Here is a 57,671-nt window from a genome sequence, read left to right on the forward strand (position 1 = left end):
TCCCAAACGCATGCTCAATCCCGTGCATCTGCAGAACCTTAACAAACGCCTCTTCCGTCGTCATCTTCATGTGGGTGATTCCTTATCTTTTCAGGACGCTGAAGCCCCTGTGAGTTACAGTATTTCGTCTTTGAGGTAGTAGCCGACATACGCCATGCGTTGTCCCAGACGGCGAAACGGCGTCAGGATGCCGTGGCTCGGCAACGGGGACGTGAAGATCGGCAGCTCAAATGCCTTGTCCTTCTTGCCTGCAACCAGCTGCGCCATGCGTCGTCCGGCCTGGGCCGAGTACATCACGCCATTGCCGCCGTAACCCATGGCGTAGAACACGCTCTGCTCAGGATCCGGCCGGAAAATGCGCGGCATCATATCGTGGCTGACATCAACCCAGCCCCACCAGGAATAGTCGAGGTTGATATCCTTTAGCGCCGGGAACTTGCGGGCAAGTCCCTTCTTCAGCATGTCCAGATGTTTGCCGTTCTCGGCATCACGCCCTGTCACCGCGCTGCGGCTGCCGATCTGCATCCGATTGTCCGGCAAAAGGCGGTAATAGTGGCGCAGCGTTCGGGTGTCCGTCAGGGGGGATTTGGTCTGGATACCGCATTCATCCAGCTCGGCCTGTGTCAGAGGTCGTGTCACCATCGAGTTTGACAGGATTGGCATCAGGCGGTGCCTGGTGCGGTTGTTGAGACCCGGCGGAGTATAGCCCGCCGTTGCCAAGGCAACGGATTTCGCGCGCACAATACCACCCGGTGTACGCAAGTGATGTACTCCGCCTTTGGTCTGCCATCCCATGACCGGGCTGCCGGTGTGGATTTTCACGCCCAGCCTGCGCGCCATGTCGACATAACCGAAGGCCAGCTTGCCGGCGTGGATGCAGGTTCCGTCTGGTTCCCACATCGCGCCTGCGGCCTCCATGTCCCGCACATGTTTTTCATGCAGCTCATCTCGGGACAGGATACGCGAACCATAGCCGAACACATCGTTCAGCAACTTGCTCTCTTTCTTGAGCGACGACATGACTTTTTCACGATGCGCGATGTAGTAATGGCCGCCCGGCTGCGGATCACAATCGATTTCATCCGACGAGATCAGATCGTTGAACAACTCGAAAGCTTCAGTGACTTCGGCATGCATGCCTTTGGCCACATCTGTGCCCCAGCGCTGAATCCATTGCGACCGTTTCAGCCGCCCGGATGAGATCTGGGCCTGCCCGCCATTGCGGGTCGAGCATCCCCAGGCCACGGTATTTGCTTCAAGAACAACCGCTTGGATACCGTGTTCCTTGGCAAGGTGAATGGCAGTGGACAGGCCAGTATATCCCGACCCGATCACCACGACATCCGCATCCAGATCACTGGAGATCGGTCCGTCATCAGCCGGAGGTGTTCCGGCCGTTCCTATCCAATAAGTTGGCGCATGGTCGCGATTGTGACCCGGACCCGCATCCATGATGGGGTCATACTTTGGATCATAGCTGGCTTTGGGCCAGTGACGCGGGATGCTGTGGTCCACCATTCTTGTTTTTCTCCGAGGCTGCGCGCAAGGCGGCGGATCAGGCTTTGAACATTGGGCGTGTCTTGCGAAGCGCCTGTTTTACGACGATCTTCCCGTCACGCACGGTAAACAGGTCTGCGCCTTCAGCTTCGACCCGCATACCGTCGGCATCGGTTCCCGAAAAGGTCCACTCGGACACGGCGCGATCGCCGTGGACAAAATGACTGTGGTGATCCCAGTGTGCGTCCTTCATGCCTGCCCAGACGCCTGAGAAGGCAGCGGCGATAGCTTCAGAACCTTCGACTTTGTTGCCGTATTTCTCGTCACCAGCCACGGTGTAGAACACGCAGTCATCGGCGAAATGGGTCATCACACCTTCGATGTCGTGACGGTTGAACGCGTCGAACGTGTCTGCCAGGTCCTGCGCAGTGAGGGTATTGCTCATGGTCTTGTCTTTCGTGGTTTTTCAGTTGGATGTTTCGTCGTCCCGGTATGGAACGACGAGCGTGGGGATATCTGCACGGCGAAGCACACGCTTGGCGACTGTGCCAAGGAACGTATGCGAGAATCCGTGATCGTGGGCGCCCAAAACGATCAGGTCGCAATTGAGCTGATGTGCGCGTCGCAGAATCACTTCGGCGGGGTGTCCGTCGATGATTTCGATCGTTTCGATCTGATCCTGGATACCGCGATCAGCTTCGGGTAATGCAGCCCAGAATGCCTTTTGCCGCTCGGTCAGCACCGCCTTGACGTGGTCATGACGCGCTTTCAGAGCTTCATTGCGCGAGCCTGTATCTTGCATGAACATGCGAAGAGTTATCAGCGCGTCGTCGCTGAGGGGCTCGGAGACGTGCAGAACATGTAATTTTGCCCCTGTTGACGCGGCCAGGCTGGCCGCGTGCTTTAGGGCATAGGTGGAATTTCGCGACAGATCTGTCGCGAAAAGGATCTGCGTAATTGTTTGTTTCATGGTTTCAGTTCCCTTTTCCGTTCATTCGCGCCTAGTAACCGAACACGCGCGGCAGCCAGAGCGATATCTCGGGGAAGAACGCAATGATGAAGATCGCAATCGTGTTGATGAAGGCGAACGGCAGGGCGCGTAACGAAATCTCTTCAATCGAGATCTTCGATATCCCCGACGCGATGAACAGGTTTTCACCCAGCGGTGGTGTCTGGAACCCGATGCCCAGCGTACAGACCATAACCACACCAAAGTGGATCGGATCTATGCCCACGCTATAAGCTACGGGCAGCATCACCGGAACCAGGATCAGGATGGTTGCAAGTGTCTCCATGAACATGCCGACGAACAGCAGGAACAGGATCACAAGTGTCCAGATCACATAGATGTTGTCAGTAAAAGACAACATACCTTGCGCGATCACAGCCGGCACCTGGTTTTCAACCAATAGACGCCCGAATACTGTTGCCGTGAACATGATCAGAAGAACCCGACCGGTCAGCCAAGTGGTGGTTTCCAACGCACCGAACAGACTGCTCCACGACAGCTCGCGATAGATGAACGCGCCCACGATCAGCGTGTAGAAGATCGCAACAATGGCCGCTTCTGTCGGCGTGAAGTAGCCTGAATAGATGCCACCAAGGATCACCACCGGTGCCATCAGCGCCCAGAAGCCGCGATACATCTCGCACCACATAAGGCGTGCAGACCAGCCATCCGTACTGCCGGTGTAGTTGTTCTTTTTCGCTAGAATGTAGTTCATCAGCAGCAGGCTGCCTGCGATCAGGAAGGCGGGCATAAATCCAGCGATAAAGAGCTTCGGAATCGAAACGGTCTGGAACTGGCCGAATTCTTCTACAGCTTCAGGTGGGGGCGGCATGCCCAATGCAGCGATGCCAAAAATGATCAGCGGGATCGACGGTGGGATAACGATGCCCAGACCACCTGACGAGGCAGTTATGGCCGATGCAAAACCCTTCGAATAACCGCGATCGATCATGGCCGGGATCATCAGCATGCCAACGGCGGCAGTCGTTGCCGGGCCAGAACCAGAGATAGCACCGAAGAACAGGCAAGCCATGACGGTTGCAGCCGACATGCCGCCTGTGAACGGACCCGCGAAGCTTTCGGCGACATTGATAAGCCGTCGCGACAGCCCCGAGGCCTCCATCAAAGCACCAGCCAGAATGAAAGCGGGTAACGCCATCAGCGGGAAGGACCCAACCGAGGTAAAGGCGATCTGTACGAATTTGATCGGGTTTTCACCCAAGTAAAGAAAGGTGATCAAGGTTGAGACGCCAAGCGCCACGGTGATCGGAGCACCGATGAACAGCAGAAAGAGAAATCCGCCGAACAGCAGTGGGATAATTTCAGCGCCCATTACTTTTCTCCCTCAGAGCTGGAAGTGGTGTGGCTATGGCTTTCGGCCTCGGCTTTGACAGCATCTAGATCAATCGAATCCGGATCGACTATCTCTTCATCCAGCACGAGTTTTCGGTAATTCACCTGAATCACGCGGATGGTCATAAGGGTGAATGCGATAGGCAAGACGATATAGACCCAGCTCAGGTGGAACCCGAGGGTCTGCGACGACTGAAATCGATTCATCTTGTTGAAGATGAAATCAATCGCCAGATAGACGAAAACGACATTGAAGAAGATCCAGAAGAGATCCGCGAATGCCTCGATGTATTTGATCGCGCGGGGCGACAGGAACTTGAACTGAAACGTCACCCGGTTATGGGCGCCCATCTTTGCCGCGTAGCTGGCGCCAAAGAAGACAAACCAGACGAACATGTAGATCGACAGTTCTTCGACCCAGGAAAACGAGAACGCAAATAGCGTTCTCACGATAACCTGAAGAAACAACAGACAAACGAATATCGCCAACAACGTGCGACAGATATAGCTTTCGATGTTGTCTACAAATCCCCAAAATTTCGACATCTGACCCTCCCTTTTTGTAGGGGGCACCGTCAGGCACCCCCCATTTCATTGACCTTTTGGTCCTTGCTTATTGCGAAACCGGCTCGCGGCCGATTTCAGCCAGCACAGCGTTGAGCTTTTCGACGCCACCGATGCTTTCATAAAACTTCGGCCACACGGCGGTGGTTGCCAGTTCGATGAATTCGGCCTCGTCGTTCTCAGGGTCGACGATTTCCATGCCTTTTTCGATCAGGATCTCTTTGATCTCAGCTTCCTTCTCGCGCAAGAAGTCGGCAGACGCCTGTGTCGCGGCTTTACCGGCTTCAAGAATGATCGCCTGATCTTCGGCGGACAGTTCCTGGAATACCTGCTCGGAAATGATGAGCGGTTCGATGGAGAAGATGTATCGGATGTTTGTCACATACTTCTGAACTTCGTAGAACTTCATCGCGTTGATGGTGGTGTAAGGGTTGTCCTGACCGTCAACAACTTTGGTCTGCAGTCCGGCGAAAGTTTCCGACCATGCCATCGGCGTCGGGCTGATACCCCAAGACTTATACGTGTCGATCATGATCTCGTTCTTGGGAACGCGGATCACGAGGCCTTCCAGATCGGCAACCGACTTGACCGGCTTTTTTGAGTTGGTGAGAACGCGGAAACCTGTGTAAGTCCAAGCGATGATGCGAACACCGGCGTCGTTGATTGTGTTCTCAGTCAGTTCCTGACCGATTGGGCCCTGGGTCAGCTTTTCGGCGTCCTCAAGGCTGAGGATCACGTAAGGCAGGGTAAACACGCCAACAGTCGGCGAGAACGGGGTAATGTTGTTGATCGCCAGCAGCGACATATCGAGCGTGCCAATGGCCGCGTCGTTGACGGTATCCTGCTCGGATCCGAGCTGACCGTTCAGGAAAAGAGTTGCCGTATGATTGCCACCCGATAGCTCTTCAAGGGCAGCTTTGAAGCCCAGTCCCGTTGCTTCTTGGCTGGAACCCCCGCTGTCGCCAACTGCGATTTTGAAGTTCTTCGCGTCAGCCGCGCCTGCGACCATCAGTGCGGCAACGGATACGGCTGCACTGATGGTGCCTAGCTTCTTGATAAATGACATGGATTTCCTCCCATTTGTCGTGTTTCGAGGTGCGCGCTGACCCGGGGAGAGATAGGCCAGTCCGATTCTACCTCGGCGACACGAAGCTAACTTGCCAACATGGTTTCGTCGTTGTTAATATTTGCGCGAAAGGTTTTACAAATATCAAACATACGATATGAAACAGAACAAACTTGATACCCGGATCGGGGACACCGACATCCGTCTTCTGCGCGTTTTTAAAACCGTCGCGGAAAGTGGTGGAATTACTGCCGCCGAGATCGAGCTGAACATCGGAAAATCGACGATCTCGAAACACTTGTCTGACCTAGAACTGAGGCTTGGCCTGAAGCTGTGCAACCGGGGACCGTCAGGATTTTCACTGACGGAAGACGGCGAGAAGGTGCTGACGGCGGCAGAAGACCTGCTTATTTCCGTGGCGCAGTTCAGAACCGAAGTCAACGAAGTCAAACAGCAATTGGCCGGCAGTATCCGCGTGGCTCTGTTCGATCAATGTACGACCAACCCTGAGGCCCAACTTGCCCGCACCATTCACAAGTTCAATGAGGCCGCACCGGCGGTTCACATTGAACTGTCGCTGGAACCTCCCAACGTGATCGAAACAATGGTCATCAGCGGGCATCTGGATGTCGGCATCATCGCGTTGCACAGACCATCGGCAAGCCTGGACTACACACCGCTCTACGGGGAAAACATGTTCTTGTACTGTGGGCAGGAACACCCCCTGTTTGATCGCCCAGATCCGGAGTTGCATTTGAGTGATCTTCGCAAGTTCAACTACGCCGGCTTGAACGTAAACTCTCCGAACCTCATCGTTGGTCAACAACTGGGGTTTCGACGTGCCGCCAAGGTGCAAAACGAGCAGGCACTGGTTATCCTGATACTTTCAGGCCGCTACCTTGGGTTTCTTCCGGACCATCTGGCGCAGGAATTTGTCGAACAGGGGATTATGAAGCAGGTTTTACCGCGGGAAATCAAATACAGAACCCGTTTCGCGGCCGTAGCCAGGAAACAACCTGCGCCAACACGCGTGGCCAAGTTGTTTCTGGAAACATTGGAAAAGGTGCATTCTCAGGTGCAGTAAGAACGTGCTCAGGGCGTCTTGTTTTCCAAGCCCAAACCCGCCCGCCTAGAAGCAGCGCACGACGCGAGGCCGGTCGGATCAATCGCAGGCTGCGGTAACGATCATTTCGACCTTCAGAACATCACGGGCCAGTTTCGCCTCTCCACAGGCACGGGCCGGGGCGTGGCCCTCCGGCACCCAGGCATCCCAGACCGCGTTCATTTCGGCAAAATCGGCCATGTCCGACAACCAAATCACACATTGCAGGATGCGCCTCTTGTCGCTGCCGGCCTTGGCCAGAAGGTCCTCGACCTTGGCAAGGATGTCACGGGTTTGATCCGCAACCGTTGCGGCATCCGAAACCTGTCCGCACAGATAGGCGGTTCCGTTGTGTTTGACGATGCGGCTCATGCGCTGGCCGGTTTCGATGCGAGTGATGGTCACGACTGCTGTCTCCTGTCACGAAAGGTATCTTCCGACTGGGCGATAGAGTGAAACGATGCCAACTGCCACCCCGGACATTCAACCATCGAATAATCGCCAACCTGCCGTGCGGGATCATTCAACGCGACAGCCCACTTATGTTGGGTGATCAAATATTTCGTTCGGTTTGGAGGTTCGACAAGTGACCTAACCTCTTTGTCGCTCTTCTTCCCAAGGTGGTGTAGTGCGTAGTGAGCCAGTCGGTCAGCGACCTGCAGACAGGTCGTTTTCACCGCTGTTCTTTCTGTCCTGTCTTGCGGTCATCCGCCAACGATCTGGGTGAAACATCCCGGTGTTGGGTGACAAGGAGTTTGACGGAGAAATCCCAGTCTGTTTTCAATCGGCACAGAGTTCCACCGCTCGCCTTAAACTCGGAGCGCCATATGCCACTCGACACTGCCACCACAGTACTTTTTGCATTGCCGCTGCGGGACAGCGAGGTTGGTCAACTGATGTCATTGGTTTTGAAAAAGGACGGGTGGTCATGATCCGCGATGTGTTGCTGCAACCGTATCAGCTGAAACATCTGACGCTGAAGAACAGGATCATGACGACCAGTCATGAACCTGCCTACCCCGAAGACGGCATGCCCAAGGAGCGTTATCGCGCCTATCATGAGATACGTGCGAAAGCTGGTGTTGCCATGACCATGACAGCTGGGTCTGCCACCGTCAGCCGCGACAGCCCGCCGGTATTCAACAACATCCTTGCCTACAAGGACGAGGTCGTACGCTGGATGGCTGAATTGACGGATGCCTGCCATACTCATGGTTGCGCAGTGATGATCCAATTGACCCATCTGGGGCGACGCACGGGTTGGAACAAGGGCGATTGGCTGCCCTCCGTCTCTTCGTCGCATTATCGTGAACCGGCCCACCGGGCTTTTGCGAAGAAGATGGAAGACCATGATATTGAGCGGATCGTGAGCGATTATGCCGATGCAGCCGAACGTATGAAGGCCGCAGGTCTCGACGGAATCGAATTGCAAGCCTATGGCCACCTGATCGATCAGTTCTGGTCACCGCTCACCAATACGATGGACGCGCCCTATGGCGGCAGTCTCGACAATCGGTTGCGGTTCAGCTTCATGGTTCTGGATGCGATCCGCGACCGTGTCGGGACGGATTTCATCGTTGGCGTCCGCTACACAGCAGATGAGGTTGAAAAAGGCGGCATCACCGAAGAAGACGGACTGGAAATCACCCGAAGGCTGCGCGACAGCGGTCAGGTCGATTTCCTGAACGTCATTCGCGGCCGTATTCATACAGACCCTGCCATGACGGATGTGATCCCGGTGCAGGGCATGAAAAGCGCACCACATCTGGATTTTGCCGGGCGCGTACGAGCCGAAATCGGGATGCCTACCTTCCATGCGTCACGCATTCCCGATGTGGCAACCGCACGACATGCAGTGGCGTCCGGGTTGCTGGATATGGTCGGCATGACCCGCGCGCACATGGCCGACCCGATGATCGTGTCCAAAATTCAGGCCGGTCGGGAAGATGACATCCGCCCCTGCGTCGGCGCAACCTACTGCCTGGACCGGATTTATCAGGCCGGTGAAGCCCTTTGCATTCATAACCCTGCTACCGGGCGCGAATTGTCGATGCCGCACGTGATCACCACGGCCAAGTCCCGCCGCCGGGCGGTCATCGTCGGCGCAGGGCCCGGAGGGCTTGAAGCGGCACGGGTTGCGGCAGAACGCGGTCATGACGTTACCGTTCTGGAAGCGGCCTCTGAACCCGGCGGTCAGGTTCGTCTGGCCGCGCAGTCCCGACGCCGGGCCGAGATGATCGGGATCATCGACTGGCGCATGGCGCAATGCGCTGCACGCGATGTCAGGTTCCAATTCAACACGTTTGCAGACGCGGGTGACCTAAAAGCACTTTCGCCCGATATTGTGGTTATCGCGACCGGAGGGTTGCCCGAGACGACGATATTGGAAACCGGCAACGATCTGGCGGTTTCGGCGTGGGACATCCTGTCCGGAGACGTGCACCCGGGCGAAAACGTGCTGATCTACGATGATGCGGGCGACCACCCGGCCCTTATGGCGGCCGAAATCATCGCCGAGTCCGGTTCGCGGGTTGAGATCATGACCCGCGACCGCAGCTTTGCGCCTGAGATCATGGGCATGAATCTGGTGCCATATATGCGTGCGCTGCAAAAAACGGGAGCGCTGTTCACCGTAACCCGGACGCTGAAATCGTTGGTACGCTCAGGCAATCAACTGGAAGCCGCCATTGGAACGGATTACTCGGATCTTGTTGAAAAGCGCATGTATGATCAGGTGATCGTCAATCAGGGCACCTTGCCTCTGGACGATCTCTATTTCGAACTCAAGCCGCTTTCGCGAAATTTTGGCGCTGTGGATCACGACGCTCTTGTCGCGAATTCGGGTGACGTGTTTCCGCTGGTGAACCCGAAGGCTGACTTTGATCTGTATCGGATCGGAGACGCCGTTTCCTCGCGCAACATACACGCAGCAGTCTATGATGCGCTGCGGCTTGGCCTTCGGTGGTGACGCCGTCAGAGAATGCGCTTTGAACACGTACCACCGATTACCTGTACGGCATGAAACCACTTTTGCGCCCGAACGAAAAGGACCGGACATGAGCAATATTGAGGTCATCGAGACTGTTTGGATACCGCTACCTGACGGCACGAAACTCGCGGCGCGCCTGTGGCTGCCGGAAAACACGAAGATCGTCCCTGTGCCCTGCATCCTGGAATACATCCCCTATCGTCGTCGGGACAGAACACGGATGCGGGATGAAAGCATGCACCCGCATTTTGCGGACGCCGGCTATGCATCAATCCGCGTTGACATCCGGGGTTACGGTGACAGTGACGGCGTCTCCGAAGACGAGTATTCGCATCAGGAAATTCAGGACGGTCACGACGTCATCCAGTGGATTGCCGATCAGGACTGGTGCGATGGAAATGTCGGAATGTTCGGCAAAAGCTGGGGGGCATATAACGCGTTTCAGGTGGCGGCGACACGTCCTCCGGCGTTGAAGGCGATAGCCCCGGTTATGGGCACAGACGACCGGTGGCGCGAGGACATTCACTTTTACGGCGGATGTCTGGCCAACGACAATTTCTGGTGGGGCTCGATCATGCAGCTGTACAACGCCATGCCACCAGACCCAGAGATTGTCGGCGCGGACCGCTGGCTTGACATGTGGCGCGAGCGGTTGGAAGGCGCTGAGTTCTGGCCGGCCATGTGGCTGGAGCACCAGACCCATGACGAGATGTGGCGGCGCGGTTCGATCTGCGAGAATTATGCCGACGTGGATGTGCCGGTCTACTTTTTCGGCGGTTGGATGGATCTGTACCGGGATACGCCATTCCGCATCGCCGAACACCTAAGCGGACCGGTCAAGATCCTGATGGGGCCATGGGCGCATCTTTACCCGCATGAAGGGGTGCCCGGCCCCAAGGCTGATTTCGTCGGAGAGGTCATCCGGTTCTGGGATCACTGGCTGAAGGGAAAAGACACAGGGTTGATGGACGAACCGCCCTTGCGGTTTTTCCTTCAAGACAGCACAGCGCCGACCGGAACGCATCTGGAACGCACGGGGCGCTGGGTCGAAGAGCCGAGCTGGCCGTCACCGAATATCACCAATACGTCCCTTTGGCTGAATGAGCTGACGCTTGAGGCAGACCCCGTTTCCGGAGCAGAGCTTGCGATTTGCTCGCCGCAAAGCTTTGGGGCAGCCGCAGGTGATATGTGCTCTTTCGCCATACCCGGCGACATGGCGGCAGACTGCCGGATCGACGCCGCAGGCGCATTGCAGTTCAAAGCGGCACCACTTGAAGACGCACTTGGTATTTTGGGGCAACCGTCCGTCGATCTGAAGGTTTCAGCAGATCAGGCTCAGGGCTTTGTCGTTGCATTGCTGGTGGACGAAGCCCCGAACGGTGCGCAGACACTGATTGCACGGGGATTCTGCAACCTCAACCACCGGCTCAGCGATACAGAACCCACACCGATCACACCCGGAGAGGAGATGGCAGTAACCGTCCCGATGTATGGAACAGGATATCGGGTTCTGTCAGGTCATCGCATCGTTTTGCAGATTGCTTCGGCTTATTGGCCTGTTCTTTGGCCCACCCCCGAACCTGTAACGCTTTCGATAAGGCCGGGTCGCTCGTACCTGTCTCTTCCCATCCGCAACCAGGGCATTGAAACAACAGAACCACGCCCGCTGCCCGAACCGATAGCGTCTGGTGCCCGGCCCAGAAAGACCAAAGTGAGATCGGGCTCGATGGAGCGCTCGGTCCACACGGACCTGACGAATGGCGAGGTAACTCACAGGTTTTTCCTTGACGGAGGTGTCTTCGGGCCGGTGGGTGATTTCCGTCTCGACGATATAGGGACGGTGCTCAGCGACGTGTCAGATCGGAGATATACAATCCGTCCGGGCGACCCGCTTTCGGGTGTTGCCACGATGGAGCAGACCGCCTGTTTCGACCGTGAAGGCTGGTCAGCCAGGATCTGGACCTATTCCGAACAACGAGCAACGGCCACCGAGTTTCATTTGATCTCGCGCTTGAAGGCATGGTCGGGGGAGGAGCTGATCTTTAAAGAAGAGAATTCGCATGTCATTCCGCGCAACGGAATGTAGTTGAAAACACTGTAGAACAATTGCGTTGAAACCCTTTGACGGGACTTGCCTTTGCAGTCCTGTCAATCCAACCGAATGGTTCAAGCCTGTGCGGGAATGTCTGGACGGGTCTGTCGTTGCACCATGTGCCGGTCAGAAACCCAAAGCGCTGCCGGATTTGATGGTATCCATTGAAACGAAGGTTTTGAACTTTCGAATATTTCCGTTTTCAAAGAACATCCGGCGGGTGAAATCTTCGTAAACCGCCATGCTTTCGACGACCACGACAACCATGAAATCCACCTCTCCGGTCACATAATAGCATTGCTGGACTTCCGGAGCATTCAGCAAGGTTTTCTTGACGGCATCAATCTCGTCAGGGGTTTCGCTGACCAGTTCAAGTTCGACAAAGATGGTAAGCTGAAGACCAACGGCTGCCGGATCAACAATGGCGACATTGGCGCGGATCACGCCCTCGGCCTCCATCCGGCGGATACGGCGCTGCACAGAGGGTGCAGACAGGTTTACGGCCTCGCCAATCTTGTGCTGCGTGGTTTTGTTGTCTTTCTGCAGGATCCGCAGGATCGCGCGGTCGAACTCGTCTAATTGTGTCATGTGAAAGAAACTTGCATGATATGCATCAAACTAGAGCCCTTTTTTCAGGTCAGTTGCAATAAAATTGTTCCGACCACGTTCACAATGCATCGAAGGGAAAGAGTCGCCGTGACCGCATTGACAGAAAGCCTGCCTGCGTTGCGCCATGAGTTTCATCGCAACCCCGAGCTTGGATTTCAGGAAAACTGGACCAAAGCACGGATCGCCGGGCATCTGCGAAGCTTGGGCATCGAGGTATACGAAGGTGTCGGCGTTGTGGGTGTCTTGAAGTCAGGCAACGGCAACCATGCCATCGGGTTGCGCGCGGATTTCGACGCGCTGCCGATCACCGAGGTCAATACGTTTGCCCACAAGTCGCAGAACGAAGGTGTCATGCATGCCTGTGGACATGATGGCCACACGGTGATGCTGCTTGGGGCCGCCGAATTGCTGGCCAAAGATCCGGAGTTTGACGGCACGGTTGTCTTCCTGTTTCAGCCCAATGAAGAGCATGGGCTTGGGGCAAGGGCGATGATCGATGAGGGCGTTTTGCGGACCTTCCCGATTCAAGAGGTTTACGGCGCACACAATCTGCCCGGTGAGCCTGTTGGCCGGGTTTCAACCCGTGCCGGAGTGATCTGTTGCAGTGAAAGCCTGTTCGAGATCACGATTACCGGTCAGGGCGGTCATGCCTCGATGCCCCATGTCGGGCGCGAAACGATCACGCCTGCGGCGGAACTGGTATTGGCCCTGCAAACCATAGTTTCACGCAAGCTTGCACCTTCATCCGGCGCGGTTGTGTCAGTAACCGAGTTCATCACCGACGGGCAGCGAAATGTGCTTCCGGGGTACACGGTTCTGAAAGGTGACGCTCGGGCCATGTCACCGGAAGACCGTACGTTGATAGAGCGCAATATGCGCCAGATCGCAGCCGGTGTGGCCGAAAGCCATGGCGTCGAAGTGACTGTGGATTTCCGCACCGAGTTCATCGAGGCAAACAACGATGCCGATGCCGCATCGCACGTCATTTCAGCGGCAGCAGCCACGGGCCTTGAAGTAGACGGAGACCGCTCTGCCATGTCTTTTTCGGAAGATTTCGCTGAGTTTGCTGCCGTTGTGCCCGGGTGTTTCCTGCTTATTGGCAACGGGACCGAAGGATCTAATGGTCGTCCGCTGCACTCGGCTGATTACGATTTCAACGACGAACTGCTCCCGCTGGGCGCAAAATTCTGGGCAGAGCTGGTGCAGCAGCGCCTGCCGCTGAACCCCTGACAGGACACATGACCATGACAGAAATCATCGCTCATCAGGCAGGCCGGCCGGGTTTTGGCGCCGCTGCCGAAACCGTATTGACAAAACAGGATTTCGATCGCGCGGCAAAGGAAATCACCCAATGGGAGGGGTATGCGCCCACGCCTCTGCATTCTTTGCCCGCGTTGGCAGCCGAGATTGGCGTCGCGGAGGTCCACTACAAGGATGAAGGTCCCCGGTTTGGGCTTGGCAGTTTCAAGGCATTGGGGGGTGCATTTGCCGCGTTGCGTGTTCTGCAACGTGAAATATCACGCCGGACGGGCCAGGATGTGTCTTTGGAAAATATCCGCACTGGCCGCTGCGCTGATGAAGTTGCCGGGATCACGCTTGTTTCGGCGACCGATGGCAACCACGGTCGATCCCTCGCGTGGGGGTGCAAACGGTTCGGCGCGCCTTGCCGGATCTACATTCACGCCGAAGTCAGTGAAGGCCGCGCGCAGGCCATGCGTGACCTGGGGGCTGACGTCATGCGCATCGATGGTGACTATGACGCCTCGGTCGATCAATGTCGACGGGAAGCCGACGAGAATGGCTGGTTCGTGGTTTCGGACACATCCTGGCCAGGTTACACCGACCCGCCGCGCGACGTGATGTCGGGCTACGGCGTCATGGTCAAAGAAGTCGTGAATGCAATGGACGCGGCGCCGACGCATGTCTTTCTGCAAGGAGGAGTCGGAGGGCTTGCCGCGGCAGTTGCGGCAGCATTGCGTCAGGCCTGGGGTGATGCCTCTACGCGCGTCGTGGTTGTGGAACCGCATCTGGCCGCGTGTTTGTTCGAAAGCGCAAGGCAGGGGCAAGCCGCGTCTGTAGAAATCGATGAAGAGACCATTATGGCGGGTTTGTCCTGCGGTGTACCGTCTCCGATGGCATGGGAGATTTTGCGCAGTGAAGCCTCGGACTTTCTGACAATCGGCGATGAGCTGATACCGCCAACCGTCCGCCGCCTGGCGCGTCCGCAAGGCGCAGATCCGGTGATCGAAGCCGGAGAGAGCGGCGTTGCCGGATTGGCTGCATTGATTGAAGCGGCAAACAACCAAAAGCTTTTCCAGAAGCTTGGTTTGACGGCGCAGTCTCGTGTTTTGACGATCGGATCCGAAGGTGTGACGGATCCCGATATCTATGCCCTGATCATGCAAGGCGACGTGTAGCTCAGCCGCGTTTCTTGCGGTCGCAGATGCCAATCAGCTTAGTCCAAAACCCAGTTGCAATGGGTCCCAAGACGGTTGAATCCGACATATTGGCCTGCAACGGAGAAGTTCCATCAAACGACATTTCGATGTCGTAGGAGTTGTATACAGGCCTGCCCCGCATGAGTAGCCGTTGGCTATGATACGCGCGTTAAATGAAAACTGGGCGCTGTTCCTTGGGATGTTCATGCTAATGGTTGCCAACGGTCTGTTGGCGACGTTGCTGACGATCCGGGGGGCCAGCCTGGGCTTTAGTGACTTCACGATTTCCGTCATGCAGGCAAGCTATCCCTTGGGCGCGCTTGCGGGGACGGCGCTTGCCCCAAGGCTGGTCGAAAATGTCGGGCATATTCGGGCATTTTCGGCCCTCGCCTCGCTGGTTTCAATTGCGGCCATTGTGCATCTGCTGACCAGCGACGCGATCAGCTGGAGCGTGATGCGCTTGCTGGGAGGGTTTTGCTATCCAGGGCTTTACGTCATCACCGAAAGCTGGCTGAACGCAAAAAGCGAAAACAGCATGCGTGCTCAGGTTCTGTCGCTGTATTTCATTATTCAGCTTGCCGGCCCAGCCCTCGGAACGGCCATGGTCGGTTTCCCCGACCCCACCGGAAACCTTCTGTTCGGCCTTGTTTCCATCCTGATTTCGCTGTCGATCGTGCCGCTTCTTCTGTCGGGCAACAGGGCGCCGGAATATGCCGCACCGGAACGCATGTCGGTTCCCGTGCTTTACAAGGTTTCGCCCATCGCAGTCATCGGCATCGTTCTGGTCAGCATCGGTGTCGCGGCGTCCTACATCTCGTTGCCGCTTTATGCGTTGCAAAACGGCTTTACGACGGCGCAGGCGTCAGGGGCGCTGGTGGCGGCGTTGATCGCCGGTGCGGTGGTACAATACCCGATCGGCTGGCTGTCTGATCACACGGACAGACGCTATGTGGTCATTGGGCTGGGCGTTATAACGACCCTGTCCAGTCTTTGGATGACCATCGATACATCACCGTCTCATATCGTCTATGGTTTTGTACTGATCGCAATCGGGCTGTACCCTGCGTATTCGATCCTGACGGCGCATGCCAATGATCAACTCAAGCTGTCTCAGATCGTTCCGGCCAGTGGCACGATGGTGCTGCTACTGAATGTCGGCCTGCTGGTGGGAACCATGCTGGGACCGAACTCTATCTCTTTGTTCGGCGGGCGCGGTCTTCAGTTTCTTCTGGCGGCTATCGGTATTGCGGTCGCCCTTTTCGCATTGATCCGGCGTGTTCAGGTGGCCGCGCCCACCGACACCGGCGATGTGCAGGTCGTGGGGATTATCGGCACCGGGCAACCCGGGGTTTTGCAGGCCGAAACCTGGGTTCAGGAAGAAGAAACTAGGGCAGACCCGGACTCATCCCACGGGTTCAAAGCATAGGCTGTTTCATTCGCGTCAAGCGCGACGGAAGTCGTGCCAATGTGGCGGTCAAACGGAGATCGAAGCCGCCTTTGAAGCACCGGACCATTCTGCACCACAGGACCCCGTCAGAAATCCGTCGCTCAACCGAATATCAGGATCAGCACCACGCAGGGCGCGCTCCAGTTCGCCCTGGGGAAGATCGCCGTCGATACGCTTTCGATACAGTTCGCACAGTTGATGGAAGCCGCCAGATTGCGGTGACAGGCGCAATGCCGAGATGCCAACCTGTTTCAGCAGGTCGATCTGATGGTCCGTACAGGCATAGCTGTCTGACAGGGTCTGCACCCCGTTCATTGCCATGAACGGCTTGCCGTCACCCGTAAGAACGTCCAACCCATCCGGATCGTCTTCGCAGGCAAACTGGCAATTGTCCTTGCTGCGCCCATGCAATCGCGCGTGGTAACAGCGCCCGGAAATGGCCAGCGGCAACCTGCCATGCCCCCATATTTCGATCGCGACACCCAAGTCCGAGGCAGCTTGCGCAAGCGTTTTGACCGAAGCGACGGGCAGTTCCGGCGGAAGACAAACCCGGCGCGCACCCCGAGCGGCCAACCATTTCAAAGTGCCTTCGTTGTAGACATTCACCAACGGGCCAACGGTGAACGTGCAGGTGCCGGGCAAATGTGCCAACGCGGTCAGATCGTTGATCTCGACCATGACGCCCATTTCTGTAAGCTCAGCCGTGAGTTTGCGCTCGCGTTTCAGAGTCACCAGGGCCAGGCTTGTCAGCGCAACCTCTTTGCCCGCTTCGACCAATCGGGAAATCGCCTCGGGGATACGATCCTGATAAAATGGCAATCGCTTGGAACAGACCAGTTCTCCGAGCACGACGCGGTCGACGGGCGATCGGGCCAGATCATCGTAAAACGCAGCCCAGGTTTCGGCGGGCCAGAAGAACTGGTTCGGGCCTACTGTCAGTTCCATCGGATTATCTCCACGTCTTCTTGTACGCGCCGGTCGTCATGGCCTGCCCTTCGGACAATCGCGCAAGCATTCCTTCCGGCATCGGCTGGCCTGACTCCAGCGCATCGACCGCGACGCGAAAATTCCGAACGACCTGTGCGACATAGGATTTGGACCGTTGGCGCCCTTCGATCTTCAAGGCTGTCACACCTGCCTTTTGCAATTGCGGGATCAACCGTTCTGCGTTCAGGCTGACGGGATCCTCGAACAGGTGCCCGGTTTTTTCACCGGCGGAAAAACACCCTTTGCACAATGTCGGGTAAGGAGCGGGCTCATCCCGTTCGACGCGGTGGATCAGGTAACCGCCAAGGCGCGCGTTCAACGCGCCCTGTTCTTCTTGATACTGCACATGGCTGGCAGGAGAGCAGACACCATTCATATTGGGAGACAACCCGGTGGCATAAGAGGACAGCGAGCATCGCCCCTCGGCCATGACACAAAGACCGCCGAACACGAAGACTTCGGTTTCGACGTCGGTTTCAGAGTTGATCGCGGCAATTTCCGGCACGGACAAAACGCGTGGCAAGACCACCCGTTTCACACCGAAGGTTTCGGCATAGAAATTGATCACGTCAGCATTGGCCGCCGCGGCCTGCACGGACAGGTGCCTGCGTAATCCGGGGTGGTGTCGCGCGGCGTAGTCCAGCAAACCCAGATCGGCGAGAATTACAGCATCCGCATCACAGGCTTCGGCATCCGCCACTGCCCGTTTCCAGATCTCTTCGCTGCCCGCCTGCGGGAAGGTATTGATTGCAACCAACACCTTCGATCCGTGATCGTGGGCATAGGCAATTCCTGCCCGCATTTCAGCGCGATCGAAGTTGAGACCCGGAAAGTTGCGCGCATTGGTTTCATCATTGAAACCACAGTAAACAGTGTGAGCCCCGGCCTTGACAGCTGCACGCAGGGCGGTGGGCGTTCCCGCCGGGCAAACGATCTCCATTACCATAAAACAGCGTCCTCGGGTCGGGTCAGGTAAAGACCGGTCCGACGCTCTGCAAATGCGATGATCTGCTTCAGTGGGCGTGCAAGCGGGCCGGAAAGGGTTGCGGCCTCGTGCGCAAGATCCAGCTCTGCGTCGTCGATTGCGTTGCGCAACGCCAGTGCCGCGGCTGTGTCGCCCTCGATCACCAGATCGCGTGAAAAGAACAGGGCATCACCGTCAAACGCGCCGTGCACCAGCCCCAGCAGCGCGGCCAGTGGGCCGGAAATTCGCGCAGCCCCAACCACGCGCCCCCGACTCAACCTTATCCTTGGCGTGCCACCATTCGGTTCGAGGAGAAGGACAACCGGCAGATCCGTTGGATCGAGCACAAACGCGACCCGGCTGAAATCACCGAGCCGGTTGAGCAGGTCCGGGTGTTTCCCGGTTATCTTTCGGGAAAACGCCGTCAGTGACAGCGACAAAGGTGCAAGCGGAACAAACCGCAGGGTCGCTGCCAGAGCGGCAGGGCATCGCGGTATCTGGTTTTGGGGATCGGACAAACAGACCTCCTGCTGTCTCAACAAAGTGAACCGGTGCGGCCTTCCTAAAGCCGCCCCGGCGCCCGGGACTTGACGGTTGTCAATTCGACCTGCCTCTTTCGCTGCTAGAGGGTGAGTACCACCGCCGGAGCAAACCCATTCGAACTCTGCCGCCATATCCCAGCCTTCGGCATTTTCTGAAATGGTGTCAGGAAACAGGACAGTTCAGGCGCATCCCTGACCCGGTTTCCGTGTGCCATCAAATGACCGCCGTCCACCGCGCCGTGTTAGAGGCCAATGGGCCGGTGTTGCAGTTTGACACACCGACAGGTGTACCCTCGGGGCAGTGCGACATACCGATTGTGGTCAACCTGTTCGGAACTTCGGAACGCGTCGCCGCCGGACTGGGCGTTTCTTCCGAAGGGCTTGACGATTTGGGCGCATTTCTGGCCGCGCTTCGGGCCCCGACGCCCCCGGACGGGTTGCGGGATGCGTTGTCCCGGTGGCCGATGCTGAAGGCCGCATTGTCCACGCGACCGAAGCAGGTCAAAACCGCCGTTGTTCAGCAGGTTTGCCACCGCGGGGCCGATGTTGATCTCTCTTCGCTGCCGATCCAGACGCACTGGCCCCAGGACGTGGGGCCTCTGATCACCTGGCCTGTTGTCATCACCCGGCCCCGTGGCAGCGACCCCGACGCGGCACAGACCTACAATGCCGGCGTCTATCGCGTTCAGGTGCTGGACCGGAACCGTCTGATCATGCGCTGGTTGCCACATCGCGGCGGGGCCGCTCATCATCGCAGTTGGGCGCAGCACGGCGAAAAGACGCCGGTCGCAATTGTTCTGGGCGCAAACCCCGCGACCTTGTTGTCAGCGGCTCTGCCCCTGCCCGAAATGATGTCTGAACTGACATTTGCCGGGGCCCTGAACCAGAACCGGCCACGGTTGGTTCCAGCCAAATCCGTCCCACTGCTGGTTCCAGCAGATGCCGAGATCGTTCTTGAAGGCTGGGTTTCGCCAAGCGAGACAGCGCCCGAAGGGCCGTTCGGAGATCATACCGGGTATTACAATCCCGCCGAGCCTTTTCCGGTGATGCATGTCACGGCCGTGACCCATCGCGAAGCACCTTTGTACCTGTCAACCTATACCGGACGCCCGCCGGACGAGCCTGCCATCATTGGCGAAGTGTTCAATCGCCTTGCCTTGCCGACCATTCGCGCTCAAATTCCCGAAATCCACGACCTCTGGCTGCCGCCTGCCGCCTGTTCCTATCGCATCGCCATCGTCGCCATCGACAAGCGATATCCGGGCCAGGCCCGACGTGTGATGATGGCGCTTTGGGGAATGCTGCCGCAATTCAGCTATACAAAGATGATCGTTGCGGTCGACGCTGATATCGACGCCCGAAACTGGGACGATATCGCTTGGGCGCTTGCCACGCGCATGGATCCAAGCCGTGATGTGATGACCCTAGACAGGACGCCTATGGATTATCTGGATTTCGCCTCACCCGAACCCGGCTTGGCCGGAAAGATAGGAATCGACGCCACGACAAAAACAGGCAGTGAAACACGGCGGGAATGGGGGACGGTCATGCGTACCGACAAGGTTGATCACGCATTTGCGGAAGACCTGATAAACAGATTGATGCCGGAGCTGAGAACATGACGAAAACCCGTGTAGTCTTAGGCGTATCAGGCGCTTCCGGTGCGGTTTTGAGCCTTGCGGTGGCACGACACTTGAAATCGGCGGATATCGAAATCGATCTGGTCGTCAGTCCAGCTGCCCGTCTGACGCTTGCGCAGGAATGCGGCCCGGATGCTCTGAAGGAATTGCGGCAGTCGGCAACCCGTCATCACGCGTCCGCGAATGTTGGGGCCAGTATAGCGTCCGGTTCGGTGCCGGTATCCGGGATGATCGTCGCGCCCTGTTCCATGCGATCACTGGGTGCGATCGCGCATGGCCTGGACGACAACCTGTTGACACGCGCGGCCGGAGTTCAGCTCAAAGAACGGCGCCCACTGGTTCTGCTGACACGAGAAGCGCCGCTGACACTGGCGCATTTGCGCAATATGACAGCCGCCGCAGAAATGGGAGCCATCATCCTGCCCCCTGTGCCTGCTTTCTATTTGAAACCAGCCAACATAACCGAAATCGCAGATCAGATCGCAGCGCGCGCAGTTGATTGTCTGAAGGTTTGTGACCCGGCGGTGAAACAGTGGCATCCCAAAAATGAGGTGGACCTTGTCGAACCGTCCGAAAGCGAATTTCATATTCCATAGCCACAGATCGCGGATGAGATCTGCGGCCACGGGATGACCTTGATCGGGCGTGGCCGGTTGCTTCAGCCGCGCAGCCTGCCACCCTGAGGATCGAACGGCGCCCCTGTCAGCACCCGTGCTTTATGTGGTTTGCCAATCACCTGGATCACCACTTCATCTCCGGGCTGTGCCACCTCGGGGTTGCGGAAACCCAATACCAGAGATTTCCCGACTGAATAGCCGTACGCCCCCGATGTGACGCGGCCGACAGGCGCACCATCAGGTGTAAAGATCGGCTCACTGCCAGTGGCGTCAGCATCCTCGGTGACGTACAATTCGAAGACGGACAGGACCTCGCGGGGTGCATTGTCCTTTATGGACAGATAGGCGTCTTTGTGCAGGAAGTCCTTGTCCAGCTTGATCAGGCCCGTCAGCCCGACCTCTTGCGGCCAGTATTCCTGAGAATACTCCCGTCCCCAGGACCCATAACCCTTTTCGATGCGAAGCGACCCAAGCGCTCGTCCACCCACGGGGCCGCCGTCGCAGTCTTTGGCGGCTTCGAGCAACGCAGAGTAAAGCGCGACCTGATCGGACTCGGCGCAGTGCAGTTCCCAACCCAGATCGCCGGTAAAGCTGACCCGGATGGCCACGCAATCAACACCTGCAACGGTGATCTTCCGGGACCGCATGAAGCGGAACCCTTCGTTGGAAAGGTCTGCATTGGTCAGGCGCGCCAGCGCCTCGCGTGATTTCGGGCCGGCGATGTTGAACCCCGCAACGCGGTCTGTTGCGACTTCAAGGGTCGTACCCTCGGGCATCTCAACCATTTGAAAGAAACGCTGATGATAGCGTTCAGACATACCGGAGCCAATCATCATGTATTCGTCTTCGGCAAGCTTGGTGATGGTAAAGTCACCCGCCACGCCACCGCGAACCGAGATCAGCGGCGTCAGGCAACTGCGGCCCACATCGGTGGGCACGCGATTGGCCACCAGACGATCCAGCCAGTCATAAGCGCCCGGTCCCTTGATCACGTAGTTGGCAAAGTTCGAGATATCGATGACACCCAAGCTGTCGCGCAGCATCTGCACCTCGCGCCCGACCGGATCAAACCAGTTCTGACGGGTAAAGCCGGCGGTCTCTTCTGTGCCGGGTTCATCGGCAAACCACAGTGGGTGTTCCCAACCACAGTTGAGACCAAAGACACAGCCCATCTGTTTCTGCATCTCGTAGGCGGGGCGCACACGGGCCGGGCGGCCTGCGCTGCGTTCTTCATTCGGGAAGTGGATTTTGAAGCGATGGGTGTAGGCGTCTTCGACCCGGGCCTTGGTGAACTTCTTGTCGGCCCAATCGCCAAAGCGGGCGAGATCCCAGGCGAACATGTCATATTGCGGCTCACCCTCGATCATCCATTGCGCCGCCAGCAGTCCCAGCCCGCCGGATTGCGAGAAGCCAGGGATCAGACCGCCACAGAGGAAATAGTTCTTCAGCTCGGGCACCGGTCCCCACAGCATGTTGGCATCGGGCGACCAGATCATCGGGCCGTTTATCACCCGTTTCACCCCGGCTGTGGCAGCGACCGGTACACGTTCGGTGGCGCGGATCACGTTTTCCATGATCCGGTCCAGATCGTCGGGGAACAGTTCATGAGCGAAGTCGAGCGGCGTGCCGTCTTCGGCCCAGAACTTCATATCTTTTTCATAGGCACCGATCAGCAAGCCGTTGCCCTCTTGTCGGAAATAATATTCGCCGTCCCGGTCGGCGATAGACGGCAGACGGCGGCCCAGGCTGGCCACTTCGTCGATGCTCTCGGTCACGAAATACTGATGTTCCGTCGGTTGCAGTGGCAGGGTCAAGCCTGCCAGCGCTCCGACCTCGCGCCCCCAGAGACCCGCCGCGTTGACCACCCATTGGGTATGAATGTCACCCTTGGTCGTACGAACGATCCAACTGCCATCGGGTTGCTGTTCCGTGGCGATCACCGGGCAGAACCGCTCGATGGTGGCCCCCATCGCACGGGCCCCGGCGGCATAGGCATGTGGAACACCCGACGGGTCCACATTGCCGCCATCGGGTTCGTACATGATGCAGCGGATGTCATCAAACTGCGCCAGCGGGTGCAGCTCTTTGGCCTCTTCCCGGCTGACCTCGTGGAAATTCAGCCCATAGAACCGGGCCTTCGCCTCTTGCAGGCGCAACTGCTGCTCGCGCTCTTCGGTCTGGGCCAGATAGAGCGATCCGGGCTGGAACACCCCACAGCTTTGGCCGGTTTCCTTCTCCAACTCCTTATACAGGTTCATCGTATAGTGCTGGATACGGGTGATATTGTTGTTGTCATGCAGACCGTGAATATTCGCCGCCGCATGCCAGGTTGAGCCGCTCGTCAACTCGTCGCGTTCCAGCAGAATCGAGTCCGTCCAGCCAAGCTTGGCGAGGTGATACAGGATCGACGTACCGGCAAGGCCGCCGCCGATGACAACAGCTTTTGCATGGGTTTTCATGAGATATGTCCTTGGATATGGCGCGGCTCAGGCGGCGATTTCTTTCATGACAGCAAGGAATTTAGCGACTTCGCCAATCGAGTTGTAGTGGCACATCGAGACTCGCACACAGGCGTCATAGCCAAGCGGCGTCAGGATATTGCCGGAATAGTGATCCGCCTTGCGCAAATGCGTGCGAATACCTTGTTCGTTCAGCCTTTTGACGACCTCGGACGAGGCCACGCCTTCGACACGCAGCGATACCAGACCTTCTCGCGCGGGATTGTCGGCCCCGCCCAGAATGGCGACTTTCTCCATCTCGGCCAGGCCGCTCAGATTGCCGGTGCCGTGGATCATCGCGTCGGTCAGCGCCTTTTCTTGCGCATGGATCGCATCACCCGCCGCCAGAAACTTGCCGCGCCGATCTTCGGCATCGCTGACCTGACTGCCCAGCCATTCGAAATAGGACACGACGTCTGACATAGTGGCATAAGCTCCGGTGTCGCGCGTGCCCATTTCCCAGTTGTCCGCTGGGCCATCCAGCAAGGCGTTGTGGTCCAGCGCGGTCAGCCGTTCCGAAATCCAGGCGACACCGTAACCATGGCGCGAAAATACCTTGTAGGGTGAGATCACATAACCATCGACGTCATAGGCGGTCAAATCGATCCGGCCATGCGCTGCGTGCTGGATGCCATCGACGATGATGAAACAGTCCGGAGCCACGGTTCGGATGGCCTGAGAAACGGCAGCGACATCAACGCCCATTCCTGTCACCGGAGAGGTATGCAGGATCGTCGCCACTTTGGTATCCGGTGTCACAGCCGCGGCATAGGCTTCGGCCGAGACGGTGCCGGTGGCGTCAACATGGTGCAGCAAAACGTGGGTTTGCCCGGAAATGCGCGCCCAACGATCACAGGCCGAACGCGTGGCCGGGTGTTCCAATGTGGATCCCAGCACAACGCCCGGACCTGTTCCCAGACATGCGTTCATGATCAGCCGGAACAGCAGCTCTGTACCGCTTTCACCCACAAAGAACTGCCCGCCGGGTGCGTTCATGAAATCCCGCAAATCCGCCTTGGCCGCGTTGATCGTGGCAACCAGCGCATGAGATCCCGGATTGTCGCGCCCTTGGTTGTCCGGGATGGCGGCATAGCGCACCGAACTATCCAACACTGAATTCAATGTCAGTGCGCCTCCGGCATTCTCGAAAAAGATCCGCTCACCCTGTTCGGGGCAATGATCGATCTGGGCAAAGCGGCTGCGGATTTGTTTCAGCAGGCTCTCTGATATTTGGCTCATGGTCAGTGGTTCTTGTTTCGTTGGGTATGCAAAGCAGTGCTTTGCCGAACCTAGGACGGTTCCTGTCGCAAGGCATGCAAAAAAAACTGTGGCAAAGCGGTTGAATATTCTGTGCAAGTCGCGCGGGCACCAAACCAAAGCTTGTCACGACAGATACCACCCGTCGCCGGTGCCGAGACTCCGGGCCTGCGGCGGCGGATGGCATATCTCCTTGATTTCCGAACCGTCTGTGGCTGGTCGGCTACTCGGGCAAGTACTTTTCCGACCAGCTTACGGCGGCCGATCCAGCAGAGATCATCGCATCCATATCCTCATCTGCATAACCGACGCTTCGCAGAATGCCGCGAGTATCCGCGCCGTATTTCGGCATCGGTCCCGGAATGACGATCCGGGCGCTTTCGGGTCGCACGGCATTTGGGGCAACCAGATCGCACCACCGGCCCATGGGATGCATGTCATGCCGAATGACACTGAACGTTCCCCGCGTCAGGTCGATATTCCCGGCATTTTCCGGCTGCAACACGGCGTCGCGCGTGTCATGCAGCGATCCCAGAGGCATGACGGTGCTGGCGGAACCAGAAAACGCCTTTTGCCAGTATTCAACAGGTTGCCTGGCAAAACGATCCGCAAGAGCGGCCTGCAATTCCTTTTCCGGCACATCGGCCATGGTGGCAAGGTCTGAGACACGGCGCAGGGCTTCGCGCTGTTCGTCGGGTGCGGCAAAGAACATCCACCCGTCAGCCGCGCGATAGCAATGGTAGAATGGTCCCCAGCCCATTGCCTCGCGCCCGGAAGGTTCGTCAAAAGGCGCGCGGCCTTCGAAATCATACATCAACTGCGCCTGAATGAGGTTCCCGGCCGCCGCCAACGCAGCCCGCGCAATCCCGCCTTTGCCGGTTTTCTGCAATCTCAGCAAGGCCGCGCCAAGCGCAACACATGCGCAATAACCGGTCAGCACGTCAATCGTACCGAAATGCGCGTGTTCTTCGGGTGTCGCCATGCCACCGCCAAAACGCACCATGACCCCTGTCGCCGCCTGCGCCAGGTCGTCATACCCCAGATGGTCCGACTTGGGTCCGCGCGCAGGACCGCCAAAGGCATCGAGTTGCACAAGTATGAGGCGGGGGTTGATCGCCGCCAGCTCTTCCTCGCTCAACCCCAAGGCATCGCGCTGCTCATCCGTGCCGTTCATCGTGATGACATCCGAGGATTCGATGAGTCGCCGCAACGCCTGCTTCCCGTCATCCGCGCTCAAGTTCAGCAAAACACTTTGTTTTCCACGATGTGCGTGCAGACCGAAAACCACGGTATTCCACGGATCGACCGAAGGCTCCACCGGCTGAACGGAAGTCACCTTTGCGCCAAATCGCGCCAACGTGGACCCAATCGTCGGACCGGCGATCACGTTGGTCAGGTCCAGCACCTTTAACCCCTCCAGCCAGCCTTGGTCGCTTGCGGCTGGCGGTCCGCTGCGCGGCGGTTCAGCAAGTATCGTTGAAACGGGTGCGTCATCGAGATCCGGGCCCGGTTTTTTTACCAGCGCAGCGCCATCATCCACAAGCCAAGCAACATTTCCCATCTGCTTCATGTTCCCATGACGCGGGTCCTCTACCTCCAACACCAAACCTGAGGCCAAAGCATGTGGATCGGCCAGCCATTCCTTGCTGAATCGTTGCGCCGTTCCGGGCACCTTGGCAGACCCGAAAAGCGCTTCCCACTCATGAGAGGGCCTTGTCAGGAAGGCCTTCTTCATCGCGCTGGACACACGCGCGCGATCCCTTGCTCCGACGGGGTAGTTGCGCAGCGACCATTCGTCTGGCCAGTCTGCAGCATCGAGATAGGCGTCGAAGTCCGGCAATTGATCGGCAAGGTCTTTGAGGCCAAGCGTCTCCAACACCCGCCGCGGATGTGTTTTCACACTGCCCGCGACCACATAGAACCCGCGCCCGTCGGCGCAGGTATAAGTTCGATAGAAAGGGTCCAGGAACTCTTCCAGTTCCGCAAAGCTCAGATCCGTTGGCAAGCCTTCGGCTGCGCGCCTGTCAAGTTCCTCTTCGCGAGGAGACTTGTAGCGTTCGGGATAGTCTTCAATCTGCTCACAATTATAGACCAACCCTTCAAGCAACGCCGAAGCCAGAGGCACCTCGATGTGATCGCCTCCGTTCCGATCACGTGCAGCCAAAGCGAACTGCACGGCCATCGCGCCGAATGAAGCGCCATAGGCCGATGCCAGCGTCAAAGGCGAAAAGGATGGGTTGATGCCCATCAAGCGCCGGTTCAGCCCCATATCCGTGAACTGCCCGGTACGGGCAGCGATCACGGCTTCCCACGCGGGAAGATGTGCCAGCGCGGGATCGGTTGAGGCGAACCCCGGAAGTGACAATGACACGATGCGCGGATTTATGTCGCGCAGAGCTTTCGGACCCAGGCCCAGCCTCTGCATCACGCCGGGCCGGAAGTTCTCGATCACCACGTCAGCCCGGGCCACCAATTCGCGTGCGACCTTCAAACCCGCGTCCGATTTGAGGTCGATCGTCACAGCGGTTTTGCCGCGTGACAGCATATCAGTGGCCGGTTCTTTCAATCGCGGGCCACCGGGCGGGTCGATGCGGATTACTTTTGCCCCCAAATCGGCAAGCATCATGCCAACCAGTGGACCGGCCAGGTATTGGCCAAAATCGAGGACACGAATATGATCGAGCGGCCTTGCAGTCATTCGTTGCTACTCATCCAGAATGATAGATTGACTTTTGCAGCGTGGGTTGTTGGCAGGTGTTCGCCATGCCCTTCCCGGAGCAGGCTGAATTGCCAAGCTTGGAACATAGTTTATCAATGCAACACCTGTCCTTATCCCGCGCGATAGAGTTGTCCCTACTGAGAGTCAAAGCCTCCTCCTGCGACAACTGGGCATACCATGCAGCCGAGCAAAGCCAAGGAGTTGTCCGATTTGACCAGGGGATGTCGCAAACGAGAAACATAGCTCAAAACTGCTCGTTTGTCGCATATTGAGAAGCGTTCCGAGGTCCGGATGGAAGCGGATCGGTCGCTATACGAGACCACCAGAAGATTGAGGCCAGAAACCAGAACGAGGGCTCGCTGAACGGCCGATGAAAGTGGACCTTCCAAGGTACCAAACGGCGCAAAACACATGATTACGGCGCGACACACCTGCGGCAATCGCAATTTCGTCATAGTGTCGCTTTTTCCGTCTTTATGCCATCTTCGTACATCAATTCGTCAAATTCACACCTATGAAATGTCACGGCTACTTGTCACGCTTGGCACAGGATAGGAAGAAGCGGAGATTTTTATGTCCTGGAATGTGTGCGTTGTCGGCGCTGGAAAGATCGGGCAGATGATCGCAACCCTTTTGAAAGGGTCGCCGAATTACTCTGTGACAGTGGCAGATAATGATCTGAAAGCTCTTGGCGATATCGCAAAAATGGGCGTTGGAACCAAGCAGATTGACGCCAAAGACGCGGACGGTCTGGCCCGGGAACTGAACGGGTTCGATGCAGTCATCTCTGCGGCCCCGTTTTTCTTGACCCCTACGATTGCAAAAGCATCGAAAACGGCCGGCGCGCATTATTTTGACCTGACCGAAGATGTCGCGGCCACAAGCGCAGTACGTGAACTGGCCGGGGACAGCGCGACTGCATTTATGCCTCAGTGCGGTCTGGCACCAGGTTTTGTCGGCATCGCCGGGGCTTCGCTGGCGTCGGAGTTTGACGAGATTGACAGCCTGCATATGCGGGTGGGGGCATTGCCGCTTTATCCGACCAACGCGCTGAAATACAACCTGACCTGGTCCACCGACGGGTTGATCAACGAATACTGCAACCCATGCGATGCCATCGTGAATGGCAAGCTGGTCAAGACCGCGCCGCTGGAGAACTACGAAGTGCTGGGCCATGACGGTGTGGAATACGAATGCTTCAATACCTCGGGCGGTCTGGGCACTTTGCCGGAAACGCTGGAAGGCAAGGCGCGCGCTGTGTCCTATCGCTCGATCCGCTATCCGGGCCATTGCGATATCCTTAAACTGCTTCTGAACGATCTGGGACTGGAACGCCGCCGCGACCTGCTGAAGGAGATATTCGAGGCGGCCCTGCCCCGCACCGATCAGGATGTAGTGCTGGTATATTGTACCGCAAAGGGCAAGATCGACGGTGTGCTGCGCGAAAAGTCCCTGATCAACAAATCCTTTGCCCGCAGCATCAACGGACAGGTCTGGAGCGCCATTCAGGTCACGACCGCCGCAGGCGTGCTGGGAGTGGTCGATCTGATGCGGATCGGAGCGCTGCCCTCGAAAGGCTTTGTCCGGCAGGAACAAGTCAAGCTGGATGATTTCCTCAACACTGAATTCGGCCAGCTGTATCGCGCTGGTGACGTCACCGAACAGAACAAGGCGGCCTGAGATATGAAAGACATCGTTATGACAGCCCAAACCACGCTCGCAAATCTTGATCTGACCGAGACCCAACTGAGAGGCGGCACGCTAAAGGTCACGTCACCGATTGACGGAAGCCTGCTGGCCGAAGTGCATGAGACGCCGATCTCTGACATGGACGCCGTCTTTTCCCGTGCCAAGGCTGCGTTCAAGGAATGGCGCGTGGTCCCTGCCCCGCGCCGGGGTGAACTGATCCGCCTGTTGGGCGAGGAGTTGCGCGCTGCCAAGGATGACCTGGGCGCTTTGGTCAGTTGGGAAGCAGGCAAGATCACCTCGGAAGGTCTGGGCGAAGTGCAAGAGATGATCGACATCTGCGACTTTGCCGTCGGTCTGTCGCGTCAGCTCTATGGTCTGACTATCGCATCCGAACGTCCTGGCCACCGGATGATGGAAACCTGGCACCCTGCAGGACCGGTCGGCGTGATCTCGGCCTTCAACTTTCCGGTCGCGGTTTGGTCGTGGAACGCCGCTCTGGCAATTGTTTGCGGTGATCCGGTGATCTGGAAACCGTCCGAAAAAACCCCGCTGACGGCACTAGCCTGCCAGAAGATTTTCGAACGCGCCCTGACCCGATTTGGCGATGCGCCGGACGGTCTGCTGCAAACGCTTATCGGTGGCGCAGGTCTTGGGGAAAGGCTGGTGGTCAGCGAAGATGTTCCCGTGATCTCGGCCACGGGATCGACCCGCATGGGCCGCGCTGTCGCCCCCATCGTCGCACAGCGCTTTGGCAAGTGCATTCTGGAACTGGGGGGCAACAACGCAATGATCGTCGGCCCTTCGGCTGATTTGGAGATGGCAGTGCGCGCGATTGTCTTTTCGGCAGTAGGCACCGCTGGTCAGCGCTGCACCACGCTGCGTCGGCTGATCGTGCACAACTCGATCCGGGAAGAACTGGTGAGCCGTCTGAAAAAAGCCTATTCGGGTCTGCCCGTTGGCAATCCTCTGACAGAGGGCACATTGGTTGGTCCGCTTGTGGACGAAGCGGCGGGCGCGGCGATGACCGCAGCTTTGAAAGCAGCCGAAGCAGAAGGCGGTTCGGTGTTCGGCGGCAACCGCGTTACCGAAGGCGTTCCGACAGGCGTCTACATGGAACCTGCGATTGTCGAAATGCCCGATCAGACTTCAACAGTGAAAACCGAAACCTTTGCGCCGATCCTCTACGTCATGGGCTATGATGATTTCGACGACGCGGTAGAGCTTCAGAACGACGTACCGCAAGGCCTCTCATCCTGCGTGTTTACCCTGAACATGCGCGAGGCCGAGCAGTTCCTGACCGCGGCCGGGTCCGATTGCGGCATTGCCAACGTAAATATCGGACCTTCAGGAGCAGAGATCGGTGGCGCTTTCGGCGGAGAGAAAGAAACCGGCGGCGGGCGTGAAAGCGGTTCGGACGCGTGGAAAGCTTATATGCGTCGCCAGACAAATACCGTGAATTACTCTGCCGAACTCCCACTGGCTCAGGGCGTCAAATTCGACATCTGAGTATCACTGGAAAGCCGTTGGGCAAAACCTCGCAAAGCTTGCGAATACATCATCCGGGAGAACCAGTCCCGGGTGATTTTCAAATTTCATTCCAGCATGTTAAGGCGGCAACCAAAGCACAGGCAAGGTCAGCTTCGTTTACGCGGTTATCCACCGGGGAGCATAGATCCGACACCAGACTAACCAGACCTGTTTCAGGCCAGGGGTTCGGATGACGACACAGCGGCGGTCATTCCGGGACTGATTGATTGTCGTGCGTTTATCGCCGGGGTAGCAGCTGACTGCCCGCCTCTTTTCATGACGGCAATCCAACATCTTTCGGCGAGGGGTTGTCCGGGGCTTTGCGCGACCTCATTGATCAGGGGATGGTCCTGTCCGATGCGCTGGCGCTGTTCACCTCAAACGTGGCCCATGCGCTGAAGCCGCATCGCGCAGGTCGCCGGAAAGCGGGAATGGGCGCCGATCCGGTGGTTCTTGACGAAAACCTTGCTGTACGGCATGAGATGGCCCCGGGGGGGAATGGCATGTCCGCGATGGCCAGGTAGCCCGACGCGGCATGTATGAACAGATTTAAGCGTCCGAGCGGTCCCCGGTGATTGCCCGCTTCAGCACCGGAAGGTAGTTAAGATATGTGCCCTGCACCCGTTGATGCAGAGACCCCACGCGGGTTCATTATCCCGATCGGAGGCGGCGAAGATCGCGTCAAGGAAATGCAGATCCACCGCAAGTTCGTTGAGCTTTCTGGCGGCGAAGATGCTGACATCGTCGTAATCCCGACGGCCTCGATGCTGGAAGAAACAGGACCCGATTATAACCGCATCTTTTCCGAGCTGGGCGCGGGCAAGGTTGAGTTCCTGCCTATCTCGCGCAGGGCGGATTGTGACAACCCCGAGTATGCCGAGATGCTTGACCGGGCGACCGGAGTTTTCATGACCGGTGGAAACCAGTTGCGCCTTTCTGCGATTCTTGGAGGAACTCTGGTCGCCCAAAAAATACGCCGACGTAATGCAGCCGGTGTACCGGTTGCCGGAACTTCGGCGGGCGCCTCGATCATGTCCGAGCATATGGTGGCCGGTGGAAGCGGCAACTCGGCACCTGCCGAAGGCAATATCACACTTGCACCGGGCATGGGCCTGACCAATGCTGTCATCATCGATCAGCATTTCACGCAGCGGAACCGTTTGGGTCGGCTGCTAACAGCTTCATCTTTCAACCCATTTCTGATCGGCCTTGGCATTGACGAAGACACGGCCGCCTTCATCGGACCCGACAACGTCTTCGAAGTCATCGGCAGCGGTTCGGTTACCGTGGTCGACGCCAGCCAGTTGACACATTCATCAATGTGGGACGCCCGGCGGGGCGAAGCGCTGAGCCTGCTGGGACTTCGGCTTGACGTTCTGGGCGAAGGGTGCCGTTATGATCTGACGGCTCGCCAGGCTTTTCCGCCAGATGAGCATATGGCGTTCTGCACGTTGCCGGATTAATCCGGTTAAGAGGCCGCCAGCGGGGGAAATTAAAGTTAACCAACGAGGAGCCTCATGAAAATAATCTCGACCAATGTATTTGTCGGCCCGAATGTCTGGGCAAGTTTCCCGGTTATTCGCCACGTCATCGATCTTGGTGTTCTGGAAGAGTGGCCCTCGGCAAAAATTGGTTCCGAGTTTATCGATGCATTGATCGAGGCGCTTCCTGGCCTTGCCGAACATGGCTGTTCCTATCGCGAACCCGGCGGTTTCATCCGCCGCCTGCGCGAAGACGAAGGCACGTGGCTGGGTCACGTTCTGGAACATTGTGCCATCGAGGTTCAGAACGTAGCCGGCTCCGATGTGACCTTTGGCCGGACGCGCGGCACAGGCGAACCGGGCCAGTACAACATGGTGTACGAATACCGTCAGCGCGACGTTGGTCTGGATGCAGGTAAACTTGCGATGCGACTACTAATGCACCTGTTGCCGCAATCTTTGAAAGAACAGGTGGATTGCGATTTCGACCCGGACTTCAACTGGGACGATGAGCTGCGCAGTTTTGTTCTGCGCGCGCAGCGCAAGGAATTCGGCCCGTCGACCGGATCGCTGGTCAAGGCGGCGCGAGAACGCGACATACCTTGGATCAGGCTCAACTCTGGCTCGCTGGTGCAATTCGGGCACGGCAAATATCAAAAACGCATTCAGGCGACGATTACATCCGAGACCAAACATATCTCGGTCGAGATTTCCTGCGACAAGGAAGATACCCACAACCTGCTGAACGATCTTGGCCTTCCGGTACCGCAACAGCGCATGGTCTACTCCGCGCGCGAAGCAGTGCGCGCTGCACGGCGTATTGGCCATCCGGTGGTCGTCAAACCTTTGAATGCCAATCATGGGCGGGGGGTTTCGATCAATCTGAACTCCGATGAAGAGGTCGAGGCTGGCTTCGCCGAGGCCAAGGAACATTCCCGCAGCCGCGCCATTCTGGTGGAAAGCTTTGTCACCGGGTTCGATCACAGGATGCTGGTAGTAAATAACAAGCTGGTTGCAGTGGCCAAACGGGTTCCGGGCCATGTGGTCGGTGACGGCACACACACGATTGCCGAGTTGGTCGATATCGTGAACGAAGACCCGCGCCGGGGCATCGGGCATGAAAAAGTGCTGACCATGTTGGAGATCGACAATCAGGCCAAACGTCTAATGGAAGCCGCGGGCGTAACCAAAGAAACCGTATTGCCAGACGGTGAGGTTTTCTATCTGCGCTCGACCGCGAACCTTTCGACGGGCGGCACTGCAATCGACCTGACAGATGTGGTCCACCCCGACAACCGCGACATGGCGGAACGTGCCATCATGGCGGTTGGGCTGGATGTGGGCGGCGTCGATTTCCTGATCGACGACATCACCAAATCCTACAAGGACATTGGTGGTGCAATTGTCGAAGTGAACGCGGCACCCGGGTTCCGAATGCATGTGGCCCCGTCCGAAGGACAGCCACGCGATGCGGCAGGCAAAGTGATCGACATGCTGTTTCCGGCCAATGAGGAAACCCGCATCCCGATCGCCGCGATCACCGGTACAAATGGCAAGACGACAACGTCACGGATGCTCGGGCATATCATGAAGACCAGCGGCAAGATCGTTGGCATGACCTCTACCGACGGCGTCTATGTAGACGGAAAACTGAGCGTCAAGGGTGACATGACCGGGCCAAAATCCGCACAGATCGTCTTGCGCGACCCGATGGTTGACTTCGCCGTAATGGAAACCGCGCGCGGAGGGCTTGTGCGGTCTGGTCTGGGATACCAGCGTTCGAACGTGGCGGCATGCCTGAACGTCTCGGCCGACCACCTTGGCCTTGGCGGCATAAACACGGTCGAGGAACTGGCTGTGGTGAAACGCGTGGTGGTGGAAAGCGCCACGGATACAGCGGTTCTGAATGCCGATGACATCAATTGTCTGAAAATGGCCGATTATGCCGGGGCAGATCAGATCTTCTATGTCACAACCAACCCCGGCCACGGCCTTGTCAAGGAACATATCAAGGCGGGCGGAAAGGCTATCGTGCTGGAAAAGGGCATGAGCGGCGACATGCTGACGATTTATGACAACGGGCTGCATATTCCGGTACTATGGTCGCATCTGATCCCTGCCACGTTGGAAGGCAAGGCAGTCTTCAACGTTCAAAACGCCATGTTCGCTGCAGCGATGGCGTATAGTTTTGGGGTTGATCTGGACAACATCCGGCACGGGTTGCGCACCTTCGATACCAGTTATTTCCAGGCTCCGGGGCGCATGAACGTCTATGACGAGCATTCCTTCAAGGTGATCTTGGATTACGGCCATAACCCCGCCGCACTCAAAGCGATGGCTGCGCTGGCCGATCAATTGGAGATCAAGGGTCGCAGACTGTGCGTGGTTGCCATGCCTGGCGACCGGCGCAATGAAGATATTGTAGACGGAGCAGCCGCGCTGGCCGGACATTTTGACCATTTCATCTGCAAGGCCGATGACCGCCGCAGGGGTCGGGGGCACGACGAAGTGCCACAAATGATGCGTCAGGCACTGATCGACAACGGAGTCGACGATGCATCCATTACAATCATCCCGGATGAGGTTGAGGCCGTAAAAGCCGGGCTGGAGCAAGCAGCGCCGGGGGACCTGTTGGTGATCTTCGGCGACGAAACGACACGCTGCTGGAAACAAATCATCTATTTCAACTCTGACAGTAAAGCCCCAGATACCGAGGATGCACCGAGGACCAGTCCCGCCGACAATTCGTTCGAGGACATGTTCGAAAGCGATCAAAACCTGATCCGAGACGAGCGCGGCGTGCGTTTAGCTCGTGAGATCAGCGAAGACGCCGACTGAGCGGAGGCGCCGGAATGGACCGGATTGAAGAGCTTGAAACCGCGCTGACCATTGCAAGCGCGACCGCTGATCATATTCAGGTGGATGACGCCCGGCGTCTGACTGGGCCCGGCCTGCTATGGAATAAACCCGGGGCAGTGATGGATGTATTTTTCACCGAGATTGACCCATCTCGGGTCTCTGCGCTGTGGGAGAAAAATGCCCGGCGCGTGCTGGACGCGCTGGGATGGCAGGATCAGGACCTGACATATCGCACCTTTACCGGCGGCATCAATCTGGTGATATCCGCACCGATGGATCAGCTGTATTCTGCGATCTTCGCGGCGCAGACGGCATGGCACTTCTGTGCCGCCGAATTGTTGGGCGCAACTTCCGGTGACTTTGATCAAATGGTGGCGGATGTCAAAGCTGTCATGGCCAAAGAAGCCAATCCCCGCCTGATCGAGCTGATCACAGCGGCCGAGGCGCATGGCGTGGACATTCTGTGTGACGATGATGAGATTTCAATCGGCCACGGCACAGGCAGTCAGGTCTGGCCGGTCGAAGCGCTGCCCGCCCCCGGTGACGTGGACTGGTCCAGCCTTCACAACATTCCCGTTGCGTTCATCACCGGAACCAATGGCAAGACCACGACGACCCGATTGCTTGAAGCGATCGCGCGCGCCTCGGGCAAAGTCGCTGGGTTGACCTCGACCGAGTTTGTGCGCGTGGGCGACGATATTCTGGACCGAGGTGATTACTCGGGCCCCGGGGGCGGCCGGATGTTGCTGCGCGACAAGCGGCTTGAGATCGCCTGCCTCGAAGTGGCCCGTGGGGGCATACTGCGCCGCGGCCTGCCGACGCGTGCGGCCACGGCGGCGGCTGTCACCAACGTCGCGAATGACCATTTGGGCCAATACGGCGTCAATACCGTGCCGGAACTGGCGCAGGCGAAGTTTGCCGTTCACCGAACGCTGGTCGAAGGCGGTGTGCTGGCCCTGAACGCTGACGACGCGTATGTTCGGGCCGAGGCAAAAAACACGTTGGCGAATATCTGGTGGTTTTCGCTGGACAGGCAGAACGATCTGATACGTCAAGCCCGAGAAGCGGGCCGGCGCTGCGCCTATTTGCACCAAGGCAACATCATCTATTTTGATGGCAGTTCCGAAAGGAACGTGATTGCCGTGTCAGGTGTGCCCCTGACAATGGGCGGGGTGGCGAAATACAATATTCTGAACGCATTGGCAGCCATGTGCCTTGCTCTGGCGCTGGATCTACCCTTTCAGGCGGTGCGGGATGGGCTGGCGGGTTTCAAACCTGATGCACAGGACAATCCGGGGCGCTGCAACGAGTTCAATCATAATGACGCGCGTGTTTTTGTAGACTTCGCACATAACCCGCACTCGATTTCCGCCGTGTGCGATGCGCTGTCAGGCCTTCCGGCAAAACGTCGCTTTATCATGCTCAGCCATGCAGGTGACAGATCGGATCAGGACATTCGGGACGTCACCGCGACGGCTTTGAAGTTCCAACCCGACGTGATCGTTGCCGCTGAACTAGAAGGCTATCTGAGAGGCCGGGCCTTGGGCGAAATCCCGGACCTGATCGAAGGGACGGCTTTGCAGAACGGATACAGGGCTGATCAGATCCAAAGGGCCCGATCCCCTTCTCAGGCGGCCGCCAATATTCTGGATCAACTCGAGCCCGGGGATCTTGCCTTGTTGCTTGTCCTATCAGAACGCGACGCTGTACTTGAGATGCTGGGCGCGTAGGTGCAACGCCCGTTGGAGCATCCCGGTGATCGATTGAAAAAGCAAACCAAGCTGACAATCGGCTTGCGGCGGCCAGGAAATCACCGCCATGAGGGACTGTCAGCCCGGTCAGTGATTTTCTCAGTTTGTGAGGACTTAATCCATCGTTCGAGTTCGCCGGCGGAGGCTGAGCCAATTCATTCGCCGACGTTGTCAAACCCTTGGCGCCAATGGTGATCTCTTCACAATCATCCGAGACATTGCGGAACAGATCGATCAAGCCGGTAAAGCATGGGTGGTGTCGTCCTACCTTTACCCTCAACAGATACGATCCGGTTTGGGTGGACAATGTCGTGAGGTGCTTATCTCTGCAAAAAAAGCTGCTGAATAGCCTTCACCGTGCAGGTTCAACTTCTCAATCCTGACATTATTCGATTGCAGGTTTTCCCACTGCGCAGTTACTCGCCCAACAGACGCGACAGGTGTTCTGAACCCCTGCGCAAGGTGTCGAGAAATGACATCAGACTGCCAACATCATGCCGTTGCGTTGGGGCATGAACTGAAAGCGTGGCGACAAGCCTTCCCTGCGCGTCCTGTACTGGCACCGCGATTGCCACCATACCTGCCATGAATTCTTCGTCGTCGGTGGAGAATCCCCGCTCGGCCGTCATCTTGATTTCGCTCAGCAAAGACTCCGGCTCTGTCAACGAACGGGTGGTCTGCTGTTTCAGTTTTCCCGCCGACAAGAACCCGTTCAGAGTTTTGGGGCGCAAGGTGGAAAGGTACATCTTGCCACTGGCCGTGCAGTGGAACGGCACTTGGGTTCCGATTGGCAATTGGATCCGTAACGGCCATTTGGTTTCCACACGGTCGAGGTAGATCATGCCTTCTCGATCCGGGATGGCCAGATTGCATGTTTCGCCCACTTCGTCCGCCACACCGCGCAGGATGGCAAGACGCGCGGTCCGCAGATGTTCGGCGGACATGGTATTCACGGACAACAGCCGCAATCGTCTGCCCGGACCATAAGACCGTCCGTCAAGATCACGTTGCAGAAACCCCTCTGCCTCTGCCGTTTGCAGCAAACGATGGATTGTGGGCTTGGCCAATCCCAATGCGTCGATCAGGTCCGAGGGTTTGACCGCCACCCCGCGCCGTGCCACCTCTTCAAGGATCAGCAACAGGCGCAGGTTGGTGGGTATCTGAGGTTCTCGGTCTTTTGTATCCGTCTCGGCCATTCCTTCACATTCTAGTTATTTGGCAGTAGGATCAAGGCCAGTTCGGGGACCAGCGACACCAATATCCAGACTGACAACAGGGCCACCAAGTAAGGCACCGTGTAGCGCAGCAACCGGAAGTACGGCACACCCGTCACGCCCGAAGCTACATAAAGGTTAAGCCCATATGGCGGCGTAATAAATCCGATGGATGCCCCGACAAGGAAAATCACCGAGAAGTGAATCGGGTCGACTCCGACCGAGGCCGCTATCGGCGCGAGGATCGGGGCCAGGATGATCGTGACCGGAAGGCTTTCCAGCACCATACCCGAGAAAAAGACAATCACCATCGATGTGAACAGAACCGCATGGTACCCCCCCATGGAGGTCACGAAGTTTCCGATTGTTTCCTGAGCACCAAGCAGCGACAGGATTTGCTGCATCACCACCGAAATTGCGATCAAAGGTGCCAGGATACCCGTAATCTGGGCAGACCTGATAACGATTGAGGGGATCTCAGGAATCGTGAAACCTTCGACCACAAACATTTCAGCGAAACTCTTTTCGGTTGGCGGAATATCGTTCCGGGCCCCCATGATCCGGTTGATAGGGTGGCTGACCAGCCCCGCAATGACACAAAAGCCCACGGTCACACCCGCGGCCTCTGTCGGAGAGAACTTGCCAGTATAAATGCCCCAGAGCACAAGACCGATGGCGAAAAAGCCGAGCCAGGCACCAAAGGCGGTCTTCAGCACCCGGTTCAATTGCAGTGGGATCAGATAGCCCCACCCGTTCATGCGGCAGATGATCCAGCACGCCAGCTGCATCCCGATGACCATCAGCGCACCGGGCAGAATACCGGCGACGAACAATTCGGAAATCGGGAGGTTCATCAGAAAGCCATAGACGATGAAGATGATCGAAGGGGGGATGATGATACCGACCGTACCGCCCGCAGCAGCGGTCGCTGCGCTGAACCGTTCGTCATAGCCGCCTTTTACCATCTCGGGATGAAGCATCGACCCGATGGTCGCCGTTGTGGCTGAGTTCGACCCGGAAATCGCCGCGAAAAGCCCGCAGGCACCCAGCGATGCCATTGCCAGTCCACCACGTATCCAGCCCAGGCAGGCATAGGCAAAATCACTGAGCCGTCGCGCGATACCGGATTTGTTGATCAGGTCTCCGGTCAGGATGAACAGCGGCATCGCCAACAGTGCGAAGCCCTTGTTGAAGACGTTCAGCAGTTCGGCCCCCATATTGTCCAGTGTCAGACCAAGGACAAAGGAACATCCGATGACCCAGTAGCCGATAACCAGCAGCACCGGCACGCCCAGCATGAAGAGAAAGGTGACCCCCAGCGAGATTAGTGTAACAAGTGTTCCGTCTGTCATCAGTCTGCCCCGATCACGGCCTGCTTGATCAGCGGCTCGCCTGTTTTCCAGTTGTGCAAGTCATCCGCGAGGTTTTGAAACACGCGACCGACCATCAAAAAGAATGACAATGGTGCTGCCAGCAGGAACCACCACTGCATGATATTGTCCGTGCCCAGAACGATCTGAAAGTTCGAGGCCGAAAGCGCCACCAGCCGCGAGGTGGTCACAATAACAATCACCGCAAAGATGAACCACAGCACGGCGTCCAGGAACAGGCAGGCCAGTTGCCCGCCACGGGGCATGGCCGTACGGAATTCGCTGAAACTCAGATGCGTTCGTAGTCGCACGTTGTAGGAAGCACCGAACCAAGCCATTACCATAAACAGAAGCGGAGGAATGGTAGTGGACCAGGGTTCTTGATCGTTGAAAACAAACCGGTCGATCACGCCCCAGAAAATGATCAGCGCAATAGCAAGATAAGAGTACACCATGACCGAACGTTCCAGATGACGCTCGATCAACGGGACTTTTCGATAGATCAGCATGACCAGCAAACCCCCGATCGCGGCAACGACCGCACCAACGATCCAAGCGGCGTCGGATTCCAGAGCGATTTGTATCTCAAATGAATCCTGGCTAAGAAAAGCGCTGAAAATTGCGCCAATGTCTGCCCAAAGTGACATGAAGCCCGTCCTCCCAGTCGGTATTGTTTGAACCGGCCCGTTTGGGCCGGTTCTGGCAGTCTAATCAGGCCTCGCCCTTCCACCAGCGGCGCGGCTCGACGTTTTCTGGCAGCGTGTCCGCAGGAATCTCGCGCGCGATGTCGTAGATCTCCTGGTAGGTATCGATGCCACCGGCCCACTTGTTCAGCCGTTCGCGCCACTGCGCCCACGGTTCTGGGTTAAAGTTCGGGGCACACATTTCTTCGGCCAGCTTGATCTGGTCATCCGGAAGGAAGGCTGGGCGTACGCCGTTTTCCGCAAATATGGTATGCGGCAGTTGCGGATCCGAGAAACCAACGGTGTTCAGCAGCGCCGCCTCGTTCGCGCCCTGGATCAGGGCTTGCGTGAAGTAGGACGACTCCATCACAGCATCCTGCAACTCGCCGCCCAGCCCGTCGAATACTTTGGCAGACATCGAGGTATGTTCTGTGCCGCAGAAGAACTTCAGGTTCACGGATTGCGAGACCACAGGTGCCATGTTCGCATACGCCACCGCCGAAGCCCAGGTTTCCGCCCCGTCGATTAGACCGGTTTTGAGCGCATCCAGCGTTTCTTCCCATGCTACCGGCACAGGGTTCAGATTCAGCAGTTGCATTGCGATCCGACCCAGCTGCGTGCCCGTCACGCGGTTCTTGGTGCCAAACAACTCTTCAAGCTTGGTCACGGTCGGCTTGTCGGCAAAGGTCGAGCCCATTTGCAGTCCGCGCAGTTCGCAGTGGGTGAACAGGAATTTCAACCCGTGCCGCTTTTCCAGCGGGTCGCGCAGGATGCGCTGGCTGGCCGGGCTGTAGAAGAAATGATACTGCGCCGCACGGCTCGGGAACATGTAGGCATAGTCCAGAACGTTCAGATAAGGCGCACCGCCGGCCGAGTTTTGGGTCGAGGCTGCGTATATATCGACGATTCCCTGCTGCGTTTTCTCAACGCAGCTGAGTTGTCCGCAGATCTGGTTGTCGCCGATGAACTCGATCCGAATCTCACCATCGGTCCTCTCTTCCAGATCGCGCGCGAATTCGATGGCTCCGGCGCGTTCAATCAGAAGGTTGCGGGTGTTGAAGCCCGAAGCACCGAATTTCAAAGTGTGCTTTGGTTCTTTAGAAAAGCGTTTTTCGTAAGTGGATTCTGCCGCTTGCGCCAGATTTGCCAGGCTCATCGCCCCGCCAAATCCTCCTGCCGCAAGTAGCGTCGAGCTCATGCCGTAACGACCCGCCACCCGGAAAAAATCCCGCCGCGAAATACCACTCAGTTTTCGACCAATCTCCATTGCTTACCTCCCTGTTCGCAATTATTGAGACGTTTTGTATCAAAAAAGACTAGTATAATTCTTGCATCTTGCATAGAGTTTTTTTCAACGGCGTTGGAAGGAGGCGGTCATGGAAGTGGATTATGCGGTAGTTGGCGCGGGGTCTTCGGGTTGTGTCATCGCCAACCGGCTCAGCGCCGACCCCAACACAACCGTCGCGCTGTTGGAGGCCGGCGGCCGCGACACCAACCCCTGGATCCACATCCCGGTTGGCTATTTCAAGACCATGCACAACCCTTCGGTGGACTGGTGTTACAGGACCGAGCCTGATCCCGGTCTGAACGGGCGCTCGATCGACTGGCCGCGCGGGAAAGTGCTGGGCGGCTCATCCTCACTGAACGGTTTGCTCTATGTGCGCGGCCAAAAGGAAGATTATGACCGCTGGCGCCAGATGGGGAATGTCGGTTGGGGTTGGGACGACGTGCTGCCGCTGTTTAAACGCAGCGAAGATCAAGAGCGCGGCGAAGACCCGTATCACGGTGTCGGCGGGCCGCTATCGGTGTCGAACATGCGCATTCAGCGACCGATCTGCGACGCATGGGTCGCGGCAGCACAAGCCGCCGGATACCCTTTCAATCCAGATTACAACGGCGCAGATCAGGAAGGCGTAGGGTACTTTCAGCTGACCACCCGCAATGGCCGCAGGTGCAGTTCAGCCGTGGCGTATTTGAAACCAATTCAAAACAGGCAAAACCTGAAAATCATCACGAACGCACTGGTGACACGCATAAAGCTGGATGGGAAACGGGCGACCGGACTTGTCTATAGGGATCGCGCAGGCAATGAGATAACCCTCAAGGTACGGCGCGAAGTCATCCTGTCCGGCGGTGCAATCAACTCTCCTCAAATTCTGATGTTGTCGGGTATCGGCGACCCAGACCACCTGAAGAAAAACGGGATCGATCCGGTACATGCCTTGCCCAGTGTCGGCAAACGACTGCAAGATCATTTGCAGGCCCGTCTCGTTTTCAAATGCAATGAGCCCACATTGAATGACGAGGTGCGCAGCCTGATCAATCAGGCCCGCATTGCGCTCAAATACGCGTTGTTCCGCGCAGGTCCGATGACCATGGCAGCCAGCCTTGCAACTGGATTCATGAAAACACGCCCGGACGTGGAAACGCCCGACATTCAGTTCCATGTGCAGCCGTGGTCCGCCGACAGCCCCGGCGAAGGCGTACATCCGTTTTCCGCCTTTACCATGTCCGTGTGCCAGCTGCGGCCGGAAAGCAGAGGTGAACTACATCTGAACGGCCCGGACCCATCACAGCATGTAAAGATCATTCCGAACTATCTGTCGACGGAAACGGATTGCCGGACCATCGTCGACGGCGTGAACATCGCCCGCAGAATCGCTCAGCATAATCCGCTGGCATCGAAGATTTCCGAAGAGTTCCGCCCGACATCTCAACTCTCTGCCGACGATTACGAGGGCACTCTGGACTGGGTCAGGTCGAATTCCGTTTCGATCTATCACCCAACGGGGACCTGCGCGATGGGTACGAATGAAACCGCAGTCGTAGATCCTGCGCTAAAGGTTCACGGCATCGAAAACCTGCGGGTCGCGGATTGTTCGATCATGCCCGAAATCGTCAGCGGCAACACAAACGCCCCCGCGATCATGATCGGAGAAAAGGCGAGTGACTTACTTGCCGCCGGAACATAGCGCAGCACGCTCCGTGTCCAAATGCCCAGGCAATCCGGGCAACTTGGCTTGCATATCTTCGGGATATTCGGATGATACCATCCCTGCCCTGATTTACCGCGGAGGCGGCGTCAGCCATAGCGCGGACATCCCATAGTTGGAATTCTTCAACTCCTGTTTGGCAATAGCCTGAAGATGAACCTCGTCAGGACCGTCGGCGTAGCGCAACGCCCTGGCCCAAGTGTAACTGTCGGCCAATGGCGTGTCAGGCGTCATGCCCATAGCGCCAAAAACCTGCATTGCACGGTCCGTAACCGTTGCATGCACCTGGGGCGCTACCACCTTGATCAGAGATATTTCACGGAACGCCTTTTTCGCGCCCACCTGATCTATCTTCCAGGCCGCCTTCAGGGTCAACAGCCTGGCCTGTTCGATCTCTAACCGGGATTTCGCGATCCATTCGCGGATCACGCCTTGTTCCGAAAGTTGCTTGCCAAAGGTCTTTCGTTCCTGGGCGCGTTCCACCATCAAGTTCAGTGCCATTTCCGCCGCCCCGATCGAGCGCATGCAATGATGAATACGCCCCGGCCCAAGCCGGGCCTGAGCCAGCGCAAAGCCGCTGCCCTCTTCGCCCAGCAGATTGCCGACCGGGACGCGCACGTCCTTGAAAACTAGTTCAGCATGACCTTCGGGATCGTGCATGTTCAGGATCGTCGGATTGCGCACGATCTCCAAACCGGGCGTATTCTTTGGAACGATGATCATGCTTTGCTGTTTATGGCGATCGGCGTTTGGGTCGGTTTTGCCCATGACGATGAACAGTCTGGTGTTGGGGTGGCAAGCATTGGTGATAAACCACTTGCGGCCATTGATGACGTATTCATCACCCGCGCGCCGGATAGATGTCGTTATGTTGGTCGCGTCCGAACTCGCCACATCCGGCTCGGTCATGGCAAAGGCCGAGCGAATCTTGCCGTTCATCAGCGGCACCAACCACTCTTCGCGCTGCTCGGGCGTGGCGAACATATGCAGCAGTTCCATGTTTCCGGTATCCGGCGCGTTGCAGTTGAACACTTCCGACGACCAGCTCACCTGCCCCATCATTTCTGCCAGGGGCGCGTAATCAAGGTTGCTGAGCCGCGTACCGGGCTCATCATCCCGCAAGGAGGGCAGGAACATGTTCCAAAGCCCCTCGGCGCGGGCCAGCGACTTGAGGTCTTCCATGAACGAAACTGGGAAATTGCCGACTTCTATTTCCTCTTTATGGTCGCGAATGCGCGGATAGATGTGCGCCTCCATAAAGGCTTTTAGCCGGTCGTGCATTTCTTCGGCGCGTGGCGATGGAGCAAAATCCATAGTGATCCTCTTCAGTGAGTTGCAGCGGCGACTTCGTCGAGCGCCATTTGCGCCAGAGGGGCCACCAGGTCCTTGAACGCCATCGCGTTCTCGTTCGATGCATTTCCCGCCAGAGCACGACTATAAACACCCTGAGCAATCGCAGCCATCCGGAAGAAGGAAAACGCCAGATAGAAGGTCCAGTTTTCAATTTCTGGCAGTTCACGCAGCGAACAATACCGGTCGATCATCTCAGCTTCGGAAGGGATATTCAAAGCAGCCCGATCCAGCCCTTGCAACCCCCGGATCAGACCGGTCGGCGGCAACCGGAGACAGACACAGAAATATCCCAGATCAGCCATCGGGTGGCCCAGCGTCGACAGCTCCCAATCCAGAACGGCAGCGATCTGCGGGGTATCCGAAGCGAAGACAAAATTGTCTATGCGAAAATCGCCGTGGATCAGACTAACCGAACCGTCACCATCCGGCAGATTACGGGCCAGCCAGCTCATAAGCCGCTCCATCTCGGGAAGGTTGTTGGTTTCCGCAGCGCGATACTGTTTGGTCCAGCGGCTGTACTGGCGTTCGAAATAATTTCCCGGCTTCCCGAATTCAGACAGACCGACGGCACCTATGTCAACCGAATGCAGCGCAGCCAGAACGCGGATCATTTCGTCAAAAATCGGACGATGGTCCGCCACGTCCAATTCAGGGAGCGTCGGGTTCCAGAAGATCCGCCCCTCCTCGAAGCTCATGACATAGAACATGGAACCGATGACATCCGTGTCCTCACACAGCACGTAAGGTTTGGCAACCGGAACCGCAGTGCCATGAAGTGCCTTGAGAACACGATATTCCCGATCCACGGCATGGGCCGAAGGCAGCAGGTCGCCCGGCGGTTTGCGGCGCAGCACGTATTTCGAACCACCGGCCTTCAGCAGATAGGTTGGGTTCGACTGCCCACCTGAAAACTTCCGATAGGACAACGGACCGGCGAAGCCTTCGATGTGGCGCCCCAAATATGTCGAAAGCCGCTCGGTATCGAGTTCGAGGCCGGATGATGTCATGCACAAATCTCCGTTTTCCGCCGGGATGTCTTACAGCTTACCGCCACCAATGACATTTGTGAAATTTACTTGCATGATCGTCAGCATAAATCTGGTGAATGACATGACGACCAAGCTCAATAAGATCGACCTGAATCTTTTTGTTGTTTTCGACGCCATCTATACCGAGCGAAACCTGACCCGTGTTGCCGAACGCCTGTCGATCACACAACCGGCCGTCAGCAACGCCCTGACCCGGTTGCGCAAGACACTGAACGACCCGCTTTTCGTGAAAACCGGCACGGGGATGCAACCCACGGCCCTGGCAGAGAGCATTTCGGACAGGATCTCAGCCGCTCTCCACCAGTTGCAAGCCGCATCGGCACAGGGTGAACGGTTCGACCCGTTTACCAGCAAACGGCTGTTCCGGGTCAGTTTGGTCGACCTTCACAGCCTCATCATCCTGCCCGGGCTTTTGTCCGGGTTTCAAGGCACGGCACCGCAGGTCGAACTCAGCCTCGTGCGTATCCCCCGCCGGGATACGCGCAAGGCGTTGCAGCAGGGCACGATCGACATCGCGTCGGACATTCCGATGCCGGACAGTTCGGATCTGATCAGCCGGACCATCATGAAGGACCGTTACGTCTGCGCCATGCGGCCCGACCACCCGCTGGGTTCGGGCCCATTGACGCTGGAGCGTTATCTTCAGCTGACACATCTGCATGTTTCCTTACGACCTCAGGGGGCAAGTCCGGTCGACATCGTCCTGCGCAAACTGGGTGCGCGGCGCAAAATCGGGCTTCAGATGCAAAGCTATCTGAACATCCGGGACATTCTGCACAAGACAGATATGGTTGCTACGCTGACCGAATGCAGCGCGCGTGAAATGGGGCTGCGCATGTTGAGGTTGCCGGTTGAAGTGCCTCCGATCGAACTTCGCCTGTATCGGCATATCCGTTCTGACGGCGACGAAGCAGTGCAATGGATGTTCGACCAAATCGCAGGTCGCACTGGCAGACCAAACGATTGGGAACAGCATCAAATGGTCGATCAGAGTAGTGACTGAACTATAAGCAACATGAGTCGGCAGGATATCAGAGGAGCTTGCCTTCCGATCCTCGAAACCGGGAAGTCGAAAACTTCACGTGTTGATCTGACTCTCAGACTTTTTTGGGTAATGCGTCATACGTTGCCTGAAGATAAGCAAAGCCGTATCTTCGATCAGGCTCCAGATGGGTCCCCTCTGCCCACTCGTTCCATGCGTTTATGAAAACGATTTTTTCGTCAGCACTGTATTTTTCCTGCGCAAGAACCTGACGACACAAATGTTCCGTCCAGCGCCTGTAGGCATCGATTGAAAACCGGCCCATAATCCGAGGAGCATCCTGATTGCGCGCGGTATTGTCCCAGGAAAGCGTGGAGGACCGAAACAACTTGTATTCAGGTTCCGGCTTTTGAAGCTCTGCCTCGACCACGGCTTGATAATCCAGAACGGCTCCCGTGAATTCTGGATTGTAGATCCCCATCTCATCCGTGATGTCGGTGCGCTTTACCTGATGCGGAGGGAACTCCATAGCAGCGTCGAAACCCAGTTTCTCGGGGTCGCCAATATCGAAAGTCTGGGCAGCGATGAGATACAGGTCCGATTCGCCCCAGCTCTGCGCCTCTTTTCGCCATGCTGCGGTTGTTTCTTCGATATTCGGTATGATGTTCGCACGGTAAACGATGAAAACCGGCTTCCCATCAATCCGAATGTAGCGCGGATCATCAAAGTATTTGCGTATATGGCGGAGAAGGTTCAGGGAATCCTCGATCGAATGGTTCTGCGCGATAAGAACGTCATGCGCCCGCCCGTCCCATCGGCGCGTCCAGTTTTCATTTGCCCATGTCAGGCAAAAAGGCATGTCAACCTCCGGATTGCCCAACATTTGTTCGAGCGGGTGTTCCATCAGGGTCTTTCCGCCGAACCAATAGTAGTAATAGGAGAAGCCTCCTATCCCGTAAGATTTCGCGATCCGCGCCTGTTCGACCATGATCTCTGGCAACCGCAAGTCGTAGTAGCCCAGATGAATAGGACAGTGAGGCTGGTAATGGCCCGGGTAATTCGGAACGGCCTTTCCGACATTGGTCCATTCGGTAAAGCCTTTACCCCACCATTCATCATTCTCTTTAAATGGGTGAAATTGCGGCAGGTAATGCGCGATCGCCCGTACTGCGGGATCAGCTTTCGCAGGCGGGTCGAAAGGTTTGAACTCTTCGGCCTGACCAACGGCTTCAAATCCCTGCCTGTTTGATTGCCCCGGTTTGTCCCAACCCCGTTTGGGGTCTCTTTTCTTGGCTGAATTTCTGAACCGCCTTGCCGTACGTGGCGACAAAGGTGGGCTGAGTTTCGACGCCGCGGTCAGCAAATAGTAAAGCAGGGTATCTTTGAGGGACATGCAGTTTCTCGTACTAAGGCGCGTCGTGCCGACTATGACAAAGAAAACCTTTTTTTCTACGCAAAGCACGAGACAGAGTTGCATGACAAGTACTTGGAACTTTCATGCAACTCAATCCAGCGTGGTTTTCTATTTTGTGCGGGCCGCGGACAGCCATTGCTTCAGCAACCGACCGCTGACCGTATCGCGCAAAAGACGGAAAGCCCGTTTGGCCAATGATTTATTGGCACCATATGGAACGGGTTGCGCGTGACCTTGGGTGGCTTCGCGACGGCGCGAGATCTCGGGCACACCCACATGCGTCCAGTCGGTCAGCTTTGACCCCTGTAGAGCGGCTTTAGTCGCGTGTAAAAACGCGTGCCCATACTCCCGATCCGGTTCAAGATGACATCCTTCCGCCCATTCATTCCATGCATTCACGAAAACGAAACGTTCCTGGTCAGGAAAATCCTGAGCGGTTTTGCGCAAGGCTTGCGAGAGCCAATATTCATAGTTCTGCGGCGTTCCGTTCGAAACAATCATGGCATTTTCTTTCCGCCGGGCAGTGTTGTCCCAGGACGGAAAAACCGATCGATGAACGTTGTTTTCCGGTCCATAGTTGTGACCCAGGTACTGTTCTGCGATCGCGGAAAAGTCGACGCAATGGCCTTGGAAATCGTCGAACAAATCCACCTCTGGCGAGAGGTTGGGCACGTTGATGCTGTGGGGCGGGAATTCCACACCGGAATCAAACCCGTATGACGCGTAGTCCCAGTTACGGTGCGTAAGCGCACAGGCCAGATGTATTTTGGGGATGCCAACAGACGCGCAATAGTCTCGCCAGACCTGAACGGTTTTGCGCGAATTCTTCAAATGTTGTGGACGATACACAATCAGGAACGGAGCGCCATCTACTGTTATGTAGCGAGGGTCACGAAAAAAAGGCTCGATCGACTTAATGAATTCCAGATCGTCTTCGGGATTGTACTTCTGCTCAATGAGGATCTCGTGTTCAGCCGCATCCCAGCGGCGCGTCCAGTTCTCATTCGCCCAGCAAAGACAAAACGGCATATCGCTTTCAGGATCCGCAAGCATTTCGTCGACGGGACGTTCGAGCAGTCGCTTTCCGGAAAACCAGTAGTAATGGTAGCAGAATCCATCAATTCCGCTGGCTTTGGCCATTTCAATCTGCTCAAGCCGCGTTTCACGGACCCGCAAGTCATAGAACCCCAGATCTGTAGGAAGATGAGGTTGATAGTGCCCGGTGAAAAGTGGCTTGGCTTTTGCGACATTTGTCCACTCGGTGAAGCCCTTGCCCCACCACTCATCGTTTTCCGGGATCGGATGGAACTGAGGTAGGTAGAAGGCAATAGTCCTGATACTGCCAAATTCACGATTGGCGATGCTCGTGGACATTACTTCTTCAACCCCAACATCCGCGCAAGCGATTTTTTTTTCTTCTTGGCCAGTGGGCCCGGATCAACACGCGAACCTGTGCCTGAGTTAACGGGACCGATCGTTGATTGCAGGTCAACGTCCTCGGACAGAGGCAAACCAGCCATCATGTTGGTCCAATGCTGTCTGGTTTCTTCATCGGGTTGTTCGACGGGTAAACCCATCAGGTAGATATCATTTACCGCGCGTTCTTTGGGGACCGATCTGCTCACGACTTGGAACACATGAGAATAGCGATTGCGCTGCAATGCAGCCTGAACATCCTGAGGCAAACGACTCCACCGGTGGCAAAACTCCGTCATCTCTGGCGAACGAACCACAAACTCGGCTTGTTCAATGCTCATACCCTGCGAAGACAGCAGGTGCTGAACATTTTTGATGCCGAAAAACCGGACATGGGTTCGATCCAACAGGCCCCAGTCACGATACTCGAAATCTTCATCGACAAGACAACCAGCAATCGCTGCATGGCCAACATGCGGCAGCGAAAGAATCACCGACCCCGTGTCGTTCAAAAGCGATTTCATGCCTGAAAGAACGCTCCACGGGTCGTAAACGTGTTCCAGAACGTCTGCAGCGATCACATAATCGAAAACCCCGTCTTTTTCGCGAACGATGTCACTCCATGAATCATCGTTGAGATCCATCGGGTACACCGAACGGGCAAACGGTTTTAGCTTCTCGATCGCCGAAGGGTCGATCTCAAGCGCCACAACATCACATTCCAACGTGCCGGAAAGATGGCGCGTGATCGAACCAGGCCCGGCCCCGATCTCAAGCACCTTGGAACCGGGCTTTACCATGCGCAGCACACGTGCAGGTGCTACATCACTATTTATATCAATGTCGTATTCGTAAGTGTGTCTATCGCTCACTGCGATTCTTCCGTGATGCTTATTTCGTGCTTCAATTCGGCTGCTATATAGTTTGGTCTGGTTCTGCAATCCCCAATACCAAACCGATACATGAGGCTTCAGATGTTATACCCAGATAATACTCAGTTTCGGCGGTTACTGTTGCACAAAACTTCCCCGGCAGCAATGACCCCTCGCCTGGGGCCATTGACAACGAAGATTCTCCGCAACCACTTCCAAAGTAACCCTTTTAGACTGAATTGTGGTTCGAAACCCGTTCACCTCGGAGAGTCGACATACGCGTGACTGTCGAGACGTATTTCGTGGTTTCCTGCCGCGTTCCATCAGAGGCATGCTTGAAATAATTGCATAGTTTCCGCAGCTTACCGATATCGCGGAAGGTTGCGATTTAGGCAGTATGATGTCTGTCAGATGCGCGCTTGGTACAGAGCGCGCACCCTTGCGTCTGCAACCATCTGCAACACTTACGGTGCACCGCATGCGCATTACTCTGGCAAATGGATTGCACCGGGATTCCTATATCGCTTTCAAGGCGTGCTGCTACTTCCTGGTTTCAAACTGACGACAGGCAACAATCTGCTCACTCACCTCATTTGTCGGAAATCGGAAAACCACAAAGACGCACATCGCACTGCTCAGAGCAAAAAGCCCAGCACTTCCCAACGTGTTTTCGCCAACCTGCCACCCTCGTTGATCGGTTTTATGTCCTGGCTTCACCGGTTCAAACCGCTTCAAATACTTCACAGATTGTTGTCGCTGAGCGGACAGGGCCACAGAGTGCACTCTGCAGCCCAGACCTGTCACACTGGAACCGGGGTTGACCCTAACTGTGTTTGAGAGGAAGTAACAATCAGGTCCATTCCACAGATACGGCAGGCAGGATTGTCACAGATTACGATCATAAGCGTTTGCTACAACAGCACCGGGGTCCTGCCTGAGATGCTGAGTTCGATCCCCGAAGGCGTGCCCACGATTCTAGTCGACAATGGGTCGGATGATATTGAAACGGTGCGGTTATTGGCAAAGGCACACGACGCAACTCTGGTCGAAAGCCCTGAAAACATTGGATTTGGCCGCGCCTGCAACCTTGGTGCCGCCAAAGCAACCTCGGACCTGCTTTTGTTTCTGAACCCGGATTCTCATTTGTTGCCCGGAGCGTTAGACGCTCTGCAAGAGGGGGCCGACAATCATCCGGATGCGTCAGCATTCAATCCTGCTATTCTCGACCGGAAGGGGGCACCTCGTTTCAGGCGCTACAGTGTGATCATTCCCCGAAATGAGACCCTGCCCAGGAAAACAGCCAATTCCGACTTTGAATTGCCGGTCCTCGTCGGCGCCGCGTTTCTTGTCCGCCGCGAAGCATTCGAAGCGGTTGGCGGGTTTGATCCCGAGATCTTTCTGTATCATGAAGACGATGACCTGAGCCTGCGGCTCAAGGCTGTCTGCGGTCCACTGTACTATATTCACAACGCTCAGATGCGCCACGCCAGAGGCAAGTCTTCTCCAGGAAGCCCAGCCATCGCTGGCCTGAAAGGCTGGTATATGGGGCAATCGAGAGTTTATGTCGCCCGCAAACATGCAGTCCCGATGGCTTTTGGTCGAGCTCTGGCATCGGCGCTTCTGCAAATGCTGTCACCGGTTGTGTTGTTTTCAGCGAGAAAACGCGCCAAACAATGGGCCTTCTTGCGCGGCGTTTGGCATGGTCGGAATGCCCGACCAGCCCCGTTCAGGCCTTGATCACAAAGCGTGAAGCAGTTTGCGGCCCAAGCAAAATCCAGCCTGAACACGTAACCATGAGACAGTTCCCGGCCTAGCTCAAAAGACCCTTCAGATAGGTGCCGTACGTGGACTTGGCGAACAGGCGCGCGCGCGTATCAAGAGCCTCGTCGTCGATCCAGCCATTCGCCCAGGCAATTTCATCCAGGCTGCCGGTCTGCATACCCTGACGTTCCGTGATCGTGCGCACGAAGTTTCCCGCATCCAGCAAAGACCCGTGTGTGCCGGTATCCAGCCAGGCAAAACCGCGCCCCATGGTCTGCACATCCAGCAAACCTTCGTCCAGATACATCTCCAACAGCGACGTGATTTCCAGCTCGCCGCGATCTGACGGTTTGACCTCAAGCGCGCGGGCCGGAGCATCGCCATCCAGAAAATAAAGACCCGTCACCGCGTAGTTCGACGGAGGTACCTTTGGTTTTTCGACGATCGCGCGGGCTTTGTTTCCTTCGAAATCCACAACGCCGTAGCGTTCGGGATCAGCGACCCGATACGCAAAAACCGTACCGCCGCGCTCCAGTTGATCAGCCTCGAGCAGCAGGTCCGGAAGGCCATGTCCGAAGAAAATGTTATCACCCAGAATCAACGCAGACGGGGCACCATCCAGAAAATCTTCGGCCAATGTATAAGCCTGCGCCAGACCATCAGGAGACGGTTGCACAATCCAGGTCAAGGACAACCCATATTGACTGCCATCCCCCAACAGGCGCTGAAACTGATCCTGATCCTGAGGGGTGGTGATGATCGCGATTTCGCGGATCTGCGACAGCATCAAAACACTCAGAGGGTAAAAGATCATCGGCTTGTCGTAGATCGGCAGCAACTGCTTCGATATCGCCATGGTAATCGGGTAAAGCCGGGTTCCGGACCCACCGGCAAGAATAATGCCTTTGCGCTGCATAATCTGTCCTTTCAAGGTTCAGCTGGTCGCTGACTTCAATTCGCTCAATATCTCGGCCAGTCCAGCTTTCCAGTCGGGCCTGTGAATTCCGAACACATTTTCAAGCCGCGAACAGTCCATACGTGAGTTCAGCGGCCTGGGCGCAGGCGTTGGGTACGCTTCGGTTGGAATATCTTCGATCTGAACCGACAAGCCGGATTGAGAAACAATTTCACGGGCGAAATCCGCCCAGCTGGCATCGGGTGCACCGGAATAGTGGAACACGCCGCCTTTGGCTTCGGGGCCGGCCTTGGCCATTTCAAGCAAGGTGTCGGCAATGTCGGCAGCAGGTGTTGGCCCACCGATCTGATCTGCGACAATGGTCAGCTTGTCACGGGTCTCTGCCAGTCGGATAATGGTCTTTACAAAGTTCTTTCCGTGGGCCGAAAAAACCCAACTTGTGCGCAATATGGCGTGCTGTCCACCAGCCGCTGCAATCTGGCGTTCGCCGTCCAGTTTGGTTTGACCGTAGGCTCCCAACGGCCCGGTCGGATTATCGGTGCTCCAAGGGGTCGTTCCAGAACCGTCAAAAACGTAGTCTGTGGAAATATGCAGAAAGGGCAGGTCTCGGGCCGCGGCGGCACGCGCCATTGCTCCGGGTGAATCTCCGTTGATCCGCTTCGCCAACTCTCTTTCTTCTTCGGCCTGGTCTACGGCAGTATAGGCTGCTGCATTGATGATCACGTCCGCATCCGTGTTCCGGATGGCTTCTGCACATTGCGTCGGATCCGACAAATCCGCCGCGGCGCGATCCAGAGATTCAACCAAGACATCATGTGCCTGTCCGCGACGTCGCAACTCGGTCGCCACCTGCCCCCTGTGGCCGAATACCAGCGCCTTCATTTGGCAACACCCAGTCGCTCACCCACACCGCTGCGGGCCTGCAGGGCGTTTAACCACGCGCTGTTTTCAAGATACCACTGGACTGTCTGTTCCAAACCGGTTTCAGGCGTATAGGAAGGGCGCCAGTTCAGTTCTGTGCGAATCCGGGTCGGGTCAATGGCATAGCGCTGATCGTGACCGGGGCGATCAGCGACGAACGTGATCAAATCCGCATAGGGAGTTTCACCCGGCTTGAGGCGATCCAGAATTGCGCATAGCATTCTGACAAGATCAAGATTGGTCATCTCATTCTCGCCACCGATGTTGTAGCTGCGGCCCAGTTCGCCCTTTTCGAGAACCAGCAACAGGGCTTCGGCATGGTCGTCGACGTGCAGCCAGTCGCGAATATTGTCACCTTTCCCGTAAATCGGGATCGGTTTGCCTGCCAGCGCGCTGAGGATGACCACGGGGATCAGCTTTTCCGGGAACTGGTAAGGGCCGTAATTATTGGAGCAATTGGTAAGAACCACTGGCAGGCCGTATGTTTCACGCCACGCCCGCACGAGATGATCCGATCCCGCTTTCGAGGCCGAATAAGGTGAGTTCGGCTGGTATGGGCTGTCTTCGGTGAAAAACCCAGTTTCACCCAAGGATCCAAAGACTTCATCGGTTGAAATATGATGAAACCGGAAATGCTCGGGTCGGCCTGCACCCACCCAATAGGTGCGTGCGGCTTCCAACAATACATAAGTACCGGTCAGGTTCGTGTCGATGAACGCTGCCGGGCCATCGATCGAACGGTCAACATGGCTTTCAGCGGCCAGATGCATGATCGCGTCGGGCTGGTGCGTGTTCAGAATTGCCGACATCGCGGCCGCATCCCGGATATCCGCATGTTCAAAAACGTATTCCGGCGCATCCGCGACAGCGGCAACATTGTCCAGACAGGCCGCGTAAGTCAGGGCATCGACATTGACGACCGAATGCCCATCGGCAATCGCGCGACGGATAACGGCAGAGCCGATAAAGCCCGCCCCGCCCGTAACCAGAATTTTCATTGTGTGCCCTCGAATACGAAAGGTGATTCAATTTCGCGCAGAAGTGGTGCGATCCGATCTTTCTCGGACAGCTGGGGTTCTGAATTGTTCTGTGGCCATTTAATGCCGATATCGGGATCGTCCCAACGAACCGCACCTTCGGTTTCCGGCGCGTAGGTATCAGAACACTTGTAGACGATCTCGGTCTCCGGCTCCAACGTCACAAACCCATGCGCGAATCCCACCGGAACCAACAGCATCCGCCCATTCTCGAAACTCAGTTCTTCACCGACCCAGTGACCATAGGTGGGTGAGCCTTTGCGGATATCGACCGCGACATCAAACAGCCGCCCACGACCACAGCGCACCAGTTTAGCCTGCGCCTTTGGCGGAGCCTGAAAATGCAGTCCGCGTACCGTGTTCACCGTGCTCGAAAGGGAATGATTGTCCTGAACGAATTGCGTATGAACCCCTTGTGCCGCAAAGCCGTCGGCATTGTAGGTTTCCTCAAAGAACCCGCGATGATCGCCAAAACGCTTCGGGGTAATCAGTTTCACTTCCGGAATGGAAAGCGCCAATATTTCCATTGTTACTTATTTTCATCTCTGTGTTGAAGTCTCGGCCTGCTATGTCACATTTGCTCCACCGACGCCAAGACCTATGTTGTCCGATCAGCAATTTGAGCGGCTTATCGGTTCTAAAGGTCAGGCGATTATCACAGGCAAATTGCGATTCTGGTAGAATCCATTGAAAATACTGGGCCATCTCCACATGAAAACACAGGGATGGAACAGATAACGAAGCCGCAGGCGCGACAACGTTTGGGTCGAAACCAAAAGCACCACGATGTGGGATGGCATTCGAGCGCTGAGCCTGGGACGTATCAATTTGGCCGTAAAAGCCAGCCAGTGCTATCCCGTTGTTAGAGTTACAAGCCTTGCTTCACCCGAGACATCACTCGACGTTCAGGTCGCTTCGAGATTACCCAATAAGATAGACGTCATGTCCGCGTTGATAACCCCATCCAAGGCCACAACATCGATACCCGTTTGATAGGCTACATTGTCCTTGGTTATTCCGGAAAGGTCCGCGTTTTCATCCAGAAATACCCATTCAGGGTCATGGGCCGTGGGCTGTCCGACGGCGACTTGCAAAATTGCAAGCGCATCCAGGGCGTTGACGGTGCCATCCCTGTTGACGTCTGCGGCTATCAGGTTTTCCGCGGTCGCTGGACCCCATGTCGGATCAAGACCAACCGAGATACGCAAAACTTGCAAAGCGTCCAGCGCGTCAATCCTCCCGCTTGCCGTGGAATAGTGTTTGGTGATGTCCAGCACTCCGGGAAAGGTGCCATCCGGCAATTCCAGTTCGAACCGCCCCTGATCATCTGCGGTAGCGGATACCGTACCCCCGCCGTCTGGCGTGAACCGGATTTCCGCGTCCGTCAGCCCCGGATTTGCGGCCTCGCTGTCCACCGTAATCTGCCCGACCAATCCATCAGAGCTGCCCGGTGTCTGCCCGCCCAGGTCCCCGAAATCTACCGGGATGTGATCCGGTCCGGCGAAGCCTGCGCCAAAGATATCCGTGCTTGTCAAAGCACCGCCCGAGGCGGATTGGACCTGCACGGTCTCGCCACGATATTCGATCTGAGCCCCGTTTGCCGTGCTGGTAAAGGTCAGTTGCTGAGGCGACCGCAACAGAAGGTAGTCGAACATATCCAGTCGATCCAAGCCCGCCTGAAAATCGGTTATTGTGGTCAGACCACTACCGGACTGCATCACGAAGATGTCGGCCCCTGCACCACCCGACATCGTCGTCGCACCCTTCCCCACGATGAGAATGTCGTCTCCGGCGCCTCCCAGTAGGGTCGTGTCCAGAATACTGCCGCTCAGGATATCGTCCGACGCACTCCCGTTCACCGTACCGAACCCTTTTCTTACCGCACCCAGATCATCAACCGGAACAATCAGGACAGTCACTCCGGCATCCTGTTGCGATGTTACGAAAATTTGCAACTCATCACCCACATGCGCAACGCTGATCGATTCGACATTCTGCAACCCACTCGCCACCGTGTCCGCGAAACTGTCCAGATGAACCAGTTGACCTTCGGGTGTCAGAGTGAACAGAGACAGGCCATCATCGCCGCCGCCTGCAATCACAAAGACCCGTCCGTTCACGTCTATGACCGCCAGATCCTGAACCGATTCAAACCGCGTATGAAGCGTATCAAGCACATGGTCCGTCGCCTTCAAACTTCCATCGCTGTTCAATTGAAGAACACTGAGGGAGTTGCTGCCGGACCCCGCCACCACAACCCAGGATTTACCGTATGCCTCTACGGTCTCGACATCCGTTGGGGTTGAAACACCAAGGGTTCCGAGTGCCGAATCATTGTTGATCTCGGTTAACGTGCCGGTGCCGGAGTCGATGCGGTACGTCGCGACAGAGTTTGTTGCCGCGTCACTTGAGATCAGAAAATGTTCCGAACCCGACCGCAATGTCTGCATGGCATCCGCTGTGCCGGCAATCAAACCCGCAAGACTGAGCGTCCCGTTCGCGTTTACATGATAGGTTCCGATATTGTCGGTATCCGCATGCGCCATCGCAAGGACATCCGAAGACCCAAGTGAAAACTGCTCGATGGCCGAGATATCTCCGCCTCCGTTGAGCGTTCCTGTTTCTTTCAGGCTACCGATCGTTCCGTCCGCGTTCACGTCATACCCGACCAGGCCCGCGGCAGTGTTGATATCGAGCGCAATCTGCTCGGTTCCCGCCAGCGTTATCGGCGTGGCACTGCGCCCCTCCTGGAAGGTGATCGAACCGCTGTAATATTCTGTGTCAACCAGCTGCGGCAGGGCACCTTCGGCCAACCGCCAGACTGCGACGCCGCCACCCGGACCGGTCACCGTGTAGAGATACGTATTCCCGTTAAGCGTTTTTAAAGCCGTATCGCCGATACCTGAATCGAGCGCCGTGCTCCCCGTTGCCACTACACTTTCGAACTGAAGCATCACAGCCATCACCTCACACGCCACCCCTGGCAGTTACGG

General features: G+C 56.8%; 45 protein-coding genes. 17 read left to right on the plus strand and 28 right to left on the minus strand.

From position 1 onward, the window contains the following. Positions 1–114: 114 nt before the first annotated feature. The 6 genes from AC2FFA_RS07540 to AC2FFA_RS07565 form a co-directional block, all read right to left on the minus strand. Complete coding sequence (locus tag AC2FFA_RS07540; RefSeq protein ID WP_496850890.1) at positions 115–1,518, minus strand: NAD(P)/FAD-dependent oxidoreductase; 1,404 nt, start codon at positions 1,516–1,518, stop codon at positions 115–117. Positions 1,519–1,555: 37 nt separating this feature from the next. After that, the gene (locus AC2FFA_RS07545; protein ID WP_496850892.1) at positions 1,556–1,942 is read right to left on the minus strand and encodes a nuclear transport factor 2 family protein; all 387 of its coding nucleotides are present in this window, start codon (positions 1,940–1,942) and stop codon (positions 1,556–1,558) included. Positions 1,943–1,963: 21 nt separating this feature from the next. Beyond that, positions 1,964–2,467, minus strand: coding sequence for a universal stress protein (locus tag AC2FFA_RS07550; RefSeq protein ID WP_117873625.1), 504 nt, complete (start codon positions 2,465–2,467; stop codon positions 1,964–1,966). 31 nt (positions 2,468–2,498) lie between these two features. Continuing rightward, entirely contained in the window at positions 2,499–3,839 is a 1,341-nt protein-coding gene (locus AC2FFA_RS07555; RefSeq protein WP_117873627.1) for a TRAP transporter large permease, read from the minus strand. Beyond that, positions 3,839–4,405 carry a TRAP transporter small permease gene (locus tag AC2FFA_RS07560; RefSeq protein WP_117873629.1) on the minus strand — a complete coding sequence of 189 codons (567 nt, stop codon included), beginning with the start codon at positions 4,403–4,405 and terminating at the stop codon, positions 3,839–3,841. Before AC2FFA_RS07560 ends, AC2FFA_RS07555 begins: the two co-directional genes overlap by 1 nt. Positions 4,406–4,472: 67 nt before the next feature. Next, a complete protein-coding gene (locus AC2FFA_RS07565) occupies positions 4,473–5,489 on the minus strand; it encodes a TRAP transporter substrate-binding protein (protein ID WP_117873631.1) in 1,017 nt (338 codons plus the stop codon). 157 nt (positions 5,490–5,646) lie between these two features. Between AC2FFA_RS07565 and AC2FFA_RS07570 the strand changes: the two genes are divergently transcribed. Next, positions 5,647–6,573: a LysR family transcriptional regulator gene (locus AC2FFA_RS07570; RefSeq protein ID WP_299901817.1), complete on the plus strand. Its 927-nt coding sequence runs from the start codon at positions 5,647–5,649 to the stop codon at positions 6,571–6,573. Between the two features lie 78 nt (positions 6,574–6,651). On the opposite strand, the gene AC2FFA_RS07575 is transcribed toward AC2FFA_RS07570, so the two are convergent. Then, entirely contained in the window at positions 6,652–6,996 is a 345-nt protein-coding gene (locus AC2FFA_RS07575) for a RidA family protein (protein WP_496850895.1), read from the minus strand. 523 nt (positions 6,997–7,519) lie between these two features. Between AC2FFA_RS07575 and AC2FFA_RS07580 the strand changes: the two genes are divergently transcribed. Further along, on the plus strand, positions 7,520–9,559 hold the full coding sequence (locus tag AC2FFA_RS07580; protein ID WP_496850897.1) for an oxidoreductase: 2,040 nt from the start codon (positions 7,520–7,522) through the stop codon (positions 9,557–9,559). Between the two features lie 88 nt (positions 9,560–9,647). Further along, entirely contained in the window at positions 9,648–11,666 is a 2,019-nt protein-coding gene (locus AC2FFA_RS07585; RefSeq protein ID WP_496850899.1) for a CocE/NonD family hydrolase, read from the plus strand. Between the two features lie 132 nt (positions 11,667–11,798). On the opposite strand, the gene AC2FFA_RS07590 is transcribed toward AC2FFA_RS07585, so the two are convergent. After that, the gene (locus AC2FFA_RS07590) at positions 11,799–12,260 is read right to left on the minus strand and encodes an Lrp/AsnC family transcriptional regulator (RefSeq protein WP_117873641.1); all 462 of its coding nucleotides are present in this window, start codon (positions 12,258–12,260) and stop codon (positions 11,799–11,801) included. A gap of 108 nt (positions 12,261–12,368) precedes the next feature. On the opposite strand from AC2FFA_RS07590, the gene AC2FFA_RS07595 reads away from it, so the two are divergent. From AC2FFA_RS07595 to AC2FFA_RS07605, 3 genes are all read left to right on the plus strand, one after another. Further along, positions 12,369–13,511 carry an amidohydrolase gene (locus AC2FFA_RS07595; RefSeq protein WP_496850901.1) on the plus strand — a complete coding sequence of 381 codons (1,143 nt, stop codon included), beginning with the start codon at positions 12,369–12,371 and terminating at the stop codon, positions 13,509–13,511. Between the two features lie 14 nt (positions 13,512–13,525). Beyond that, a complete protein-coding gene (locus AC2FFA_RS07600; protein ID WP_496850903.1) occupies positions 13,526–14,698 on the plus strand; it encodes a diaminopropionate ammonia-lyase in 1,173 nt (390 codons plus the stop codon). Between the two features lie 178 nt (positions 14,699–14,876). After that, on the plus strand, positions 14,877–16,145 hold the full coding sequence (locus tag AC2FFA_RS07605) for an MFS transporter (RefSeq protein WP_117873643.1): 1,269 nt from the start codon (positions 14,877–14,879) through the stop codon (positions 16,143–16,145). A 48-nt stretch (positions 16,146–16,193) separates the two neighbouring features. On the opposite strand, the gene ubiV is transcribed toward AC2FFA_RS07605, so the two are convergent. Genes ubiV through ubiT form a run of 3 tightly spaced genes read right to left on the minus strand, consistent with a single transcriptional unit; the run spans position 16,194 to position 18,635 of the window. After that, a complete protein-coding gene (ubiV, locus tag AC2FFA_RS07610; RefSeq protein WP_496683882.1) occupies positions 16,194–17,111 on the minus strand; it encodes a ubiquinone anaerobic biosynthesis protein UbiV in 918 nt (305 codons plus the stop codon). A 4-nt stretch (positions 17,112–17,115) separates the two neighbouring features. After that, a complete protein-coding gene (ubiU, locus tag AC2FFA_RS07615) occupies positions 17,116–18,093 on the minus strand; it encodes a ubiquinone anaerobic biosynthesis protein UbiU (protein WP_496683918.1) in 978 nt (325 codons plus the stop codon). Next, complete coding sequence (gene ubiT / locus AC2FFA_RS07620) at positions 18,093–18,635, minus strand: ubiquinone anaerobic biosynthesis accessory factor UbiT (protein WP_254683850.1); 543 nt, start codon at positions 18,633–18,635, stop codon at positions 18,093–18,095. The genes ubiU and ubiT overlap by 1 nt, the downstream gene beginning before the upstream one ends. 137 nt (positions 18,636–18,772) lie before the next feature. Between ubiT and AC2FFA_RS07625 the strand changes: the two genes are divergently transcribed. Beyond that, positions 18,773–20,281 (plus strand): UbiD family decarboxylase, encoded by a 1,509-nt coding sequence (locus AC2FFA_RS07625; RefSeq protein ID WP_496851328.1) that lies wholly within the window; start codon positions 18,773–18,775, stop codon positions 20,279–20,281. Continuing rightward, positions 20,278–20,895: a UbiX family flavin prenyltransferase gene (locus AC2FFA_RS07630; RefSeq protein WP_496850905.1), complete on the plus strand. Its 618-nt coding sequence runs from the start codon at positions 20,278–20,280 to the stop codon at positions 20,893–20,895. Before AC2FFA_RS07625 ends, AC2FFA_RS07630 begins: the two co-directional genes overlap by 4 nt. A gap of 62 nt (positions 20,896–20,957) precedes the next feature. On the opposite strand, the gene AC2FFA_RS07635 is transcribed toward AC2FFA_RS07630, so the two are convergent. The 3 genes from AC2FFA_RS07635 to AC2FFA_RS07645 form a co-directional block, all read right to left on the minus strand. Continuing rightward, a complete protein-coding gene (locus AC2FFA_RS07635) occupies positions 20,958–23,375 on the minus strand; it encodes a GcvT family protein (RefSeq protein WP_496850907.1) in 2,418 nt (805 codons plus the stop codon). A gap of 27 nt (positions 23,376–23,402) precedes the next feature. Then, entirely contained in the window at positions 23,403–24,653 is a 1,251-nt protein-coding gene (locus tag AC2FFA_RS07640; protein ID WP_496850908.1) for an aminotransferase class V-fold PLP-dependent enzyme, read from the minus strand. Positions 24,654–24,894: 241 nt separating this feature from the next. Beyond that, entirely contained in the window at positions 24,895–27,369 is a 2,475-nt protein-coding gene (locus AC2FFA_RS07645) for a CoA transferase (RefSeq protein ID WP_496850910.1), read from the minus strand. 594 nt (positions 27,370–27,963) lie between these two features. Here AC2FFA_RS07645 and AC2FFA_RS07650 point away from each other — a divergent pair. From AC2FFA_RS07650 to AC2FFA_RS07675, 6 genes are all read left to right on the plus strand, one after another. Then, a complete protein-coding gene (locus AC2FFA_RS07650; RefSeq protein WP_496850911.1) occupies positions 27,964–29,070 on the plus strand; it encodes a saccharopine dehydrogenase family protein in 1,107 nt (368 codons plus the stop codon). Positions 29,071–29,088: 18 nt separating this feature from the next. Further along, positions 29,089–30,585, plus strand: a complete 1,497-nt coding sequence (amaB, locus tag AC2FFA_RS07655) for an L-piperidine-6-carboxylate dehydrogenase (RefSeq protein WP_496851330.1) — start codon at positions 29,089–29,091, stop codon at positions 30,583–30,585. A 341-nt stretch (positions 30,586–30,926) separates the two neighbouring features. Next, positions 30,927–31,130, plus strand: coding sequence for a hypothetical protein (locus AC2FFA_RS07660; RefSeq protein WP_496850912.1), 204 nt, complete (start codon positions 30,927–30,929; stop codon positions 31,128–31,130). Between the two features lie 84 nt (positions 31,131–31,214). Next, entirely contained in the window at positions 31,215–32,069 is an 855-nt protein-coding gene (locus AC2FFA_RS07665) for a cyanophycinase (protein ID WP_117873661.1), read from the plus strand. A 54-nt stretch (positions 32,070–32,123) separates the two neighbouring features. Next, the gene (gene cphA, locus AC2FFA_RS07670) at positions 32,124–34,925 is read left to right on the plus strand and encodes a cyanophycin synthetase (protein WP_496850915.1); all 2,802 of its coding nucleotides are present in this window, start codon (positions 32,124–32,126) and stop codon (positions 34,923–34,925) included. 14 nt (positions 34,926–34,939) lie between these two features. Next, the gene (locus AC2FFA_RS07675; protein WP_496850917.1) at positions 34,940–36,676 is read left to right on the plus strand and encodes a Mur ligase family protein; all 1,737 of its coding nucleotides are present in this window, start codon (positions 34,940–34,942) and stop codon (positions 36,674–36,676) included. Between the two features lie 437 nt (positions 36,677–37,113). Here the strand turns inward: AC2FFA_RS07675 and AC2FFA_RS07680 are convergent, their stop codons facing one another. The 4 genes from AC2FFA_RS07680 to AC2FFA_RS07695 form a co-directional block, all read right to left on the minus strand. Next, the gene (locus AC2FFA_RS07680; protein ID WP_117873668.1) at positions 37,114–37,893 is read right to left on the minus strand and encodes an IclR family transcriptional regulator; all 780 of its coding nucleotides are present in this window, start codon (positions 37,891–37,893) and stop codon (positions 37,114–37,116) included. An 11-nt stretch (positions 37,894–37,904) separates the two neighbouring features. Next, positions 37,905–39,263: a TRAP transporter large permease gene (locus AC2FFA_RS07685; protein WP_496672895.1), complete on the minus strand. Its 1,359-nt coding sequence runs from the start codon at positions 39,261–39,263 to the stop codon at positions 37,905–37,907. After that, complete coding sequence (locus AC2FFA_RS07690; RefSeq protein ID WP_117873672.1) at positions 39,263–39,928, minus strand: TRAP transporter small permease; 666 nt, start codon at positions 39,926–39,928, stop codon at positions 39,263–39,265. The genes AC2FFA_RS07685 and AC2FFA_RS07690 overlap by 1 nt, the downstream gene beginning before the upstream one ends. Before the next feature lie 64 nt (positions 39,929–39,992). Then, complete coding sequence (locus AC2FFA_RS07695; RefSeq protein WP_117873674.1) at positions 39,993–41,231, minus strand: TRAP transporter substrate-binding protein; 1,239 nt, start codon at positions 41,229–41,231, stop codon at positions 39,993–39,995. A 109-nt stretch (positions 41,232–41,340) separates the two neighbouring features. Between AC2FFA_RS07695 and AC2FFA_RS07700 the strand changes: the two genes are divergently transcribed. Continuing rightward, positions 41,341–42,936, plus strand: coding sequence for a GMC family oxidoreductase (locus AC2FFA_RS07700; protein WP_496718460.1), 1,596 nt, complete (start codon positions 41,341–41,343; stop codon positions 42,934–42,936). Positions 42,937–43,029: 93 nt separating this feature from the next. Here the strand turns inward: AC2FFA_RS07700 and AC2FFA_RS07705 are convergent, their stop codons facing one another. Beyond that, the gene (locus tag AC2FFA_RS07705; protein WP_496850920.1) at positions 43,030–44,271 is read right to left on the minus strand and encodes an acyl-CoA dehydrogenase family protein; all 1,242 of its coding nucleotides are present in this window, start codon (positions 44,269–44,271) and stop codon (positions 43,030–43,032) included. A gap of 11 nt (positions 44,272–44,282) precedes the next feature. Further along, positions 44,283–45,317, minus strand: coding sequence for a phosphotransferase family protein (locus AC2FFA_RS07710; protein WP_496850921.1), 1,035 nt, complete (start codon positions 45,315–45,317; stop codon positions 44,283–44,285). Positions 45,318–45,420: 103 nt separating this feature from the next. Here AC2FFA_RS07710 and AC2FFA_RS07715 point away from each other — a divergent pair, with 103 nt between their 5' ends. Next, positions 45,421–46,362 carry a LysR family transcriptional regulator gene (locus tag AC2FFA_RS07715; protein WP_496850922.1) on the plus strand — a complete coding sequence of 314 codons (942 nt, stop codon included), beginning with the start codon at positions 45,421–45,423 and terminating at the stop codon, positions 46,360–46,362. Between the two features lie 94 nt (positions 46,363–46,456). On the opposite strand, the gene AC2FFA_RS07720 is transcribed toward AC2FFA_RS07715, so the two are convergent. The 3 genes from AC2FFA_RS07720 to AC2FFA_RS07730 all read right to left on the minus strand — a co-directional run bounded on the left by AC2FFA_RS07720 (position 46,457) and on the right by AC2FFA_RS07730 (position 50,112). Beyond that, positions 46,457–47,734, minus strand: a complete 1,278-nt coding sequence (locus tag AC2FFA_RS07720; protein WP_496850924.1) for a glycosyltransferase WbsX family protein — start codon at positions 47,732–47,734, stop codon at positions 46,457–46,459. A 129-nt stretch (positions 47,735–47,863) separates the two neighbouring features. Beyond that, the gene (locus AC2FFA_RS07725) at positions 47,864–49,129 is read right to left on the minus strand and encodes a glycosyltransferase WbsX family protein (protein WP_496850926.1); all 1,266 of its coding nucleotides are present in this window, start codon (positions 49,127–49,129) and stop codon (positions 47,864–47,866) included. After that, positions 49,129–50,112, minus strand: coding sequence for a class I SAM-dependent methyltransferase (locus tag AC2FFA_RS07730; RefSeq protein WP_496850928.1), 984 nt, complete (start codon positions 50,110–50,112; stop codon positions 49,129–49,131). The genes AC2FFA_RS07725 and AC2FFA_RS07730 overlap by 1 nt, the downstream gene beginning before the upstream one ends. A gap of 813 nt (positions 50,113–50,925) precedes the next feature. On the opposite strand from AC2FFA_RS07730, the gene AC2FFA_RS07735 reads away from it, so the two are divergent. Next, on the plus strand, positions 50,926–51,780 hold the full coding sequence (locus tag AC2FFA_RS07735; RefSeq protein ID WP_496850930.1) for a glycosyltransferase family 2 protein: 855 nt from the start codon (positions 50,926–50,928) through the stop codon (positions 51,778–51,780). Between the two features lie 73 nt (positions 51,781–51,853). On the opposite strand, the gene rfbA is transcribed toward AC2FFA_RS07735, so the two are convergent. The 5 genes from rfbA to AC2FFA_RS07760 all read right to left on the minus strand — a co-directional run bounded on the left by rfbA (position 51,854) and on the right by AC2FFA_RS07760 (position 57,632). Next, the gene (gene rfbA / locus AC2FFA_RS07740) at positions 51,854–52,720 is read right to left on the minus strand and encodes a glucose-1-phosphate thymidylyltransferase RfbA (protein WP_117873695.1); all 867 of its coding nucleotides are present in this window, start codon (positions 52,718–52,720) and stop codon (positions 51,854–51,856) included. A gap of 18 nt (positions 52,721–52,738) precedes the next feature. Then, complete coding sequence (gene rfbD, locus AC2FFA_RS07745; protein ID WP_496850933.1) at positions 52,739–53,602, minus strand: dTDP-4-dehydrorhamnose reductase; 864 nt, start codon at positions 53,600–53,602, stop codon at positions 52,739–52,741. After that, on the minus strand, positions 53,599–54,639 hold the full coding sequence (rfbB, locus tag AC2FFA_RS07750; protein ID WP_496850935.1) for a dTDP-glucose 4,6-dehydratase: 1,041 nt from the start codon (positions 54,637–54,639) through the stop codon (positions 53,599–53,601). Before rfbB ends, rfbD begins: the two co-directional genes overlap by 4 nt. Then, the gene (gene rfbC / locus AC2FFA_RS07755; RefSeq protein WP_496850937.1) at positions 54,636–55,205 is read right to left on the minus strand and encodes a dTDP-4-dehydrorhamnose 3,5-epimerase; all 570 of its coding nucleotides are present in this window, start codon (positions 55,203–55,205) and stop codon (positions 54,636–54,638) included. Before rfbC ends, rfbB begins: the two co-directional genes overlap by 4 nt. Before the next feature lie 378 nt (positions 55,206–55,583). Continuing rightward, positions 55,584–57,632 (minus strand): dockerin type I domain-containing protein, encoded by a 2,049-nt coding sequence (locus tag AC2FFA_RS07760; RefSeq protein ID WP_496850938.1) that lies wholly within the window; start codon positions 57,630–57,632, stop codon positions 55,584–55,586. Between the last annotated feature and the right edge of the window lie 39 nt (positions 57,633–57,671).

It is taken from the genome of Ruegeria sp. YTSB088, assembly GCF_059609825.1.

Excerpts from the sequence above, each read along its gene's own strand:
- AC2FFA_RS07540 (WP_496850890.1), bottom strand. The coding sequence starts at position 1,518 with ATGGTGGACCACAGCATCCCGCGTCACTGGCCCAAAGCCAGCTATGAT.
- AC2FFA_RS07545 (WP_496850892.1), bottom strand. The coding sequence starts at position 1,942 with ATGAGCAATACCCTCACTGCGCAGGACCTGGCAGACACGTTCGACGCG.
- AC2FFA_RS07550 (WP_117873625.1), bottom strand. The coding sequence starts at position 2,467 with ATGAAACAAACAATTACGCAGATCCTTTTCGCGACAGATCTGTCGCGA.
- AC2FFA_RS07555 (WP_117873627.1), bottom strand. The coding sequence starts at position 3,839 with ATGGGCGCTGAAATTATCCCACTGCTGTTCGGCGGATTTCTCTTTCTG.
- AC2FFA_RS07560 (WP_117873629.1), bottom strand. The coding sequence starts at position 4,405 with ATGTCGAAATTTTGGGGATTTGTAGACAACATCGAAAGCTATATCTGT.
- AC2FFA_RS07565 (WP_117873631.1), bottom strand. The coding sequence starts at position 5,489 with ATGTCATTTATCAAGAAGCTAGGCACCATCAGTGCAGCCGTATCCGTT.
- AC2FFA_RS07570 (WP_299901817.1), top strand. The coding sequence starts at position 5,647 with ATGAAACAGAACAAACTTGATACCCGGATCGGGGACACCGACATCCGT.
- AC2FFA_RS07580 (WP_496850897.1), top strand. The coding sequence starts at position 7,520 with ATGATCCGCGATGTGTTGCTGCAACCGTATCAGCTGAAACATCTGACG.
- AC2FFA_RS07585 (WP_496850899.1), top strand. The coding sequence starts at position 9,648 with ATGAGCAATATTGAGGTCATCGAGACTGTTTGGATACCGCTACCTGAC.
- AC2FFA_RS07590 (WP_117873641.1), bottom strand. The coding sequence starts at position 12,260 with ATGACACAATTAGACGAGTTCGACCGCGCGATCCTGCGGATCCTGCAG.
- AC2FFA_RS07600 (WP_496850903.1), top strand. The coding sequence starts at position 13,526 with ATGACAGAAATCATCGCTCATCAGGCAGGCCGGCCGGGTTTTGGCGCC.
- AC2FFA_RS07605 (WP_117873643.1), top strand. The coding sequence starts at position 14,877 with ATGATACGCGCGTTAAATGAAAACTGGGCGCTGTTCCTTGGGATGTTC.
- ubiV (WP_496683882.1), bottom strand. The coding sequence starts at position 17,111 with ATGGAACTGACAGTAGGCCCGAACCAGTTCTTCTGGCCCGCCGAAACC.
- ubiU (WP_496683918.1), bottom strand. The coding sequence starts at position 18,093 with ATGGAGATCGTTTGCCCGGCGGGAACGCCCACCGCCCTGCGTGCAGCT.
- AC2FFA_RS07630 (WP_496850905.1), top strand. The coding sequence starts at position 20,278 with ATGACGAAAACCCGTGTAGTCTTAGGCGTATCAGGCGCTTCCGGTGCG.
- AC2FFA_RS07635 (WP_496850907.1), bottom strand. The coding sequence starts at position 23,375 with ATGAAAACCCATGCAAAAGCTGTTGTCATCGGCGGCGGCCTTGCCGGT.
- AC2FFA_RS07640 (WP_496850908.1), bottom strand. The coding sequence starts at position 24,653 with ATGAGCCAAATATCAGAGAGCCTGCTGAAACAAATCCGCAGCCGCTTT.
- AC2FFA_RS07645 (WP_496850910.1), bottom strand. The coding sequence starts at position 27,369 with ATGACTGCAAGGCCGCTCGATCATATTCGTGTCCTCGATTTTGGCCAA.
- AC2FFA_RS07650 (WP_496850911.1), top strand. The coding sequence starts at position 27,964 with ATGTCCTGGAATGTGTGCGTTGTCGGCGCTGGAAAGATCGGGCAGATG.
- amaB (WP_496851330.1), top strand. The coding sequence starts at position 29,089 with ATGACAGCCCAAACCACGCTCGCAAATCTTGATCTGACCGAGACCCAA.
- AC2FFA_RS07665 (WP_117873661.1), top strand. The coding sequence starts at position 31,215 with ATGTGCCCTGCACCCGTTGATGCAGAGACCCCACGCGGGTTCATTATC.
- cphA (WP_496850915.1), top strand. The coding sequence starts at position 32,124 with ATGAAAATAATCTCGACCAATGTATTTGTCGGCCCGAATGTCTGGGCA.
- AC2FFA_RS07675 (WP_496850917.1), top strand. The coding sequence starts at position 34,940 with ATGGACCGGATTGAAGAGCTTGAAACCGCGCTGACCATTGCAAGCGCG.
- AC2FFA_RS07680 (WP_117873668.1), bottom strand. The coding sequence starts at position 37,893 with ATGGCCGAGACGGATACAAAAGACCGAGAACCTCAGATACCCACCAAC.
- AC2FFA_RS07685 (WP_496672895.1), bottom strand. The coding sequence starts at position 39,263 with ATGACAGACGGAACACTTGTTACACTAATCTCGCTGGGGGTCACCTTT.
- AC2FFA_RS07690 (WP_117873672.1), bottom strand. The coding sequence starts at position 39,928 with ATGTCACTTTGGGCAGACATTGGCGCAATTTTCAGCGCTTTTCTTAGC.
- AC2FFA_RS07695 (WP_117873674.1), bottom strand. The coding sequence starts at position 41,231 with ATGGAGATTGGTCGAAAACTGAGTGGTATTTCGCGGCGGGATTTTTTC.
- AC2FFA_RS07700 (WP_496718460.1), top strand. The coding sequence starts at position 41,341 with ATGGAAGTGGATTATGCGGTAGTTGGCGCGGGGTCTTCGGGTTGTGTC.
- AC2FFA_RS07705 (WP_496850920.1), bottom strand. The coding sequence starts at position 44,271 with ATGGATTTTGCTCCATCGCCACGCGCCGAAGAAATGCACGACCGGCTA.
- AC2FFA_RS07710 (WP_496850921.1), bottom strand. The coding sequence starts at position 45,317 with ATGACATCATCCGGCCTCGAACTCGATACCGAGCGGCTTTCGACATAT.
- AC2FFA_RS07715 (WP_496850922.1), top strand. The coding sequence starts at position 45,421 with ATGACGACCAAGCTCAATAAGATCGACCTGAATCTTTTTGTTGTTTTC.
- AC2FFA_RS07720 (WP_496850924.1), bottom strand. The coding sequence starts at position 47,734 with ATGTCCCTCAAAGATACCCTGCTTTACTATTTGCTGACCGCGGCGTCG.
- AC2FFA_RS07725 (WP_496850926.1), bottom strand. The coding sequence starts at position 49,129 with ATGTCCACGAGCATCGCCAATCGTGAATTTGGCAGTATCAGGACTATT.
- rfbA (WP_117873695.1), bottom strand. The coding sequence starts at position 52,720 with ATGCAGCGCAAAGGCATTATTCTTGCCGGTGGGTCCGGAACCCGGCTT.
- rfbD (WP_496850933.1), bottom strand. The coding sequence starts at position 53,602 with ATGAAGGCGCTGGTATTCGGCCACAGGGGGCAGGTGGCGACCGAGTTG.
- rfbB (WP_496850935.1), bottom strand. The coding sequence starts at position 54,639 with ATGAAAATTCTGGTTACGGGCGGGGCGGGCTTTATCGGCTCTGCCGTT.
- rfbC (WP_496850937.1), bottom strand. The coding sequence starts at position 55,205 with ATGGAAATATTGGCGCTTTCCATTCCGGAAGTGAAACTGATTACCCCG.
- AC2FFA_RS07760 (WP_496850938.1), bottom strand. The coding sequence starts at position 57,632 with ATGCTTCAGTTCGAAAGTGTAGTGGCAACGGGGAGCACGGCGCTCGAT.